Source organism: Paenibacillus algicola, assembly GCF_005577435.1.
GTDB classification, from domain to species: Bacteria; Bacillota; Bacilli; order Paenibacillales; family Paenibacillaceae; genus Paenibacillus_AQ; species Paenibacillus_AQ algicola.
The window spans coordinates 3172231-3229402 of sequence record NZ_CP040396.1 but is presented as its reverse complement, the minus strand read 5'-3'; the positions used below and the strand labels follow the sequence as shown (position 1 = coordinate 3229402).

Below are 57172 nucleotides of genomic sequence, written 5' to 3'. Positions count from 1 at the left end.
TCATGGCTTAACCATCATGAAACGGGCACAATGCAGCGGCGTTACTGGTGCGAAGACGGCCAATGATGACATCAGTCAAATGAGTGGTGGCCATCAGCCGGGAGACCTTGAAATCATCGCCGCTCGGCCCAGCATGGGGAAGACGCAGTATGTATTGAACGACATGAATGCCGTTACTAAAGACGGATGGGCAGCAGTGATCTTCTCGCTGGAAATGAGTGCCCTGAAGATGGTGGAGAGACTGGTATCCATCATTGGAGGTGTGAAGAACAAAAGGATTAAGTCCGGCTTGATGTCGGATAACGACTGGGATTCATACAGCAAGGCCGTTGAGATCATCGCCAGCAGAAATCTATATATCGATGATACTCCGGGCTCCACCGTGGAGTATGTGCGGCAGCAGGTGAAGCAGCTGAAGAAGAAACACTCCAAGCTGGTTGTATATGTGGATTACCTTCAGTTCCTTAACACGGAGCGCAAGTTCACAAAAAACAACGAGAGGATTGGGCACATCACGAAAGTCCTCAAAGGTATTGCTCGGGAAATGGCTGTGTCTGTGGTCGCGATCTCTGCGGTCGGCAGGGATTGTGAAAAGAGGCCGGACAAGCGCCCTTTGATGTCCGACCTGCGTGAGTCTGGAGATATCGAGAGCGATGCAGACGTAGTAACCTTCCTTTACCGGGACGAGTACTACAATGCCGACACGATCAAGAAGAAGATCGTCGAGTTGATCGTAGCCAAGGGGCGGGACATCGGTACCGGAACATTTGAAATGGTGTTCGAGAACGAAACCGGCCGTTTTATCAATATGACCAAAGAACAAAAAGAAAAGCTCGCAGAGAAGGTGAGAGAGCGTGAAAGGGAAGCTCATTCAAAACGATGATCAATACAAGAAGGCTCTGGACGGACTTGTTAAATTGGCTATTGAGCTCGAGGATCCGCTTTTATCCGAAGGCATAAAAGAGAAGAAGCGGCTTATCTATGACCGTACGGCAAGCCTCATCCAATATTACCGCCGTGGCCTAATGGTACAGTCCTACCCAGGGTTGCGTGAGCAGTACCGAATACTCAAGTGGGAATGGCAGGATCTCGGAGAGCCAAAGGCTGTAGAAGATCCACCAAAGCAGAAGGAAGAGGCAAAGCCCGAACCGCCTCAGCAAGAACCACAGCAGCCGGTAGAAACGGCACCAGCACCATCAAAGAGAAACATGTCCAGCTGGCTGGATGATTAGAAAGCGAGGAGAAATGGATGCAGGAATTTATAGTGCTGGCCGTGCCGGTGATTGACTACCCGGTGAAAGGGTACCAGCCTGGGGACCTGCGGCTCAAGCTGCAGGAAGAAGTGAATGAGCTCATTGAAGAAGTCGAAGCCGCGGACTTTGATCAGCGCCGGATGCTCAGCGAGCTGATGGATGTGCCGCAGGTAACGATCGGGCTGATCCGGCAGCAGGCACGGGAGATGCTGCCGCCACAAGAAGCAACCAGGGTGGTCGATAACGTAATCCGACGGGCCAACACTGATCACTTGTATAAGATCAAGGAATATGCTCGGCAGCGGAATTGGGAGATCTCAAGATGACTCGCTTTGTCGGAATTGACCCGGCCACTAAAACCGGATTTGTCGCCCGGGACCTGGACGGCACGCTACTGAGAGCGAAGGAGATAACTGGGATCAAGGCAGACACCCCTCGGATGGTCCGGACGCTGCACGATGAGATTCTACGGCACCTGAAGCCAGGTGATGTGGTAGGCATTGAAGGATTTGCACTGGATGCTCAGGACACTAACAAAGTCAGCAGCGGATGCAACTGGGCGGCGCGGATGGCGGCAGACAGAGTAACAGGCGGATTCATCTCGCCGCGGCCGAACCAGTTGAAGAAATTTGTCCAGGTTTCAGAGTGGGTCGGGGAGCCGGGAAGTAAGAAGAGGCTTAAGGGCAAAGAAGCAAAACAGCTTGTCATTGACGCTGTATTCGATCACTGGGGATATAGAGCAGCATCGGACAACATCGCAGATGCCTACGTGCTCTCCATGATCGCAGAGGCTGTGTACCGGGTCAGAAACGGCCAGCAGCTCGAAGAATATCCGGTGTACCAGCAAGAGGTCATCATGGCCATCATTGATCCGGATACCGTCAAAAAGCCAAAAAAGCCAAAATCAAAAACGACCAAGCGCCGGGGGAAGCCTGCGGCGGGGGATAGTCACACCCAAAACGCGGAACAAACGATCTTATTTTGAGAAAGGAGTGGAAACAGTGTCCAGATTGGAGCCAGAGATTAAGGAACGTCTCGAACACTTTTTAGGTCAGGGATACATTTCCAAGGGATTATACAAAATCTTGAAAGCCTATTTCATGCACCGAGATTATACTGTGGCTGCTATAAAAGCCAATGTCTCTCGCGGCACGTTCGTGGCTCAGATGTCAGCATTGTACAAAAGAAATGTGCTGATACGAATTCAAAAAGGCGAATACGATCTCACCCATGACGAGGACTCGATTATCTTGCCTCCACAAAAGGTGGAGGAGCCTCCAGAGCCGCCTCTGCAGATGAGTGACACTGAGCGCGAGTGGATGATCAAGAATTATAAGGGTTACCGCAAGAACCGCTCGGCTGCTGCACAAATTTTGAAACGGAGCAAGTTTGATATCTGCAGGATGGCCATAGAACTGAAGCTCGATACGAGGAACTGAGGAGGGTGGGAAAGCATGGGGTGTAAACCAAATTGGACGCAAGAGGAACTTGTTTACCTTCAGGATCAGTGGGGGGCGACAAGTATCAAAGGCATCGCCAATCGCCTGGGTAAAAGCGTGAACGCCGTGAAACTCAAAGCGCAGCGAATCGGACTGCAAGATCCTAGGATGAACTTTGACGGCATCACCGTTTGTCAGCTTGGTAAGGCATTAGATCGTGAATACTGCATCATGAAAAATTGGATCACCCGTTACGGCATGCCGGCCAAAAAGAAGCTTTTTGCAGAGAGGGCTAGGGTACTCGTTATTGCATACGCCGACTTCTGGAAATGGGCTGAGCAGCATAAAGAACTTCTTAATCTAGCAAAGATGGAGCAGAACACCCTGGGCCCAGAACCCGATTGGGCGAAAATCAAACGGAAAGCAGATCAGCTTCGATCTCAAAAGACCGTCCAGTCTGTTGATTGGACTCCTGGTGAAGATCAGCAGCTTGCTCAAATTCTTAAAACCTCGATTACGTACCCTGAGCTGGCCGCCATGTTTAATCGTTCAGAATCAGCAGTTAAGCGTCGCATTCATGATTTGAAACTTAAGTACCGTCCTGTGAGGCTGAACAACCATATCAAGTACACGCCTGCCGAGGTAGAGACTCTGGTCAAGATGGCTCAAGAGGGATACAGCTATGAAACGATAGGGCAGACACTTGGAAAAAGTGCTTTGGGTGTTAGAGGCAAACTGGAACGTATGGGTTTCGATTTCAAGCGCCGAAAACTAGTAAATTGAACCGTGGAGGGTTTTGATATGACCATCAAAATACATGTTCGAACTGATAAAGCTGCAGGAAGCCTTGAAATTACCGAAGCATCCGAAGCCAGCCAGCATAAAGTGCTTCGAGGGTTCTTCAACCTAATGGGGCAGCACGAAGATATTCAAATCCCGGAAATTGAAATCAAAGGGTCGGCACCTGGGAAGCTGGAGCAGCATGAAACGATACTCCCCTTGGAAGACCTGCCTGTGAAACCTGAAAAGAGTTTTCTTAGCGGTGTGGTGAGGGACGTTTTTCAAAAGCCAGAGATCATGAAGCCTGAATTTATAAATTCAGCCAGAACACTCAGCTCTACGATCGGAGAGAGGCTGGGGACCATTCAGGAGGAAGAGCAAGGTAAACCGGAGTGGTACAAGACTGGCATTAAATACAAAGAAGGCGTGCCACATTACAGGCTCCGGTATTGGTGCAAAAACAGCTCATGTAAAGATAAATCGAATGACTACATCAAAGAGGATCAGACGACGGTCAGCTGCCGGAAGTGCGGGCAAAAGCTGAAGGTGAGGAAGGCGAATGGTGACCACTTGGAAAGAGATGAGTGGGGGAATTTCTTTATTGCCGATCAGATGGATGTGTAAGTTTTGAAGGAGGGATATGAACGATATGAGCCACTACTTTTACATCACACCTGATGAATACAATCAGGCTCAAAAGAACGGTGTAGATCCGGAAAACCTGAATCGCAGAGTTCGGCTGCTTGGATGGAAAAAGGACAAGGCCATCAACACTCCACTTCGAAAAATCACAGACCACAAGTATTGGGCTGATGTGGCTGAGAAAAACGGCATTACCTATTACACATTTACCAGCAGGATCAATGTATATGGTTGGAGTGAGGAACGGGCTGCCACCGAGCCACTACAAGATTTCGGCAGCATGCGCGAAGCAGGGACGGATGCGATCAGGAAAATCCCTCGGATCGTGCTTATGTTAGCCGAGCAGAACAAATTAAAGTATCACACGGTCAGAATGCGAATTAAGAAAGGCTGGGGCCTATACGAAGCTGCCACAGTTCCAGTCGCTACTCACAGTGAAGCCGGGAAGATCGGCAAACAAAAGACAATTGATCTTTACGGAGACTGGAACCGGTTCAGCTTTGGAGCGAAAAGAGCATGAGGGAGAGATGCAAGATGAAAGCCATAACGATCATCCAACCATGGGCGACACTGATCGCCCTCGGTGAGAAGCATTTCGAAACTCGCAGATGGCGCACGAATCACAGAGGGGAACTGGCGATCCATGCCGGCAAGAAGATCGATCGGAATGCATGCGAGGAGCCAGAAATCAAGGAGGCATTAGCGCGGCATGGATATACAGCGGACAACCTGCCAACCGGTGCGGTTATTGCGATCGCCAATGTGACAGAATGCTGGTCCATTGGAACGGATTATCTGAGTCGTATGCCGCTGCTGTATAACGGTACTGGCGGGGATGACAGGCTCGTCAGCCTGAAAGAGGATAAGTTCGGATATTATTCTCCTGGTCGGTATGCCTGGGAAATGGGCAATGTCCACTCGCTTCATGAGCCTGTGCCGGCGAAGGGGCAGCAGGGGTTCTGGAATTGGGAGGCGTTCAATGAAGAATAATCAAGTAAAGCCATCATTCGAAGAAATCAAAATTACTCTCGAACCGGATCAACGTTTCTTTTATCAGATGGAATCAGATGGAGCTATCGTACTGGTTGATCAAATTGAAATCTTTGCTTATGCCAAGCAAATGATCCTATCCGGGACACATTTTGCAGTAGATTACGAAGATAAAACCATCGAAAAGATTGAGGATAGAAGCCACATTGTCATGGAAACCAACATGCTTCATGAAGTAAATGATGGCGAGGTGTAACCCATGAATAACCAAGTAAAGCTAACGGATGCTGAAAAAATTGAATTGAGTTACTTACACTTAAAGGGGTTCCGGTACTTAGTCCGTAATGAGATCGGGAGCGTAAAAGTGTTTGTAAATAAACCTCATAGAGACAAGGAAACAAATTACGCTCCTTTCGGAAAGACGAGAGGTGGGTATGACCATTGGATCGAGACAAAAACGCCCGTATCCGTGGAAGAGCAGCTTAGATGTAGGGGCGTGGAACTTGGGAAGTATGATTTTATCAAATGGGCGGATGAACCCATGCTTATTGAAATGCTGATCGACACCCCACCAGTACCCACCATTAATCCAGTGAACAACCGACTGGAAAAGGATGTTTTCATCAGGCTTATTGATGCGGAACTCAGCCACTGGAACAGCGAAGATGCGTACGCACGGGGTAGAGCGCAAGGGCTACAATGGGTTATTGATCGTGTGAAAAGCGTTCCACCAGTACCCACCATTGCAGCCAAAGAAGAGATCGCCAGGCTGAACTGTGACTTCTACGCACTCAAGCAGCTGTTCCTAAAGCAGCGTAAAGAGCTGGCAGTGGCAGAAAGTCTGACAAATAAGAATTATCTGACTGCTACAATTGTGAATATGGAACATGAATTGTTCTTCAATGTAACCGGGGTTTATGGTCATTTTGATTGGACAGGATTAAACGAATTTATAAAAAATCACCAGGATAATAATGGTCCGCATGCATTGGTTCAAATTGCTGCTAAACATCCGGATACAGAGATTGAATTCAATTTTGAATTGGAGTATGTCCAGCCAGAGTACCAATACAACAATGCCGATTCACCGCCCTTCGTCTTACCAGGGTATTATCAACCTCATAACATAAGCATTGTTCAAATTAAGCCGCAAGGTCCAGCAATTAGTCTATCCACTAATCGAGAGGGGAAATAAACCATGTCAGTAACCGTGAGAGCTCATTTCAATAAGCAAACGAAGGATTCCAAGAAGGAGCTGGTCCAGTTCCATGTTAAGGGGGACGACGAGCAAAAGCCGGAGCTGAACAGCCTGACCCGGGAGGTTGTGATCCTGTCGATCGCCGGGCTGGATGATGTCGAGCTGACGGCAGAATTCAAGAAGTCGGCCAAGGATGCCAAGAAGACGGTCCTGGAGTTTGAGGTCAAGGGTGACTCTTCAGCTGCTCAGACATTTGAGTTCTACAAGATGGCCGGCTCCGATGTGGATCTGACCATCACCGAATCCCAGATGAGCCTGGACGAGTTCAGGGAAGAGCAGGAGGGATATAGGGAAGGTGTCCGCGGCAAGATCAACCATGACGGCACAGTAGAAGTGGACCAGAATCAGATGACGATTGATGAGGCTGCTACAGAGGAAGGACCACCGATGACGGACGAAGATGAGCTGCCGCAGTAATATGATGACTCCCCGGCTCCGGCCGGGGATCCCCCAAAAGATTGAGGTGATAAAGTGGGTCAGATGTCTTTTGAATTACCAGAGCTGGACAGGAAAAAGACGCAGGCGGCCGTCGAGTCGGCTTTAGAAAAATACAGAATCTTTAAATCTATAACATTTGAAGAGCGTGAAGCCAGCGTAACGGCAAGCAGCACAGAGAGGTTCCACGGTCCAACCAACGTGACAAGCGATCAAACGGCAGACATCGCTATACACAACGTCTACGTTCCACAGGCCAGGCAAAACTATTGCGAAAAGGTGGAACGGGCGGTCAACAAGCTGTATCCTCGGGAACGCCTCTTGATCCAAGAACGCTACATGAAGGACGAAACAATAACCGACATGAAAGTCTACTCCTTTGTTTTTAACCCGCCGATCAGCAAGGATTTATATGCAAAGATTAGATGGACTGCATTTTATCGATTGGCCTTTAATCTGGACTACTTCAAAATCATCGATATTAAAAAATTAATCACGCCACAAGACGAACATGATGAGGGTCAATCCTGAATAAACATAATCAAATGCGCAGAGGAGGGGGCAAAGCAAAGTGGATCCCATGAAGGCGTCTGTCCAAAACCCACCTGAACAAGAGGTCGATATAAAGGAGCGCGTCACAAAATACATCCAAGGAAAAAACGGACTCATCGGCATTGTCATTCCTCCATGTGACGAACCAACCAGCGCTCTGGATGATCTCTACAAAACGATTGCAGATATTGCAATCAAACAAGCCAAAAGGAAAGCCGCTCAGAATGACTGAGCGGCTTTCTGCTTTCTTATATCGAACACTGATTCTGTTCGTTTTCTAGTTTTCGATCGATATCATCAATCGCATCATCGATCAGTCTGTAATTGCGACCTGCGAAAAAACCGTTGTTTATGGTATACCCTAAATTATCACCACGTGAAGGGGTCGCTGTCTTTAGGGTCTGAATATCAAACCCTCTATGCTTAAACACGGTCACGTATTTCTTTTCCATCTAAACAACCCCTATCTTATTTTAGAATTATGAGTACACTAACTATGAGCTCATCATTGCCCATACGAACGAGTCCGAGTACAAGGCCTTTATTGCGAACAAAAAGAACGAGGCGCTGCAGTCCCGAATGATCGTGATGCCGATCCCGTACAATCTGCGCGTCACCGATGAGGAAAAAATATATGAGAAGCTGATCGGCCAAAGTGATATGCGCCATATCCATGTGGCTCCCCATGCACTGCGGTCGGCTGCGATTTTTACCATTTTGACAAGATTAAAGGAAACGAAGAAGCAGGGCATGGACCTCATCAAGAAAATGCGTATGTATGACGGCGAGGAAATTGAGGGCTACAAGGAAGCAGATTTGAAGGAAATGCAGAATGAGTTCCTGGAGGAGGGGATGTCAGGCGTCGATCCGCGATATGTCATCAACCGGATCTCAAGCGCACTGATCAAGCAGGACCTTCAATGCATCAATGCGCTGGATATGCTCAGAGCGATCAAGGACGGTCTGGACCAGCATCCTTCCATTACCAAGGAGGAGCGGGAGAGGTACCTCAACTTTATTTCGGCAGCCCGCAAGGAGTATGACGAATTGGCCAAAAAAGAAGTGCAGAAGGCGTTTGTGTACTCTTTTGAGGAGTCGGCCAAGACGCTGTTCGAGAACTATCTTGATAATATTGAAGCGTTCTGCAACTGGACTAAAATCCGCGATCCGCTGACCGATGAGGAGATGGATCCGGATGAGCGCCTGATGCGTTCCATCGAGGAACAGATCGGCGTGTCTGAAAATGCCAAGAAAGCATTCCGCGAGGAAATTATGATTCGAATCTCCGCGTATTCCCGCAAGGGCAAAAAATTCGACTATTCCAATCACGAGCGTCTGCGGGAAGCGATTGAGAAGAAGCTGTTCGCAGATCTGAAGGATATTGTCAAAATTACGACATCCACGAAAACTCCGGATGCCGTCCAGCTGAAGCGGATCAATGAGGTCAGTACTCGCCTGATTGATGAGCATGGCTACTGTCCGGTCTGTGCCAATGAGCTGCTGCGGTATGTCGGCAGTCTGCTGAACCGGTAAATTCATTTCCATAGCCATCTCCCTAACGGCCTCTCAAGAGGCCGTTTTTGGTATGTTCTGGTGCATATGTACGACCAATTAGGTCTTTAGGCTTGGGAAATTCAGGGTATCTTGGTCTATAATGAACCGGGGGACGAAGTAAGGAATGTAAGAGAAGGACTACCGGACTACAGCCTTAGGAGATGAGTGGATGATGATTAATGTTTCGCCGGAGAGACTTCAGCAATTAAGCTACATGGGTCTGAAGGAGAAGGAGCTCCAGCTTCTTACGGATCACAAGCAGGTATTTGAGAAGATTGTCAACGAGGTCGTGGACCGGCTGTATCAGCAGATGGCAAGCCGGCAGGAGCTGAAGGCGATTATTGAGCGCCACTCCAGCCTGGAGCGTCTCAAGGAAACGCAGCGTCAGTACTGGATGTCTCTGGCGGCAGGTGTGATTGATGAGGCCTATATTAACAACCGGATTTTTGTCGGTCAGATTCATTCACGGATCGGGCTGACGACGGACTATTATCTCGGTTCATATATGATATATCTGGATATTGCAGCGGAGCTGCTTCAGCGGGAAGCGCCCGGAAGCTGGATGCAGGTCGTGCATGCACTTAGTAAAATGTTTAACCTGGATTCCCAGCTGGTGCTGGAAGCTTATGAATTAAAGGAGAAGGAGCATATTCAGCAGCTGGCGGACGAGCAGCAGCATATGCTGGAAACCATTACGGCGGCAGTTCAGGAGCTCAGCGCGATGATTGTGGAGCTGGATCAGAGTGCAGCGGTCATGGCAGATAATGCAGCCCGGGCCGCTGAAGCGCAGGACAAAGCCTATGAGCTGACGGGAGAGCTGAACCAGGAGGTCCGCCAGATTGACGAAATGGGCAGCCTGATCCGGGAAATTGCTGATCAGAGTCATCTGGTGGGCTTGAATGCTGCGATTGAAGCGGCACATGCCGGGGAATTTGGACGAGGCTTTGAGGTGGTAGCCGGCGAGGTGCGCAAGCTGGCCAGTCACTCGCGCGGTGCGATGGAGCAGATCCAGGATAAGGTGAACAGCATTATCGCCAAGCTGGAGCAGGTGGAGCAGGACTCGGAGCAGTCGGCGATGAATGCACGCCATCAGGCGGCCAGCTCGCAGGAGCTGTCCTCATTCGTCAAGATGATGGAGAAGCTGGCGAATGATCTGGAGGCGCTGCAGCGTACCGGTCAGCCGGATGAAAGCGAAGTGCGGACAGCGGCAGCAGCCGAGCCTGCAGTCGGGATTCTTTAAGAAGCGCAAGAAGCAGGGCTGATCTGCGGCAGACTTTATTCTGACCGCGGATCAGCCCTGTTTCGTATAGATTTATAGAAATTTGCGGCTTACCTTTTTGCCATCGTATACCATGAGCAGCGGCTTCTCCTCGACCACCGTTTCCAGGTAAACGGTCTTTCCCCACAGCTGATACACATAGGGCAGTGTACGCTCTACATACTTCAAATCCAGCTCCTGTCCTTCGAACTGATGCAGCAGGTACAGCTCGCCATGGCCGAGGTAGTCTCCGTTCTTGACGACAAGGTAAGGAAAGCCGCCGTTAACGCGGGCGTAAACCAGCTGATCCCGGATGTTCTCCCAGGATTTATCGGTAATTTTCCACTCCGGGCCCTTTTTCTCAAACACATACAAATCCAGCTCCTTAACCAGATCCTTCGTCAAATAATTACGGATGAAGGAGATATCGGCATCATTCTCGCGGACCTCGAACATCTTTTCCCTGCCGCTGCCGGGTACCCGGCCGAAGCGTTCCCTTTCCTCCGGGGAGGGATGATCCCACCGCTTCTCAATATCCTCGAATATTTTCAGGCCCAGATAATACGGATTCAACGTATGCTTGGAAGGCTGAACGACGGAGGCATTCAGCTTGGCATATTCCACGGTTTCCTCCGCGGTCAGATCCAGCTCCCGCATGATTCGCTGGTGGAAGAAGCTGGCCCAGCCTTCATTCATAATCTTGGTTTCAATTTGTGCCCAGAAATAGAGCATTTCATCGCGCAGCATGGTCAAAATATCCCGCTGCCACGGCTCAAGAATGGATGAATACTCCTCAATAAACCATAGAAGATCCTTTTCCGGCCGGGGAGGGAATATCGGTGACGCTTTTTTCTTCTCCGGCTCTTTGGAGTTCTCCAGCGACCATAGGTCATCATAGGGTGAAGCGGCGGCAGCCTTACCTTTAGAAGAGGTGCGCTGCTGCATGGAAGAAACATAATCCTCCTTCGACATCCGGTAAGGCTTCACGATGGAAGGATCGACATGCTCCTGGATGGCGAGCACGGCATCAATAAACTGCTCCACGACCAAGGCTCCGTACTGCTTCTCGTAGTCACTGATTCGTTCTGCAGTCGCGGTCATGCTCTCGACCATATTGCGATTGGTCTTGGAGAAGCGGGCATTGTTCTTGAAGAAATCGCAATGGGCCAGCACGTGCGCCACAATGAGCTTGTTCTGAACGAGGGAGTTGCTGTCCAGCAGAAACGCATAGCAGGGGTTGGAATTGATAACGAGCTCGTAAATTTTACTTAGGCCCAGGTCGTACTGGAGCTTCATTTTGTTAAACGTCTTTCCAAAGCTCCAATGAGAAAAGCGGGTAGGCATACCATAAGCTCCGAACGTATAAATAATGTCCGACGGACAAATCTCATAGCGCATGGGATAGAAATCCAGGCCAAGGCTTGCGGCGACCTCGGTAATTTCGGCAATAGCATACTCCAGCTTTTTCAGGTCCGTGGATGGCATTGTGTGTTCCTCCATTTCTTCGCAGGGCTATTGATATGTATATTCCGCCGCCGCCGGGAATAGTAGAAGAAGCCGCATAAGTAATGCTTGACAGGTTAAACGTAATGAATTATGATTCATTTCGGGTAGCAAGTGATAATGATAATCATTTACATAAAAAAGGGAGTGTCGAGATTGAAATTTCGGAAGTTTGTAGCGCCTATGGTAAGTATTGTGATGGCAGCAGGCCTGCTGGCAGGCTGCGGTGCTGAGAAAGAAGCAGAGGAGAGCACCGGAGGCGCAGCCGGCACGGCTGCGGAAACCGAGAAAGTGGTTCATGTTTACTCCTCCCGCAGCTATGATGTAGACAAGCTGTTGTTCGAGAAGTTTAAAGAAGAAACGGGCATTGAGGTCAAGGTGATTGACGGCAAGGCGGAGGAATTAATTGAAAGATTGAAGCGCGAAGGTGAAAATACACAGGCAGATGTGTTCATGACCGTTGACGGCGGTGTGCTGAACACGGCCAAGCAGGCGGACATCCTGCAGCCAATTACGTCTGAAACCGTGAATCAGCAGGTGCCTCAAGAGCTGCGCGACCCTGAGAATCAATGGGTTGGCTTGTCCAGCCGTGCCCGTGTCATCGTCTATTCCAAGGATCGGGTGAAGCCGGAGCAGTTGTCCACTTATGAAGATCTCGCAGGTCCCGACTGGAAGGGAAAAGTGCTAGTTCGTCCATCCTCTAACCTGTACAATCAATCGCTGCTGGCTTCCTTTATCGAGTTGAACGGTGCGGAGCAGGCAGAGCAATGGTCCCAAGGTCTGGTGGCGAATATGGCCCGCACGCCGGAAGGCAATGACCGCGATCAGGCCAAAGCCGTTGTAGCAGGCGTTGGCGATGTAGCGATTATGAACACGTATTATATTGGCTTGCTGCTGAACTCTGCAGATCCGGAAGAAGTGAAGGTTGGGAATCAGGTTGGCGTATTCTTCCCGAACCAGGAGACGACCGGAACTCATATCAACGTCAGCGGTGCAGCCCTGACCAAGCATGCCAAGAACAAGGATTATGGAGTTCAGCTGATTGAATTCTTGACAGGCAAGGAAGCTCAAGGTATGATTTCGAAAGAGAATTACGAATTCCCAGTGAACCCGGAAGCTGAAGTTCCGGAGCTTCTCAAATCCTGGGGCAGCTTCAAGACTCAGGTGATTGAGCTTGGCAAGCTGGGTGAGCGTAACGCTGAAGCTGTAGAAATCATGAATAAGACAGGTTGGAAATAATACATGCTTTTTAGACAGATACGTTCGTATTTTATAAATAAGCTAAACGGCTGGTGGCTCATCAGCATGTTGGGGGCGGCAGTGATACTGCTGCCTATTTTGTTTGTATTTCTATCTATCTTTGAACCACCGAGTGAGCATTGGGCCCACATCAAGCAATACTTGATTAAGGATTACATGCTGGAGACGCTGATCCTGACTGGAATAACAGCGGTTACAACGATGCTGCTGGGCGTATCGCTGGCGTGGTTTGTGACCGTGTTTGATTTTCCGGGAAGATCCATTCTGCGCTGGGCGCTGGTGCTGCCTCTGGCGGTTCCGCCCTATATTGGGGCTTATACGTACAGTACGATGTTCAGCTACACCGGAGTGGTACAGGTTACGCTGCGGGATTTCGGACTTGAGCCCTCTCAGGAGTGGATCAGCCTGACCTCTATGCGCGGCGCCGTCGTCGTATTCACCTTATTTCTGTATCCCTATGTGTATCTCGTAACGCGAGCCTTTCTGGAGAGGCAAAGTGCGGCCTTTATTGAGAATGCAAGACTGCTGGGAAGAGGCAGCCTGTCGATTTTTTTTCGTGTCGTCATGCCGATTAGCCGCCCGGCGATTGTTGGGGGTTTGAGCCTGGTCGTCTTTGAAGTGCTTAGCGACTACGGGGTTACCCAGTACTTTGGACTTCAGACCGTTACAACAGCCATCTTCAAAACCTGGTTCGGGATGTATGATGTGAATTCAGCCATGAGGCTTGCCGCCTGGCTGATGGTCGTTCTGGCCGGCGTATTCCTGCTGGAGCGCCTGCTGCGCCGCAGCCGCCGATTCAGCTCCAGCACCAGCAAGTCTAAACCGCTGCAGCCAGCGAAGCTGAGCCGGGTCAAGGGAATGGGTATTCTGCTATACGGGGCTGCGGTACTGGCGGCAGCGTTTGCTGTACCGATCGTGCAGCTTTCTGTCTGGGCAGGCTGGACGTTCCGGGATGTGTGGAATGATCAGTTCATGTATTATGTAGGAAGAACCTTATATACAGCGGCTGCCGCAACGGCCATCATCATGATATTGTCGCTTGTGGTCGGCAATGCCACCCGCTCACGGACCTGGGGGGCTGCACTGCTGTCCCGGCTGGTTATTGCCGGCTACTCTATTCCCGGTGCTATTATCGCAATCGGTGTGCTGGGCGTCTTCCTCCGTCTCGACCAGGCTTATATTAAGCTGCATGCTGCACTGGGAGGAACAGGAACCCCTGTGATCCTGAGTCTGACAGCCGGGATGCTTATCTTCGGGTATGTGGTCCGATTTATGGCGACAGGCTATAATGCCGTGGAGGTTGGCTTCGAGAAGACAGGCACGCGCTATACGGAAGCCTCACGATTGCTTGGCAGAAGCAGACTGGCGACCTTTTGGAGGATCGAGCTTCCTTTGATTCGAGGAGCTGTCCTCAGCGGCTGCATACTGACCTTTGTTGAAATCTGCAAGGAGCTGCCGCTGGCGCTGCTGCTGCGTCCGTTTGATTTTGAAACGTTATCTACGAAGACGTATCAATATGCCAATAATGAGCAGATTCATGAGGCCTCGGTGCCGGCACTGCTTATTATTAGCATCAGCTTTATCTCGGTATATGTACTTCACAATCTGGATAAGAGGTGGGAAGCATGAGTATTGTTGAGATTGAGCAGCTGACCTTCAGCTATGCTCGAGCGATGAAGCCGGTCATTCAGGAGCTAAGCCTGGTGGTGGAGCAGGGAGAAATCGTCGGCATCGTCGGCAGCAGCGGGAATGGAAAAAGCACGCTGCTGCGCCTGATCGCCGGCCTGGAGGCGCCGGACTCCGGCGTCATCCGGATCAACGGGGTTCAGGTGAATGGCGCTCACACCTTTGTACAGCCGGAGCACCGCGGGGTCGGCATGGTCAGTCAGGACTACGCCTTGTTTCCGCATATGAATGTAAGAAGCAATATCGCTTTTGGACTGCATAAGCAATCCCGCAAAGAACGGGCACAGCGGGTCGCCGAGCTCCTGGAGCTGATCCGGATGGAGGGCTTTGAGGATCGTTATCCCCATGAGCTGAGCGGCGGACAGCAGCAGCGGGTTGCCCTGGCACGCACGATGGCCCCGCGGCCGAATGTGGTGCTTATGGATGAGCCGTTCAGCAGCCTGGATGCAGAGCTGAAGCACTCCATTCGGCGGGAGCTGCGGGACATCGTCAAAGCAGCCCAGATGACTTGCCTGTTTGTTACGCATGACCAGGCCGATGTGGAAGCGATGAGCGACCGCTACATCCGCTTGTGCAAGCCGCAGCTGGTAACTTTGTAACAGGTGATGCAGTCTTTTTTTCAAATATAGGATACGAGTTGGATACAAGCTCTCCAGGACTATGCGCTGGGGGGCTTTTGGCTTAGAAGAAATAGACGGGAACATTTTGGATATGGTATGCTTTACGAATATTGTCGAGGACAGGAAAAGTCAGTAAAAAGGAGCAATAGAATCCATGACAGGCAAGAAACCACAGCGAAGCACATTTCATAAACGGCTGGATCATATGATCGCCACGCTGAGAAATCAGATCGTAAGCGGTAATTATGCTCCGGGAGAGATGCTGCCGTCGATCGCCGAGCTTGGAGAGCAGTATGGACTGAGCAAGAATTCGGTCCGCAAGGGGCTGGAGCTGCTAAGCGAGGAAGAGCTGATTATGAAGCTGCCCAAGGTAGGAGCGCGGGTGCTGCACCCCGTCCCGGAGCGCCAGATCAAGATCAAGCTTGGCTGCTATAAGAATATAGCCAAGGAAGCGAAGCTGGATGCTCTGCTGCAGGCTTTTCACGCTAAATATCCCCAGGTTGAGGTGCAGAGCTTTCTTCTGCCGTATGATCCCTATCATACGACAGTGAAGGAGTTCATGGACAATGATTGGCTGGATGTCATGACGATGAATTACAGTGACTTCAAGCTGTTCAGCACAGATACCGAGTCGGAGTATCTGGAGGAGCTGGATTCCTTCCCGGGAACCTATAAATTCCTCTCTAAACTATTCACCTATAATGAACGGCTGTTGGCCGTTCCATGGATTTTCTCGCCGGTCATCCTGGCTTATAATCAATCTCATTTTACACAAAGCGGACTGACAGAGCCGAACAGCAGCTGGACCTGGGAGGATCTGAAAGCAGCGGCTGCCAAGCTGGCTGCCGATCATGGCGGCTTCGGATTCTATTATCATATGCCGTCGAGCAACCGATGGCCGATCATGCTGCTGCAGAACGGATTTGTAAACGGTGCGGAGAACGCAGAGGCAGAGAAGGCGAAGTTCATAGCCAGTATTGAGGAGTGCCGGGACCTGATTGTTAACCAGAGCTACTCACCGCTTCATTTCTCCGAGAGCAATGCCGATGTGGAAGAGCTATTTGCAAGAGGCAAAGCCTCCATGATTCTGTGTACCTATTACAGCCTCAATAAAATGCAATCGGCTGACGTCGATTATGACATTGCGCCGATCCCGAGAAGGGACACTCCCGCAACACTGCTGCTGACCACCGGGCTCGCGGTTAATGCAAGATCCAGGCACAAGCATGCAGCCAAGCTGCTGGTGGACTTTCTCCTCTCCGAGGAGGCGCAGCTCATGATCCGCAAGCAGACACTCTCGATTCCGAGTTTGGAGCGGGCTGCAGAATGGAAGGGCGTGGATGAGCTTCATCGGCCTTCCCGGTTTCATATGTATCGTGAAATTATCCCCACTTTCAAGCTGATGACAGATCTGGGTCTGCATCACCGCGATATTATTGCTATTCGGCGGGAGCTGATGCTATTCTGGGCTGGTATGGAGGAGGCGGAGGCCGTGTGGGAGCGGGTTCAGCAACTGCTGGAGTTGAGAAACCCGGTGAATTAAAAGCAAATAATGGTGCAGCTCCCTAACAGCACAGGCGAATGAGATAAGCCGGGGGCTCGCATTTAACGGCACAAAAGGGCAAAATAGAAATACCATCGACTGGTATTACTACGGTCCGAATGTCCCTCCAGCGACTAACCCAAGAACTTCTTCTTGGACTGGAGCGCATCAATTCCGGGAACATTTTGCTGTTATTAATGGCGTCGGTGGGAAAAAGGCATACAGAGCCACAAAATACACAGCAACCGAATTGGCTGCCAACTTCCAGCCAATATACAATGAACTTTATCGTGGCGACCTTGTCCAGCATGTGGACTCAACTGGTGACACGATCCATTCGCAAATTGTCAATGGTTACGGCCCCGGCAATGATCTTAAAGTTGCCCAACATTCTATAACCGGCGGCACATGGAATAAAAACATTTCATTGAAGTCGTACGTCGCATATGGCGATTGGATGGTATCAATCAAAATCAAATCCTAATACAACGTGAAGGAGTGGGAAAAGTTGAAAAAGAAAACATGGGTTGTACTCACGGTATGTTGTTCTATCGTCGTCGGCGGATTAGCATTGGCTAATCTCAAGTCCAACCATGCTGACGCGAATAGCCCGACATTGAAGGAGAAAGTTTCATATGCGGTCGAAAGCTACGAAGCACAGAAGAAAATTGCTGATGCACCCGGCGCAACCACAGAAGACGAGCAAAGACTGAAAGAGTTGGCAACCAGAGCTGCCGATTTGGAACTGGAACTTAATCCACAAACTGCACTGGAAGAATTTAATGAAGTTTTTGCGGGCTACAAAGACTTGTACCTTATTCACAGCGCACATTACGAAGACAAAAAAGATTCCACCGACCCTTTAGTTCAGCAAGTATTGCACCAGCTAGAGGAAAAGGGTAAGTTGATCGCCCAATTCGAAAAATTGCAAATGAGCAAGTCGGTAAACGGCGAATCCTTGTTGACAAAGTTCTACGAAGAAACTGACCAACTGAACCGGGAGCTTTACCCTGACAGATACAAGGAATAAAACCGTAAGAATAGAAAGTCCCTTCTGAATAGGAGGCCACTGAAGAACTACCATAATTAAGTTTCAAGGATGTGGCCACATCCTACCCGTGTCTGTGCTTGAGTTCGCTGTTCTTCGCTTCAATTTTGTAGCGCTCTTTGGCTTTTTCTTTGAAAGCCTCACTTTCCTGAAACGCCATTTGTTCGGCGTGCACCCCGGATATAATGGTGACGGAGTACGTTTTGCCTTGACGCGCTTTGCGAATCGCCATGTGACCTGCCTTGCAAACATACATGCCCGCATCTTTGTTAAACTCAAACTCGTTTTCCTTCTTGCGTCCCCCTTGCTTAATCTGCGGGTTTAAAGGACATGTCGTAACGTGAGCGCTACACCATGTTCACGTCGGAGAGAAAATGGCTTTTAACAGGAGATATTTAAACATCCGTACAGGGTCGATGATGTTACGCCCATGATCCAGACAGTAGTTCGCTCGCAGTTCCTCGTACACAAACGAAAAATCCACCTGTTTGTTCAACTGGCGGAGCAGCTTGTCTTTAGGCACGATCAGGTTATACAAGGACGTGTACGGGCTGAATGAAAAAGAAGGTTGATTCTGGAACAGAGGGCTTCCGTTCTATCTTAACGGTTTTGCAGTAGATGACGAAGGAGCGGAGGGAAGAGGGAGGCTGGAGAAGCGGAGCGCTCGCCTTTGTCCCCGGATTTCATCCGCCAAGCGGTATGAACAAGAAATCTGGGGACAACAGCGATCGGAAGCCCCCTCTTCCTGCAGCGACCACGCCTTCGTTGGCGGATACACCATCTTTTGCGTGAACCTTATTTTACAACAAAAAAAGGTACTGCTCCCTTAATTATTTCGGGTGCAGTACCTTCTTCAATTCAGTCAGGACTTTTTCAGTGGCCCCCTCCGCTGCGGGAGCTTTTTTGTATGCCGAAATTGAAATACCAGAAGAGTCTATGCTCTGGTGCAAATATTTATGGTCATATTTTGGTCATTGTAAATACATTACATCAAGGTTGTGCAATCAAAAAACGGCTGTTATGATCATCATATGATCCAGTTGAGGGGACTGCAGCTCTCACGTACATACCTGGATCTGGGGATCCGGCGGTGCCTAAAGGCAGTCAGCACGGTCTAAGGATCTACCTTTGTAAGCGGATTCAAAGCTGGTGAACCCAAATACGAAGCGAGGAGATGAAGGAAGATGACGTTGCACAGAGCACTCCGCAGAAGCATGGCCGTCTTACTGACGGTCGCATTGACTCTGACTCTGGTTCCATGGAACATGCCGGACAAGCAGGTGTATGGAGATTCCAGTCCACAGCTGCTTCCAGTGGGCTTGGAGAATGGAGACTTTGAGGGCGAGCCGAACGATAAAGGGCTTCCGATGGATTGGAGATATTGGATCAGCGGGGTTTCAGCTGGCGTTACGGTCAGTGACTCCGTGTATGCCACGGGGAATCAAAGCATTCATTTTGACGTTAATCAGCAGAATGTAGGTGTTGAAAGTAAGGCATTTGCTGTTCAAGAGGGCGAGATTCTGAATGTTACAGCCAGTGTATATGCAGAGCAGTTCAGCACGACGGGATCAGATGGCGGTATCGATATGTGGGTTCGCTATTTCAACTCCGATGTCATTACCAATGCCAACCGAATTCAATACCAGGACGTCAAATTTAAAATTCCGGCAGCCGAGGTTGTTCAGGGGCAATGGGTGCAGCTAGGCGGAGATACACCGCCGGTTCCGGAAGGGGCTCAGTACGCGATTGTGTTCCTGTACTCCCATCGGGACAATACGTTCAAAGGCTATTACGATCATGTTCAGGCGTATAGATACCAGGTGAGCGAGGAGGAAACCACACCTCCCAATGCCGGGTTCGAGCAGCCGGTGAATGACGGTGTCATCCCGGGCTGGACAACGAGCCCGAATCCATTGAAGGCAAATACGATGGTAGAGGTGAGTCAGGTGCAGGCAGCCAGTGGCAGCCACAGCCTTAGAATTACCGATGATAACAGTGAATCTGCGGTCTTAGTTTACAGTGACTATATGGATGTCGAGGCGGGCAAGTCGTACGGGGCTTCTACCAATCTGTACATTGCCGAGGGCTCTGGGCGAATCTATATCAAATATTACGATGCATCAAACGATGAGGTCGGCTCCATGTCTCAGGGCGCAGAGGCCCCTGTTCAATCCTGGAACCGGGTTACCGTGGAAGGCAAGGCCCCTGCCGGAGCGGTAAAAGCACGCATTCTGCTATATTCGGGATACAGCACGATTGATGTTGATGCTTATTATGATGACGTCACTTTTGAGGAAGTGACCGTGCTTACGATGACCACCGAGTTTGGCGAGCCTGTTTCTTTGGGAGATGCAACGGTCGTCGCAAAGACGAACGGCGGCGCGATCGGTAACGGTGAAATTTATTTTGGTGCAAGCGGCTCCCCTGCACAGTTCTACGCACTTGACGCTATGACGGGGGATGTGAAATTCACAGCGGAGATTCCGTCTACTGACGTGATCTGGGCCGTTACGGTAGGGTCGGACGGAAACCCTTATGTTGCGGGGACGCAGTCCGGTATTATGTATCGTTATAATCGAGCGACGCAGGAGCTGGAAAGCCTGGGAGAAAATCCGTCGAACAAATGGATCTGGGATCTGGACGCCAGCGCAGACGGTAAAATTTACGGCTCCACGTATCCGGATTCCAAAGCATTCAAGTATGACATTCAGACCGGACAGTATAGTGACTACGGCACCTTGTATCCCGGACAAGAGTATGTGCGCGGCTCCGGTGTGACGGACAAATATTTCTATGCCGGCATTACGACAGAGGGCCATCTTATCCGGATTGACCGCCAAACCGGTGACAGGATCGAGATCAATACACCGATTACCGGAATCCGGGCAGGGATCTCCAGCATTGAGGTATATGATCAAAAGCTGTACCTCACTCATGGCACCTCTCTGCTCATTATGAATGAAGATGAGAACAATTATGACGCTGGCGGAGAGACTATTACCTATACTACAGTTAAACGTCTTCTTTACGAGGATCCGGAGGCATCCGATGGCAAAATCTCCCCGCCATCTCCTCACAACAGCGACCTGATGTATTATCGCAATCAGCATACGTCTGAATTGTGGACCTATAACCGGGCCACTAATGAAGCGGCAGCGGTCACGCCTCAAGTGATTCTGCCAGACAAGCGATTGAAGGCGATGAATTGGGTGGAGCTGACTGAGGGTCCGAATGCAGGACGCAAGGTGCTGTCCATGCTTTCCGATGAAGTGGACCTGGCTATATTCGACCCTGTAAGCCATACGCTGGAAACGAAGGTTCCGGATGTAGCGAAGAGCGGGATTGAGATCAATTCCTTTGAGCTGGGACCGGATAACAAGTTCTATATGGGCGGGTATCAGGGTGCTATGAGCATCTATGATACGAATAAAGGCTATTTTGAAAGACAAGAAAAGGAGCCGCATCAGATCTCCAGCACGGGCTTCCTGAATAACAAGGTGTATTTCGGACTCTACGGAGGGGCCAAGATCTGGCGCTATGATCTATCTCAGCCGTACAATCTGGGGGTAAACCCTGGCTTCTATCACGATATACCGGCAATGCAGAGCCGGACGATGACCTTTACAAGCGGAGATGACCGCCTGTTTATCGGCTCCGTGGCGGATTACGGACAGCTTGGAGGAGCACTGACGGTATACCACGAGCCAACCGATGAATGGAATACGTATCAGAATGTCATTCAGAATCAGAGCATTATTGGTCTTGCGTATCATAACGGGAAGCTGTATGGAGGCTCTTCCATCTGGGGCGGGCTTGGTATTGATCCAAGTGAAACCTCCGCAAAAATGTTTGAATGGGACGCGGCCACAGCGAGCAAAACAGCGGAGTTTATCCCGAATGTGCCTGGCTTTGAGCCTAAAATGATCGGAGAGCTCAGCATCGGTCCGGACGGCAATCTGTACGGGATCATGTGGGGCACGTCCTTGGCGTCGGAAAATTCTTCAGCCCTGTTTGTGATGGATCCGGAAAATAAGGATATCCTGCGTTACCGGATCTTAACGACCGGACAGAAGGCGAGCAACTGGCGTCCGTTCTTCCTGTACTGGGCTCCGGATGGTCTGCTGTATACAACCATTGGCAGACAGCTGATGGTGTTTGATCCGCAGACGCTGGCTTACAACAAGCTGATTACGCCGGATGTGCATGTGATGGCTTTGGGTCCGGACGGCAGCGTGTATTACAAAAAAGGCTCCGAGCTAATGAGGCTTCCGGTGCGGATGACCGGAGCATCGCTCAGCGCTGAATCGGCTTCTGTTCCGGTAGGACAGTCTACGGAGCTGCCGGTCACCTTACAGCTGATGAACGGCCTTAATGGCAACTCCGATGGAACGGACATTGCGTACCAGATTAGTGATGCTTCGATTGCTTCAATAGAAGACGGTGTATTGACCGGATTGAAGGAGGGCACGGTTACCATTTCTGCGTCTGTGCTGCAGGATACCGCTGCTGCTACTACGAATACGATTGAAATTACGGTCACCGCAGCGGAGGAGCCGGCTCCTCCGGGGTCACCGAATGCTCCTGTAACTCAAAATCCGGCATCGCCTGCACCTGTAAGTCCGCAGACTCCGCAACCCCCGGTTAGAGAAGGGGAGCAGAGCTTTGGCTCTGCGGAGCTGCAGAAAAAGGATGCTGATCAAGGAGGCGTATCCATCTCTCTCAAGCAAGGAATGGATGCAGCAGTCTTGCCATATCAGGCCGATGAATGGCTGGATGGGAGTCATCTTCAAGTCCAATCGGAACATGGAACGTTACATGTACCCTTTTCTACATTTCAAGAGCTGAAGAAACTGTATCCGTCGGTAACAGACGCACAGATGATTGTCTCTTTGCAAGAGCCTGATGAGGAAGCACCGCGAACAGACAGTGACGTCTTGAAGGCAGGCTCTGAAGTATTGGAGGTTCATATGTACCTTCGGAGCTCAGCGGGAGAGGAGCTGCATATGAATACCTTTAGCGAACCGCTGAAATTGGAAATGCCGTACCTGAGTACTCAGGTAGATGAGGAATTGATCGGTATGTATAGGTATAACGATTCAAGCAGCACCTGGGTGTTTGTCGGTGGCGAGATCATGGAGGGACGCAGTGAGGCAGCGGCCGAGCTGGATCGTCCGGGAACCTACGCGATTCTTGAATATAACAAAACCTTCGTGGATGTGCCAATGACGCATTGGGCTCACAGGACTCTGCAAATCTTGTCCGCCAAGCATATTGTAGAGGGCATGACCGAGGAGCGGTTCTTTCCCCGGGCAGTAACAACGCGAGCAGAATTTACCGCGCTGCTGGTCAGAGCCTTGGGACTGGCTACGTCTGCAGGGGATACAGACTTTACAGACGTGCCGGACAACGCCTGGTATGCAGATGACATTGCGGCCGCAGTACAGGCAGGGCTGGTGCAAGGGATAACCGACAGCAGCTTTGCACCTTCTGAGCCGGTTACTCGGGAGCAAATCGCGGTATTGCTGGTAAGAGCCTATGAGTGGCTGTCTCATGAGGAAATGGCAGGGGGGAATCTCCTTTCTAACTATATGGACAGCACTCAGGTGTCTCCTTGGGCTGGGGAGGACGTGAACAAAGCGATCTTATTGGGCCTGATGTCCGGACGGGGAGAATCCGTCTTCGATCCGGCATCGGCAGCCAATCGGGCAGAAACCGCTCAGTCGGTTCTGAACCTGCTAAAGCGCATGAAATAAACCCGGCAGAGCCCAAACCCAGTCAAGCACTCCCGCATACTGTGTATCAGCCTACTTTGACAAGGAGTGTTTGAAATGGGAATGTTCTTACCCTTTAGCCTGCCAGGGTTTCCGCCTGGACCGCAAGGACCCGGATTTGGACCTGGGCCTGGAGGGCCCTTCGGTCCTCCCGGATTTGGACCCGGCCCCGGAGCAACCGGCCAGCCGCCAACCGCGCCGCCGCCAGCCGCTGTACCCCAGCAGTCTTCACCTTCGCTGATGGCGGTCGATCCGGGCGGGATCCGCGGCTGTCTTTACCGGAATACTTATATCTGGTTGAATAACGGCGAAAGCTTCTGGTATTACCCTACGTTTGTAGGCCGTAATTCAGCTGCCGGCTTCCGCTGGTCAGGCCGCTTCTGGTATTATTTCGGGATTGATTTACGCAGGATCAGCTCATATTCTTGTTTCTATTAATCCATCGGTTAATAGACAGAGAGACATTGATCAAGAAGGCTCCGGTGCATGACTGCCGGAGTTTTTTTGATTGTAAAAGGGATCTCAGCGACTTATAATAATGAAAAACTTGTACAAAAAAAGTTGAACTATTAAGGGGGTTTATGGATGCTGCAGTTTCCCAAGCCTGACGTGGAGCAGTTCTTCCAGACTTATATTATTCGCCATTTCGGTTTAAGCAGGGATGAGAAGCGATTGCTGTTCAGCAGTAATCTGAACGGGGCATTCAATCTTTGGGCGATGGATCTGGATGGAGAAGGCTCCTATCCGTATCCGCTTACATACAATGGTCAGCAATGCCAATTTATTAAAGCCGATCCGCTGGAAATGCATATTCTGACTTCATTTGACCGAGACGGCGATGAAAATTACCAGCTGTATGCCCTGCCTTGGAATGGTGGTGAGCCCCTGCCTTTGTTTGATGATGTGTCACCGGAGGATAAGCATTATTTCGTTCATCTCTCAGAGGACGGGACAAGGCTGTACTACAACACGTCGAAAGACAATCCATCCTGCCTGAACACTCGCAGATTTCACCTGGACACGGGTCATGATGAGCTGCTCCTGGAAGGAAAGGATGTCACGACAGAGCTATCGGCTGTAAGCCCGGATGAAAGCAGCCTGGTATATACCCAATCCTATGCGAACACTTATTATGTCAGTTACTTGCTAAAGGATGGGCAGAGCACCTGCCTGACTCCGGACCCAGAGCAGGTACATATGTCCGGGGATGCGATTTACCTTGACCAAGAACGCTTGGTGTTTGTGACAGATTATGATGCAGAATATGCTTATGTTGCGGAATATAACATACAGGAGGAGCAGTTCCGTCCTCTGGTTCAGCTGGAGCGGGAGGCTGTCAGCCGAATAAAGTATGACAAGGGCTCCGGTATGCTGTACATTCTTACCGACAAGGGTGTTGAGGATCGGCTCTACAGCTATCAGCTCCGTACCGGCAGGCTTGCTGCTATAGCACTTCCTGGAGATATCGTGGACCAGATCGTCGCGGCGCGTTCCGGTGCACTGTACGTGCTGGCCAGAGGTGCAGCAAAGCCTCATAATATTTATCGCTATCAAGATGAAGCCTGGACTATGCTGACCAAAAATGTTATTACCGGTCTGACGGATCATGAGCTCTCCTCTCCGGAAACCGTCACCTATTCTTCTTTTGATGGCATGCAAATCGAAGCCTTGCTCTACCGGGCGAAGGAAGAGAACAAGAATGGCAGGACCATTTTCTGGCCGCACGGGGGACCGCAGGCTGCAGAGCGGAAGCAGTTTCGTGCCATGTTTCAATATCTTTTAGCGAGAGGATATCATATTTTTTGCCCTAATTTCCGTGGCAGCACCGGGTATGGCAGCTCTTTCGTCAAGCTGGTTGAGCAGGATTGGGGCGAAGGTCCTCGAAAGGATTGCCTTGCTGGAATGGAGTGGCTGTTTGAACAGGGGATCTCTGATCGCGAGAAGCTCTTTGTTATGGGAGGCAGCTATGGCGGATACATGACACTGCTGCTTGCCGGGCGCAATCCGGAATATTTCCGGGCTGCCGTGGATATCGTGGGCGTAAGCAATCTATTGACCTTCTATAATTCTGTGCCGGAGCACTGGAAGCCGATGATGGAACGCTGGATCGGAAATCCTGAACGTGACCGGGAACGATTTATCAAGGATTCCCCGATCACTTATTTGGATCAGATGACAAATCCTCTGCTCATTATCCAAGGGGCCAATGATCCCCGGGTCGTGAAGGAGGAGTCGGATCAGATCGTGGAAGCGCTGCGTGAGAAGGGAAGAGATGTAGAATACCTCGTCTTTGAAGACGAAGGTCACGGCATTGCAAAAAAAGATAACGAAAAAATAGCATACGCCAGAATCGCAGATTTTCTCGACCGGCACAGCATCTCTTAACCTTGGTATACCATCAAAACAGGCTGTCTCCTCCTGCCCGCTTGGGCAAGGGAGACAGCCTGATATGTTACTCCAGATCATATTTGGGATTCCACAATCGGACGCCATCATCCTCCAGAATGCCCAGCACAACGTCTGATACGTCGTGATCTGCCGTTAATTTTGCAGCAATGCGGGTCTTGGTTTGTGTGGCTTCACTCAGGGTCATGCCGGATCTGAGCTCAATATAAGCCTCCACATGATAGGTGCGGCCTTCCTGAATGATGCGCAGCCGGCGAATGTCAGTGACATCGGGATTTCCAAGAATAAGGTTTGAAATTTTCTCTTCTACGTCCCGGGGAGCTGATACTCCGATCAATCCGACCATATTATCGTAGCCTACCTTGAACGCAACGCCGATCATCAGGAAGCCGATCAGAATAGTGGCGATGCCATCCAGCAGGCTGAAGCTGAAGAATTCCGCAAATACGATCGCAACAAGAGCGAATAAGGCGCCCAATGTAGCAACAATATCCTCGTAAAAAACAAGACGGGTCGGCGGTGCTGCACGTCCCACATTCTGAAAAGCAGACCTGACAAGACCGTCAGCACTAATATCGGCTTTGGTCTCCTTCACAATCTCCTTCATGGCCTTGAGTAAAATAGAGCCGTCGATGACGACTGCAATAAGCAGTACGATCAGATTCAGCAGAAAATTGCTTGATTCCTCCGGGTATTGCAGCAGCTTGAAGCCTTTCAGAATGGTCTCATAAGCCATTACCGTAACGACAATGACGGCGACCATACATACGAGATTGATGACCCGGCCAAAGCCGGCGGGAAATTTCTTCGTCGGTTTTTTCTCAGCGAGCACGCTTCCGACAAAGACGAAGCCCTGATTCACCGCGTCGGCGATGGAATGCATGGCAGACGCGAACATCGTTCCGCTGCCGCTAATCCCGGCGGCAATCGCTTTGATAATAGCCAGGCAGGTGTTGCCTAGTGCAGCAATGCCTGATGAGGTGTTGCCCTGTTTAATCATTTGACCAAGCTGGCTCAAGGTGATTCCTCCAATATATGTATTTTAGATGTCATGCTCCATTATACTTCAGGATCACGGCTTCCGTTGCATAATAAATCACGCATAACATCTTTTACACCAAAATACAATAAGGTAAGCAAACCAAGAACAGTCCCGGAGCATGAGCCTTGCCGGCTGTCCATCGGGAGCAGGGAGGAAACTTATGAAAACGCTCGCAGGCATGGGCGCACCACAGCGACAAAATGAGTGCAGTAAGGATTGGGGGCTGGTCATTTGTACCCGATGTGGAGAAATGATCGATACGCTGCCGACAGATGGGGTAAAAATCTTTCACAGCTATTGTGGACGGGATGAGTGCAGGAAACATAGTTCAACGTAAAGGCTTCAAGCTTCCCAATACAGCTCAATAGAATGGAATGACCGTATGGCTGATAGAGCTGTGCGGTTTTTTTGCGGTCCCGATGATTATGCCGGAAAAAAATAGGTTAAAATATGTTGCATAATAAATATATATGACGTATTATATAATCAAATCAACAAACAGGATGATTAATTCAAATTTGAGGAGGAGCAATCATGAAAACAATGCTTAACGAGGGTACAGGGTCGCTGCAAGGGCAGCGCAATCAGGATTTAGGGTTAGTGATCTGCTCCAAATGCGGAGAAATGGTGGATACCTTACCGACAAATGGAGTGAAAATCATCCACGGACTGTGCCAATCCCCGTCCTGCAGTCCTCAAACCGAGGCGTAATCAAGTCTCTGATAAAAAAGATGTATCAGGATGATTAATAATTTTCAGCTTTCAATATATTGCACATTACTTATATATGACGTAATATATCGTTAATTATGAAATATGAAATGCATATTGGTGACTGTAAGGCGCAGCTGCATTTCACGTGTTGAATGTTGAGGTCCGGTCCGGCTCATGGAGCCAGAGGGTCGGGTGCAGGAGGGATAGGACATCGAACTGACAGCGAGGCAAATGGAAATTGTGAATGTTGTGAAGAAGCATGCTCCCATTACAGGAGAGCAGATTGCAGAAATGCTCAATGTCAGCCGCGCGACGCTGCGAACGGATTTATCCAAGCTGGTTATTCTGGATTATATTGATGCGAAGCCGAAGGTCGGATATTTTCTCGGCAACCGGGGAGCAGCAGAGCGGGAGCAGAAGCTGAGCCTGCTGAAGATGAAGGTCGGAGACCTGCACAGTGTTCCCATTATTATTCGGGAGACGACAACGATACAGGAAGCGGTTGTGTCCCTGTTCCTTGAAAATGTAGGCAACCTGATCGTGACGGACGCGGAGGGCCATCTCGCCGGGATCGTCTCCCGGAAGGATCTGCTCAAGGTTACTCTGGGCAATCCATCCGCCTCGTCCATGCCGGTCAGTCTCATTATGACGCGCAGGGCAAATGTGACCACGGTTGAGCCGGAGGACACCGTACTGGATGCGGCCCGCAAGATTATTGCCCAGCAGATTGACAGCCTTCCCGTGGTTGTCAAATCCGAAAGTGACAATCCGGATGCCTGGAAAGTAGTGGGCCGGATCACCAAGACGAATATCATAAAAATGTTGCTCGACATGGTTTCAGAAGAGTAGTGGGAGGAATGGGATGTATCAGTCACCGGCTCATTTTATTGCAATATGCTCGGACTCCATCGGAGAGACGGCAGAAGCCGTCGTTCAGGCGGCGCTAAGGCAGTTTGAACTGAAGGGTGCCGAGATCAAGCGTTATATGAATGTACGTGAAGAAGATGAAATTGTTCAGCTGATGAATGAAGTTTCCGCCAGAAATGGCGTTGTAGCTTATACGCTCGTGCAGCCGGAGCTGCGCGAGGTCATTCGGGAGGAAGCGGTACGGCTGAATGTCAGAGCTGTCGATATTATGGGACCGATGGTTCAGGCCATTGCCGATACCTTCAATGATTACCCGAAACGGATGCCAGGATTGCTGCACCGGCTGGATGAAGGCTATTTCCGCCGGGTGGAAGCGATGGAATTTGCGGTTCAATATGATGACGGCAAGGATGTTGGGGCTATTTTGAAAGCAGATGTTATCTTGCTTGGCGTTTCCCGCATTTCCAAGACCCCCTTGTCCATGTTCTTGGCTCATAAAGGCTACAAGACCGTGAACTATCCCGTTGTACCAGAATTGTCCACCCCTTCACAGCTGAAGGAGGTTAGCCCGGGCAAGATCTTCGGACTGACGATGGATGCGCGGCATCTGCTCAAGATCCGCACCGAACGGCTCAAGGTCATGGGGCTGCCCAATGAGGTACAGTATACGGCGCTGGAGCGTATTGAGGAAGAGCTTCAATATGCGCATAATTTGTTTCAACAGCTGAATTGTCCGGTCATTGATGTTACTGATAAAGCTATTGAGGAAACCGCAGGACTCATTATTCAATCATTATCGCAAGAAGGCAGCATGCCGAGCATATAAACAATTCTCCGGGAGGGATTTACGATGGAAAGTCCATTGGCATTGGATCTGGTAAGAGTGGCAGAGGAGGCGGCGCTGGCTTCAGCCCGCTGGACAGGCAGAGGGGACAAGAACAGCGCGGATGGCGCTGCTACGGCAGCCATGAGAACCCACTTTGACAAAGTGGCGATGGATGGAACCGTGGTTATTGGTGAAGGAGAAATGGATGAAGCCCCGATGCTGTTCATCGGAGAACGCATCGGGAGCGGGAAAGGGCCGCAGATGGACATTGCGGTCGATCCTTTGGAAGGCACCGAGACGGTGGCCAACGGCCTCAATAATGCGATATCGGTGATTGCCGCCGCGCCGAAAGGCAGCCTGCTTCATGCACCGGATATCTACATGCATAAGCTGGCGGTAGGACCTGCGCTGGCGGGTAAGCTCAGCCTGGAGGACCCGATCGAGGTGACACTGGCCAAGGCATCCCAGATCTTGAACAGATCTCTTGCAGACATTACCGTGTCCATCCTGGACCGGGAACGCCATCAGGAGATGATTGCTGCGCTGCGTCAATCGGGTGTGAGAATCAAGCTTTTGAGTCATGGAGATGTCATGGGAGCTATCGAAACCTGCACAGACAGCGGAGTAGATCTATATGTGGGATCTGGCGGAGCTCCGGAAGGGGTACTCGCAGCGGCAGCGTTAAGCTGTCTGGGAGGAGAGATTCAAGGGAAGTTAATTCCTGAAACAACGGAAGATCACATCCGCTGCCGGAGTATGGGGCTTCAAGATCCGAGACAGCTGCTTGGCATGGAGGATATGGTTGGCGGAAGCGGGGTACTGTTTACGGCAACCGGCGTGACCTCCGGAGACTTCTTGCCTGGTGTCAAGTTTCTGCCGGGCGGACGCGCGGAAACGCATTCTGTGATGATGTACTCTCGTACCCGGACCGTTCGCTACATCCGAAGCGTGCACACGCTGGAGTCATTGAACAGCCCGCTCTATGCTGCCGTTTCGTTCTAGCATCGTTAAGAAGGCTGCTGTCTGCGGATCATTCTGCAGGGAGCAGCCTTTTTGTGATGAGGTTTTGGCCAAAGATTGAAATTCACATCCACAACCTAAAAAAAGCCCGTAGCATGTGAGAATTCGTATCTCAAAGCAAGGGTTATCCAGATCTGGAAGATTTCATTTTGAAGGAATCCAAAATATTTGGCATTATACCAAATCATTTGGTTGTATTATAGTTTAAAAGCGTTACAATAGATAAGAGAAGCTGTTTATATGTATTCTGTTTGGTAGGAGTGAAATTTTGGTTACCCAGTCCCTAATAAACCAGATTGCCAGCTACACGGGGAAGCTGCTCAGAGACCGCTTTGGTAAAGGTCCTGAATCTGTGCATGTTTCCATCGGAGATGGCTGCATATCGCTGCACATCCGCAATTTTATCGGTCCCGTGGAGAAGTTCCTGCTCAGTAAGGAGGAAGAACAGGCATTTCGCTACACGCGAGAGCTCTTAATGAAATCTCTTCTACCTGAATTAACGCAATATCTGAAGAATGAAACAGGTATTGATGTAAAAGAGATGTATTATGACTGGGGCCTTCAAAATGCAACCGGAATTATTGTGGGTTTGTTTGAAAGCTCATCTCTAACCGAGTACACCTATGACGAGCAAGCCGAGGTTCACGAGCAAGTCGCAATCCTGACAGCAAGGGTGCAGAAGCTGCCGGAACGAATCCGTTCCTGGTGGGTTAATCCCAAGACATTGATTATCGTCCGTGAAGGCATTCTGATTCTGCTGGAGAAGGAGCTGCTGGAGCTCGGGTACGGGAACGTCCTGAGAACGACCAAGCGCAAGCTGGAGAAGAGAATGTTCGGTCAGGATATTCAGGTGAGCGAAATACTCGGGAAAGAACTATCGGATGTTTATGTGGATTGGGATTTTGACAAGGATAAAGGTATTGCGGCTTACGTTTTTAACTAACCTATTTAGATAACATAGAAAAATATTTGGTGGTAATGAATCGGACATGTACCGTACCATGAGCCGGACACAAGCCAAAAAAGGGCCAGACTGTGGTTTCTTTTTGGTTTTTTTGTGTTTAGGAGGAGGGTGAAGATTTGACACGAAGCGTGCTGTGTGTGGAGGATAACCGGCTGAACATGCAAGTGATGCGCCATGTTATCAAGAGGCTGCACGGGGTCATACTTCGAGAAGCAGTAACGGCGGAGCAGGGCATCGAGATCGCTCAGTCAGAGAGGATCGATTTGATTATCATGGATATCCAGCTGCCGGGAATGGACGGGTTTGAAGCGCTGGAGCGCCTGAAGGAGCATGAGAAGACCCGGGACATTCCGGTCATTGCCTTAAGCTCGTTTGCGGAGGCAAGAGACATTGAACGAGGGCTTGAAGCCGGCTTTGTGGAGTATGTAACCAAGCCGATTCGCGCAGTCCAGTTTATGAAGCTTCTGGAAGAGCTGCTGGGCGTGAAGGAAGCCGGGCTGAGCTAACCTGTGAATGAATTGATTCTGCATAATATATAGATATAAATATGGCGATATCGGGAAGAATGCTCCTGGTGTCGCCTTTATTTATGCCAGGATTTCTTCATGCTTAAGGACTCTGGTGTCTTTAAATCAGGGTTAAATCAGCATGTCACACAAATTTGAGGTTTTATTACGCATTTATGCCGTATTTAGATATCATCTGTCAAGAAATGTGGTATATTCTCTGTGGTACTACTTCTGAGAGGATGAGGCTGCTTTGATTCAAAATAATCAAGTACTGGAGCAATTGATTTCTGAGGGCAGTGCTTACCGTTCACTATATATGAATCATCCCGATGCGATCTATATTATGGATACGAAGGGCGCTTATCTGGATGCGAATCCGTCCACGGAGAAGCTCACGGGATATTCAAGAGAAGAGTTTCTTCAATCATCTCCGAAGGACTTTCTCGCCGAGACGGCCCAGGATCACCGATCCAGCAAGATGAGGGAAGCATTGAAGGGGTCTCCACAAGATTATGAGACCGTGTTTACACATAGAGACGGCAGCATCCGCGAGGTGCATGTCACTTATGTACCGATTATCGTTCAGCAGGAAACGATCGGCGTTTACGGCATTGCCCGGGATGTGACCGAGGAGAAGCGAGCGCAGCTCCGACTGTGGGAAAGCGAGAACAAATTTAAGATTATTGCGGAGCACTCCATGGATTTTATATCCCTGCATGAACCGAGCGCGGAGGCGAGATATACATATGCTTCACCCGCTTCGCTTAAGCTGCTTGGATATGAGCCGGAGGAGCTGATCGGGACGAGTGCGTATGATTACCAGCATCCGGATGACCGGATTCTGGTCGTACAATATTTGAAAAAGATTTTGGACCGGGATGGCATGTATACGGTTTCTTATCGCCTGAAGCATAAAGAGGGACATTATGTATGGATGGAGAGCACAGGACGCTTTATCTATGATCAGACCGGTCAAGTGAAGCAGATTGTGGCTGTGACCAGAGATATTACAGAGCAGCGGGAGGCCCGGTTAAAGCTGGAGGAAAGTGAGCAGCGATATAAATCCTTAGTAGAGTTTAATCCCTCCAGCGTATATTCTTTTGATTTGGATGGAAATTATCAGTCCGCGAACAAGCAGCTGGAGGCTTTAACAGGCTATACTCATGCGGAGCTGGTATCTATGAGCTTTCACAAGCAGATTAAGGAAAGCGACCTGCCGCACACGCTCAAACATTTTAATCTGGCGAGAGATGGACATCCCCAATACTATGAATGCACCATTATTCGTAAAGATGGAGAAGAGCGCCGAATCCATGTCACAAATGTTCCGATTATTATCAACGGCAATATTGTCGGGGTCTACGGAATTGCGATGGATATTACAGAGCGGATTCACTATTTAAGGCAGCTGGAAGAGCTGAGCAGCCGTCACAGTCTTATTTTGAATTCGGTGATGGAAGGAATTTACGGTCTCGACAAGGAGGGTCAAGCGATCTTTGTCAATCCTGCCGGTTCCCGGATGCTCGGTTTTACGCCGGAGGAGTTCATGGGATCAGCTCAGCACGATGTGATCCATCATACCCGCGCCGACGGACTTCATCATGACATTGAGGATTGTCCAATTCATCAGACATTGAGAGACGGGCTGCCGCGCCTCATTCATGAGGATGTATTCTGGCGCAAGGACGGCTCGAGCTTCCTCGTCAGCTATCATACCAATCCGATTTATGATCAGGGTGAGTTGAAGGGTGCGGTAGTCGTGTTCAACGACATTACCACAGAGCGGGAAATTCTGAAGGCGAAGGAATCGGCGGAACAGACGGCACGGGCCAAATCGGAGTTTATGGCGGTGATGAGCCATGAAATCCGCACCCCGATGAACGGAATGATCGGCATGGCAGATCTGTTAATGGACAGCGGCTTGACAGAGGAGCAGCAGCAGTATGCAGAGGTGCTGAAGAGCAGCTCGGAATCGCTGCTGAGCATTTTGAATGATATTTTGGACTTCAGCAAGATTGAGGCTGGCAAAATGCAGCTGGCCCCATCCGTATTCGAATTGAGTCCACTCGTTCACGACGTCGTCAGTCTGTTTCAAAGTCAGGCAAGCGACAAGGGATTGGCGCTGGATATGGCAATGAAAGAGAATGTTCCTCAGATCATTCATGCAGATGCTCAGCGGGTGAAGCAAATCCTCGTCAATCTGGTCGGGAATGCGGTGAAGTTTACAGAACAAGGAAGAATCAGTATTCACGTCGAGACGGTTTCCCGCCGAACAGATGGAATGGCGGTCCTGAAGTTTATGGTGTCAGATACCGGGGTGGGCGTGCCGGAAGGCAAGCTGGATGAGCTCTTTAAATCCTTCTCCCAGCTGCATCCGGTCATGAACCGTAAATATGGAGGCACCGGTCTGGGCCTGGCCATCTGCAAGCAGTTGGTGGAATTGATGGGCGGATCTATCTTTGTGGACAGTAAGGAAGGGGAGGGCAGCACCTTTGAGTTTCTGCTGCCGGTTGAAACTGTAGAAGCATAAAGAAGAGAGCAGCCTGTGAAGATCATCTTCACAGGCTGCTCTTATTATATCAGGCTCTAGATTTTCTTAGTATACATCAATCCGACGGTCTGCGGTCCACAGTGGCTGCTGATGACACAGCCTGCGGTGGATAAGGCTACCTGGCGCGCGCCTGTCTTCTCTTGGAGAGCCTGCTGGAGGTATTTAGCCTCAGACTCTGCCATTGTATGTACGACAATGATCAAATCATTATCCATGTCCCCGGCTTTAGCCAAGGCATTCGTGAGCATCTGCTCCAGCGCCTTCTCCTTCTTGCCTCTCACCTTATAGGCTGGTGTCATGACGCCGTCATCGACCTTGATCACCGGCCTGATCTTGAGCAGGCTTCCAATGAGGTTCTGCATGCCGGAGCAGCGTCCGCCCTTATACAAGTACTCCAGAGTATCGATCACAAACTCACTTTCGACCTGGTTGATGGTGCTTGTCAGCATGTCCACAATCTGCGGCATGTCGGAACCATTCTTCACAGCCTGTACAGCTTTCATCACCAGCAGCCCGATGCCGCAGGAAAGGTTGCGGGAGTCAATGACGGTGACCTGACCGGCTGGAAGCTCTTCAGCCGCTACCAATGCATTCTGGTAGGTGGAGGACAGCTCCGAGGAAAGGCTGATATACAGAATCTGATCTCCTTGCTCAATATAAGGAGTGAACGCAGCCATAAAATCTGAAGGAGACGGGGCTGCGGTCTTCGGGAGTGCACCGGTCTGATCCACCTTGGCATACAGCTCAATCGGAGTGATGTCAATACCATCGCGCAAGGAATCCTCTCCGAAAACTACATATAAAGGTACAATTCCAATCTGATGCTCACTAATCCATTCCGGCGGCAGATCACAGGTGCTGTCGGCGAATATTTTAATTTGTCCAGACATTAATAATCTCCTCTTTTTAGCACTCTTAGCACTCTCAAATTCATTCTTTATATTATAGCATTATAGCAAGATCACGCTGTCATGCCTAGATAAAAACAGAGGCTATCCTAAAAGAGTAAACAAGAATCTACTACTATTGGGACAGCCCCCGGGAGGGCGAGCAGTCGTTTATTGACTTGGCACAGCTTCCAGGTAGGCCTGGATAAAGGCGAAGGCCTTTTGTTCATTCTCTGCGACAGGGCTGATGCCGGCATACATTTCATTCTTGGCTACGGGCAGCCCCTCTACCAGCGAGCTGTCTGTAATGTTGACCGCATACACCCTTTCCGCAGGATCTTCATCCAGCTGGCCTTTAATGTGCAGTCCGGGATCAGCGATGTCCTTCCAGTCCTGATTGATCTTCTCATCCAGCGGCTGGAAGATTCCCTGGTTGCCAACCCACTCATAGGAATTCTGGTCTACGATGTACAGGTCCGGGCGCTCGGAGCTAATCATGAGCAGCGCTTTCTGCAGCAGCGCGGCGTCGGAGGGGTTAGAGGAATTCAGTGGCGGAACGTAGGTCATATTGACCTCCACCCGCTTCCATTCCGGGAACTGCTCCAGTATGGCCTGCTCCAGCGGCTCGGTCTCTGTGCCGCCGTCCGGCATCATATACGTGCCGAGCAGCATGATGGAAAGATCGACCGGAGGCAGCTGGGCGAGACGCTCCTGCTCCGCGCGGTAGTTCACAATGCTGATTACAATGTAAATGGCAAGCCCGAGCAAAGCTAAGGCGCCCAGCACATGATAGCGGTAGTAACGGAAAAAGTGCTCGGTTTTCTCAGCCGGTCCGGCGAGACCTCTGAACTTGCCGTATTTCTGGCGGCTGATTTCTTCCAGTGATTTACGATCGTCTTCCTCGGTAATATATCGGTAGGCCCGGGTCGCTTCCGAGAACCTGGCTTCTACCGCCTCGGCTTTCTCCGGGCTTCTGCGCTGCTCGGAACGGGCCTGGCGCATGAGAAGGGTATAGCGCTCTTCGACTTCCTCCCGGCTAGCGGTTTCCGGAAGCCCAAGCTTCTCATAGGCTTCTTTCATCTGATCCATAACAGGTCACCTCTTCTGTACTGTGAACGTTTTCTTCTATTAGTATAAGTTTAAAACCGGTGGAGCACAAACGGAGAATGGCATCTAGCAGGGCTATATAAAAATCAGTCCACGATCAATATTTGCCAAAAGACAAGCATATACATAGGTATTCCTGAAATGAAAGGCTGTGCAAGATGCAAATGTCTTGGGTCAAATATTGCATAATGGTATTGGGCAGCCTGTTCATCGCCATGGGAACCAATGCTTTTCTCGTGCCCAGCCATGTGCTGGATGGCGGCGTGATCGGCATTGCGCTGATCGTTAACTATTTGAGCGGCTTGCCAATCGGCTTTGTCATTATTGTGTGCAGTGTGCCGATGTTTCTCGCGGCCTGGCTTTTGAATCGGGATATTTTCTATAACAGCCTGACAGGGATGCTCATCTCTTCGCTCATGATTGATCTGCTGGCTCCGCTGCAGGCTTGGGCACCCTCCTATATTGGCGGCAGCATTGCTTTCAATGCGGCGGCGGGGGGAGCCTTCATCGGTGCCGGACTCGGCCTGATGCTTCGATTTGAGACAAGCACGGGCGGGACAGACCTGCTGGCACACTTTCTGACGCGATATGTGCCGCTGAATGTCGGGATCATTATTCTGATTATGGATCTGGCTATAATAGGTGCCGGCGGGGTGCTGTTAAGCGGCGGTACCTTTGTCCAGTCGCTGGTTACGATTGTGGCGGGTGCACTGGCTACGGGTCTGTGTACGCTTCGTAAGCAGGTCTATAAATAAAGAAGCAGCGATCCGGCCCGATGAGCCGGAAATCGCCGCTTCTTCTAAAACAGAAAGCTATACGTATATGAAGCCGGAACGCCGTGCAGCTTACGCTTGCTTGGTTTTTTGGAAAGCTTCAATATAGGCTCTCGCTTTGTCCGAGATCAAGGAGAAGTCACCCGTTTTGACGGCATCCTTCGTTAAATCGGAGCCGATGCCTACCGCAAACGCCCCGGCCTTGAACCATTCTCCCAGATTGTCCAGGTTGACGCCGCCGGTTGGCATGATGTTGGCCTGTGGCAGTGGACCCCGCAGGGATGGGATGACCGAAGGAGAGTAGAGGTTGCCCGGGAACAGCTTCAATACGTCAACGCCAAGCTCCAGAGCCACAGTAATATCCGATACAGTTACGGCACCCGGCATCACCGGCACCCGGTAGCGGTTGCACAGCAGAATCGTCTCGCGGTGAACGCCTGGAGCCACGACGAACTCCGAGCCAGCCAGAATGGCTGCACGCGCGGTTTCAGGATCCAGGACGGTGCCGGCACCGATGATTGCGTAATTGTCTGCCGCAGGGTCAGCAGAGGAATAGGTCTTCGCCAGCTCGGTTATGGCTTCCAGAGCGAAAGGCACCGTCAATGTAATCTCGATCACCTTGATGCCGCCTTCAATGGCATGCTTGGCCATAGAAACGACTTCTTCCGGTGAATCGGCACGAAGAACGGCGACCACGCCGGCTTCGTGAATTTGCTGAATCAATTTTAGCTTTTTCATTAAGAGATACACTCCATTCTTCAATTTAGGTCATTCTTCAATTTAAGTAAGCGGATGCAATGAAATGGGTTCCATGCGTTCTATCGCTCGATGTGAGCGGTAATGCCCTGTTCCTGCTCCACTTCTTCCCAGGTCGGAAGCGCTTCCCAGTCACCCACAGCTTCTACAACCATAGAGCCTGTCAGGGCAGCCAGCTGAAGTGCTTCTTCAGGGGATTGTCCTTTCGAGATGCCTGCGAGGAAGCCGGCACAGAAGCCGTCTCCGGCGCCTACGGTATCTACCACGTGCTTAACCTTGCGGAAAGGAACTGTATTAAGGCGGTCTGGCTCGACGATCACATTACTGTCGTTATAGCTCTTCACGACCGTTACGGCGTTCAGCTTGCGCAGCTGTTCGAAGATTTCCTGCTCGCTATCCGTCTGATACAAAAGCTTGCACTCATCGTAGCCGGGCAGGAAGTAGTCGCAGTGATTCGCCAGCTCCAGCAGCACGGGTCTTGCCTGCTGAATGCTCCACAGCTTGAGGCGCAGGTTCGGATCGAAGCTGATCTTCGTGCCGTGCTCCTTGCAGAGTGCGATGACGCGGCGGACTGTGTCCAGGCAGCTCTGGCTCAGTGCGGGCGTAATGCCGGTAATATGGACGATACGGCTGTCGGCAATATAAGCGGGGTCCACAAGCTCCGGTGTCATTCTGCTTGCGGCAGAGCCGGCGCGGTAATAATAAACCGAAGACTTGCCCCGGACTTGCTCCCGCAGCATTAGGCCGGTCGGTGCATCTGTCGTATAGTGGACCCTGGAGACGTCAACGCCTTCTCCGCGAAGCGTTTTCACAATACCTTTACCTAAAGGATCGCGGCCCAGCTGGCTGAACCAGCCTACCTGACAGCCCAGTCTTGCGAGGCCAATTGCAAGATTGCTTTCGGCTCCTCCGAAGGACTGGCTCATAGTGCCGCCTTGGCCGATTCCCCGAGGTCCTTCTGGATAAAGCATCCCCATCGACTCACCGAACGTGATGACATCGAAGCGGCGTTCATTAAATGTCATGAATGCAAGCTCCTCTCCAATATGTATTTTTTCTTTTAACTTTACCTGTCTGAGGCCAATAACTCAATAAAAAAACGCTTTCTCCATAAGAAAAAGTTATAAATATTATTTTTTGGTGAAGCTTTTTCGCCGGGCAGAATAGATGCAGACTGTTTTCCTTATACTACAGGTTATGACTGACATGGAAAGGAGCTTCTTTGGCATGCCGATGTGGCTGGAAGTATCTGTACGCACATTAAGCTCGCTGGTGATTTTATTTCTGCTTACCAAGCTGCTGGGCAAGCGGCAGGCATCGCAGCTGTCTTTTTTTGAATATATTACAGGCATTACGATTGGCAGCTTGGCGGCCTACATTTCGCTCGACCTTGAAGGAAACTGGTATCTGGGTATTGTGGCCCTGGTGGTATGGGTTATTCTCTCTTTAGGCATCGAAATGCTTCAGATCAAGAGCAAGCGAATCCGGGATTTTATTGATTTTAAAGCGCGTGTGCTCGTTCGAAACGGAAAAATTCAGGAGGCTGCACTCAAGAAAGAAAAAATGAGCTCGGATGAGCTGATGGAGCAGCTCCGGAATAAAAGTGTGTTCGACCTGGCAGACGTTGAATTCGCGATTATGGAATCCAGCGGTGAAGTGAATGTGATGCTCGCTCCGGACAAGCAGCCTCTGACACCCGGCGACCTCCATTTACGCACAAGTCAGCTGAAGGAGCCCCAGATTGTGATTATGGACGGGAAGCTGATGACGGAGCCGCTGCAGGCAGCGGGCCGCAGCGAGCAGTGGCTTCAGTCTCAGCTGGAGCCTGCCCAATTGAAATATAAGGACGTATATCTGGGGCAGATCGGAAGTAATGGGTGTTTGCATCTGGATCTATACAATGACGCTCGGCCCTTGCCGGCGCCAAGCCGATCCCGGACGCTGTATGCAGCGCTGAAGCAATGCGAGGCTGATCTGGAATTGATGAGTCTTTCCGCTGAGTCTGAGCACGAGAAGAACCAGTTTCATGACCTGACCGGACGCTTGAATCAGCTGCTTACTGAGGCGAGGCCGTTGCTAAAATCCAGAAAGCAGGGATAGATCGGCATTGGACTGGCTTGACGATCCGGCAGGTGAAGAAAATCAGGGGACAGGTCTCTTTTTCGTGTGGTATAGTAAATATCAGTGATATACGTGATATACGAAAAAAGGCAGGATAACCATGAACAAAAAAACAGGAAAGTTATTTGAGCAGGTGAAGGAGCAGGTCATTGGCATCATTCTGGAGCAGGGCTTAAAGCCACATGATCTCATTCCGTCCGAGGGTGAGCTTGCGGCAAAATTCGGGGTCAGCCGTATGACCGGTAAGCTGGCTTTGCAGGCGCTGCAGGACGAGGGGCTGGTCTACCGTATGCCAAGGCGGGGGACCTTCCTCGCGGATGTAGACCGGTCTCAGCTGGAGCAGGCAGCAGGGAGCACAGAGGGGGCTTATAATCAGGAGGAGCTCGCGGCAGGAAGGCAGATCGCGCTGATCGTTCCAGGCATGGATGATTATATTGGCAGGCTCGTGGTGTCTATTGACCGCGCAGCTCACCGGCAAGGGATTGCTATCGTGCTTCGTATCGCAGGTACGGAGGAAGAGGAGATGGCAGCCGTAAAGGCATTTGCCGCCCGGAAGGACATCATGGGCATTCTGCTCTTTCCGGTGGACCGGAAAATCTGCGGTGACCATCTGCTTCGGCTGAAGCTGCAAAGATATCCCGTCGTCATCATGGATCGTCAATTTAATGAAGTTGATTTTGATAGTGTGAGCCATGACCATTACCAGGGCTCTTATGATATGACAGCGCATCTGCTCTCTCTCGGTCACCGGGAAATCGGATTTATCGCGGGTCAACTGCATCAGGTGCGGAGTCGGGAAGAGCGGTATCAGGGCTATCTGGATGCACTCCTGGCCGGCAAGGTCGACATTCAGCAGGAGCGGATCTTGATCCGGGAGGAGCCTGGCATCCTTTATGAGGGGGATCTGGAGCGGGTGAAGCTCATTGGCGATTTTCTAAAAAGGGCGAGCGGCCTCACCGCACTGGTATGCTGTGATGATTACCTGGCCATGTCTGCGATGAATGCGGCGCTCCGGCTCGGTTATCGGGTTCCGGAGGACCTGTCGGTCACCGGCTTCTCCGACCACAGCATGCTGGAGTATGCGCCGGTGCCGATGACGACCGTGGCCCAGCCGCTGGATGACTTTGGTGCCGAAGCGCTGAAGCTGCTGCTCCATAGGCGGCAGGAGCCGGAAGCCAAAGCTCAGTCCATCCGGCTGCAGACGAATCTGGTGCTCAGAGACTCTGTAAGTCGACCTCATTAGAGCACATAGTGCAGTATTTCTTAAGGATTAGGCATTTATATCTTCTAGCCAGCGAACGGTGAAATGTTGCCGGGCGTTGGCTTTTTTATTTTTATGATGATCTTTTATTTCAATATCACGTAATATCTGATATATTTATACCTGTGATATTAAACTGATATATAATCTGATTTTATTGATATAAAAAAGGAGATCTTAACATGCCATACGAACCGTTTAATCTGGATCGACTCCGGGAAATGAAGGATATGATTGAGCAGCACATTTATGTTGAAAGAGCGCCGTTGACCGTTAATGCTTGGGTGACGAAGGAGCCGGTTGCTTTTGAGGACCGTATGAGCGGTAAGCCGGTTCAGGATTTAAAGCCGGGCTCCAAGTGGGGAGAGCTGTGGGATTGTGCATGGTTTCATTTTGAGGGGACTGTTCCCGCCGAGTCTGCCGGTCAAAAGGTCGTTCTGCTGATTGACGTTAACGGTGAGCTGTGCCTGGTGGATGAGGAAGGAACGCCGAGACAGGGCCTGACCAATGTGAACTCTGAGTTTGAAACTGCGCTGGGCAAGCCCGGCAAACGCGTAGTGCTGATCGCAGAGCAGGCTCAAGGCGGTGAGGCTATTGATGTATGGGGCGACGCAGGCTGTAATGATTTGTTCGGGCGGTATCATAGCGGGACGCTGAAGGAAGCAGTTATTGCAACATGCCGGGAGCAGGTGCGCGGGCTGTATTATGACGTCGAGGTGCTGCTGGAGCTGGGCAGGCTGCTGCCGGAGGACTCCTCGCGCCGGGCTCAGATTTTGCAGGCGCTCTACGAGGCTTCACTGATCTTCTCCGAGCATTTCACCGATGAAGAGGTAGCCCGTGCCCGGGCCCTGCTGGCTCCGCAGCTGGCGAAGAAAGGCGGAGACCCGACGCTTACGGTCAGCGCGGTGGGCCATGCGCATATGGATTTGGCTTGGCTATGGCCCATCCGGGAGACGATCCGCAAGGGGGCAAGAACGTTTGCTACCGTGCTGAGAATGATGGAGCGCTATCCCGATTATGTATTTGGAGCGAGCCAGCCGCAGCTCTATCAATGGATTAAAGAGCATTATCCGAAGCTGTATGAAGAGATTAAAGAACGAATTCAGGAAGGCCGCTGGGAGCTTCAGGGTGCGATGTGGGTTGAGCCCGACTCTAATGTTTCAGGCGGAGAAGCCTTGATTCGTCAGATATTGTACGGACAGCGTTTCTACCAGGAAGAGTTCGGACAGACGGTTAAATCGCTGTGGGTGCCGGATATTTTCGGATATACGGCCAGCTTGCCGCAGCTGCTTAAGAAATCGGGCATTCAGTATATGGTTACGCAGAAGCTGTCCTGGAACCAATATAATGACTATCCGCATCATACCTTTTTCTGGGAGGGCATTGACGGCAGCAAGGTGCTGACGCATCTTCCTCCGGAGGATACTTACAACTCTCCGGCCGCGCCGCGTTCCTTGATCAAGATCGATAAAGAGTATCACGACAAAAATGTATCGGACCGGGCGCTCATGCTGTTTGGCATTGGAGACGGCGGCGGCGGACCGGGTGAAGAGCATCTGGAGCGCCTGGAGCGGGAGCGGAATCTGCTGGGGCTGCCTCCGGTTGTGCAGGAGCCGTCTGCAGTCTTTCTGGAGCGATTGAATGAGCAAAGAGATCGTTACAAGACCTGGCGCGGGGAGCTGTACCTGGAAAAGCATCAGGGAACGCTGACGACGCAGGGGAAGAACAAGCGGTATAACCGCTTGATGGAGAAGGCGCTACGGGAGCTGGAGTTCGCCGCCGTGCTTGCGAAGCAGCTATGCGGAATTCCTTATCCGCAGCAGGAGCTGGAGCAGATCTGGAAAGAAACCTTGCTATACCAGTTCCATGACATTCTTCCCGGCTCCTCGATCAAGAGAGTGTACGATGAGTCTGTCGCCAGATACGAAGTGCTGCTGGATCAGACCGAGTCGCTGATTGCAGAGCGCTACGAAGCCATTGCTGCACATGCTTCCGGCGGTGCTATGGGAAAAGTGGTGTTATTTAACTCCTTGCCATGGGAGCGGAAGGAATGGCTGAGCATTGGCGGGAAGTGGCAGCACGTTCAAGTGCCGCCGATGGGATACAGTGTGGTTGCCCCTTCAGAGGATGCGCCTCAAACGGCACTGTCCGCATCCACTCAGGCACTGGAGAATGAACTGCTGAAGGCAGAGTTCTCTGCTGACGGCACGATCGTCTCCATCCTTGACAAGCGCCATGGACGCGAGCTGCTTCGGGCCGGAGAGCCGGCTAACGTGCTGACGCTCTATGACGACCGGGGCGGAGATGCATGGGATTTCCGGGGCGACTATCGCAGCCGTCCGAGCAGCCAGCTGCGTGTCACCTCGGTTCAAGCTGGTGTAGACGGGGCTAAAGCTTATCTAGAGCAGACTTACGTATTCGGGAGCTCCCAGCTGATTCAGACGATTTCTCTGACGGCCGGAAGCGAGCGTCTGGATTTTGACACCAAGGTGCATTGGCAGGAGAATCAAAAAATGCTGCGCGCTGCTTTCCCGCTCGATGTACGCGCCGGAGAGGTGACCAGTGAGATTCAGTTCGGCTACTTGAAGCGTCCGCTGCATCGCAACACCTCCTGGGATTTTGCCCGGGATGAAATTTGTGCGCATCACTGGATCGATCTGTCGGAAAGTGGCTACGGTGTTTCTATACTCAATGACAGCAAATACGGCTACCGCGCCGATGAATACGGACTGGATATCAACCTGCTGCGGAGTCCAGGCTATCCGGATGAAACTGCGGACCGCGGGGAGCATGAATTCACATATGCGTTGTTCCCGCATGAAGGGGATGCTGCCGCTGCTGCCGTATATAAGGCGGGCTATGAGCTGAATGTTCCGCTCCGTGCCGTGTCTGCTGCAGCACAAATACAGCAAGTCCCGGAGGGTGCGCCGGCTTCCTTCTCTGTCTTTGAGGTCAATCACAGTCAGGTGATGATTGAGGCTGTAAAGCAGGCAGAGGACAGCGAAGCTGTCATAGTGAGACTGTACGAGACCTCGGGCAGCCGGGCGGTCGGCAAGCTGAAGCTCCACCTCCCAGCCGTCTCGGCGGCAGAAGTGAATCTTATGGAGCAGAAGCTGGCTGAGGCAGCCATAACAGAGGGTAGCGTGGACTTCACGATGAAGCCGTTTGAGATCAAAACGTATCAATTTGATTTGAAATAATGTCCACATTTTTACCCTTTTTCCTGCGAAGTCCGGTATGATAGACATATGAATCGGGTTACAGGAAGGATATGTGTGACAATGAATAAACTGATCGGCTCCTTGATGGCCTCAATCCTGCTCTCGACCGTTATTCATTCGGGAGGAAGCGTGAATGGAGCGGCTCATAGAGAGCAGCCCCACACGATGGATTATTATATAGATCACCAGATGGTAAGCGTAGAGGTTGCACCTGCAGTTCAGCAGGGGGAGCTTTATGTTCCTGTTTATTTAATGAAGGACTGGCGGGGGATCTCTCTGAAGTGGAACCACAATGCCAAGGAATTGAGCATGACAGCAGACGGTCAGCGCTATGCAGTGAAGAGCGGCAGCGCAAGAGTTTCCCTTCCGGATGGCAGCTACTTCACCTTAAAGTCTCCGGTATATATTGAACACAATCGAATGATGGTTCCACTATCTTTGTTTGAACAGATTTCCGGCGGAAAGGCGAGTGTCAGCGAGGATCCTAAAGCGCTTGTCATTGACAGCCGCGGCAAGCGTCCTCTTGCTTACGGGGAAGCAGACAAGAGCATTGCAATATACGGAGAGTGGGAGCAGGAAGGCCGCTATCAAGCGCTGACCCTGGACATGAACGGGAACCAGCATACGTATCCTTGGGCAACGCCCGTCTCCTGGAAATCATCACCGCAGCTGCTGGATATGGATGTGAACGGAGATGGAAGCTCCGAGATCGTTGTGCTGCTGAATCAGGGCTCGGGTACGGGTGTGTATGCCCAGGACGTTCACGTCATCCGGGCGGATTTTTCAGAGGTGTCCGTGGAGTCCTTCCACGACATCCTGAAAGAGCGGGTGGTTTCCAGTATTCAGCATCAGGAGGGAGTCCTGCTGTTGTCTGTGCAGGTGGATGGCGAGGAAACCCGGCTTGCCCTTCCGGATGAGGAAGGAAGCCGTACGAACTTTACTCATGTTGGATTCGGGTCGGTGGTATACCATGCTGTAGAGGACGGCAGGCTGGTGCTGCGCCTTGCGGGAAGTATTTCCCCGAGTGAGTTCATTGGGGAGTTGGCAGTGGTCTATGGCTGGTCGGAAGGCAGGCTGGCTGCAGAACAAATTTCCTTTACGCCATACGATGAATATATGCAATATATGAAATAATGGACGCTTAACCTTAAGAGGCTATCCCAGCACCATGGGCAGATAAAGTTAATCCATGGTGTAGTGAATGTACAAATGAAACCGCTCCTTTTTAGATGGTTGCTAGACACTTCCATTCTATTAAAGAGCGGTTTATTTGTGTTACCTGTTTTTTTGGGGGATGGATATGCACGAAGCAGCGGAGAGGACGAAACGATTCCGGACCAGCGGTAGCGGTCGCCTTTGCCCCCAAATTTCTCCCTTGCTAGAATAAATTCAAAGAAATTTGGGGCAGCAGCGAGGGGAGGAATGTTTCGTACGCGGAGCATCTCACAACAACAAACGAGGCCATCCCGCAAGACCCTAGATCTTTTGGGACAGCCCCTTTTTAATCCAGCTTATGCTTGCTCAGCAGGCAGACTGGCGCCAGTCGAGGGACTTTCGCCGGAGGAAGGGCTCTGCTGGCTAGAGTTATTTCCGGAATCAGAATCGGATGCTGCGCTGGAAGAGCCGGGCTTGGATATTCCTCCCCGAAGCTTTAACACGATCCAGTAAATGACAGGAATGCAGTCTACGAGCAGCCAGAAAACAACGGCGACCATGGAATCGAAATTTTCCTGATACAATGCCGGGTTCTGTGCGAATTGATAAGCGGCCACGCTGGCGGTGCCGCCCAGCAGGGTGATAAACGGTTTTTCCATTTCAGAGTCATGGATGGACAGCAGCCTTGTCATGATCCGGGCCCCAACCTGCAGCAGAAAGGCGCTGTGAATAAACATGGAGGTTGCCCACAGTCCAATAATGAGCGGGTCGGCATTGCCGAGGACGCCGGTAATGGAGCTGCGCATGAGCTCAATCAAGGGATACTGGATCTCGCTAGACAGCTTCAGCCCCAGGTTCAGCAGAATCAGCACCCATTCCAGCAGCACGGACAAGGTTAGCAGCAGAATGGCACAGCTCAGATTGCGAAACGCTCGCCGGTCCATCTGGATTAATGGGGCCAGAACCAGGAACACGAACCATTCCCCGATAAAGGATAAGGTGATAAAAATCCCTTTGGCTGCATCGCCGTAATGGGTATGTGTAATCAGTCCGGGCAGCCAGTTAAAGTGGGCGTCACCAGCGAACGTGGAGAGCACCAGCACCAGCGTCGCGAGTGTAAGGAAAAACAGTCCATCCGCCATATAAATCAGCGGCACGAGACCCCAGCGGGCTGTGATGATAATAACGGGGCCGAGAATGAGCTGGATGACCCATTGTGGTGTGGCTCGCATATAGTTCGTGCCGTAGAATAGCGTGTAGCTTTCAATGTCAATGGCTACGTAGATGATGACCCATAATATAATGATTACCAGAAACAGGCGGTGAGGCCACTTCCCGACAATCTGCTCGCCGAAATTCAGCCAGGAATCCTGGGGAGAAGCTTTTCCTACGGCCATGGTGCACCACAGGATCAGGAGGCTCAGTATCAGTGCGCCAAGCACGGAGATCCAGCCCAGATAGCCGGCCACGGTCAGCAGGGTTGGCAGCAAATAAGCCGTCGGCTGGGTGTTCAGGTATATGAAGGCGAACCGAAATAGCTGCCAGGGAGTTTGGCGCATCAATGCTTCATCCTTTCCTGCTACATGAGATCGGTCCATCCCAGCACCAGATTGAGCAGGTCGAAGGGATTGGGCCACCATTCAAGCTGGGAGGCTGCGGCATTCCAGCCGAACAGCGGAATCATAAACCACAGCATTTTAGTAACATTTCGTTTTTTCTGCGGGCTGCCAGAGCTTCTTCGGAGCAAATACCAGTCCAGCAGCGCGAGTGAGCAAAAGATCATACAGTACATGCCGCAGTCCCTCTCCTTCAGGTGATGGCCGATCTAGCTGCATTCTGGCTTGATTTCTTCATTGCAAATCTTCAAATTGGTTATCAAAAGAAGGCTGCGGCTACATATCGGTATTCCGAATTTTAATATGCAGCTTGACCTGAAACTCAATATCATTTTTATAGTGGTTTCCCCAATCCTCTCTCCATTTATCCCAAAGGTGGGGATATTTAGCCTCAAGTAGCTGGCCTACGCCGAGCACATCAGCCCCGGCTTCCTGGGATACCCGCAGAGAGGCTGTCAAATCCTCATGAAGCTGATCCTTCAGCTCCTGGATGATCAGTTTGTTCGTCTCTGTAGCTTCTCTTTGCTGGTCGTCCTCCAGAGAGAGCACATCTCCCGTACCATCGAGCTTCAGCTGAACGACAGGGCCTGACGGGGTCATCGTGATCTGCTGGCGGGATTTGCTGTTCGTCATCAGTACGCTGGCCTTGCTCTTGCCTCCATCCCAGGTTACATAATAAACCGGCCTGTAAATCGGTGTATTGCGCCGGCCAATTGCCCAGGAGGTGACCTTGGACTGTTCTTCATTGAGAGTAGCTTTGGCTTGAAGATCATTAAACAGTTGAATATTACCGACACTGACCCAATTGCTTGTTCCCTTGGCATCTTTAACATTCAGCTGGCTCAGCGCGAAGCCGGTGCCTTCCAGATAGGCGGATAGGCATTCCTTCAAGGTCGTGCCCAGCAGATTATTCTGGACCGCAAAGCGCATCAGCACGGTAGACGGCAGCGATTCAAAAACGGGCTCCAGCTCTGCCACATCTTTGGCCTGCTTGGTGGAGGACATAATAAAGGTGCTGAAATCCAGCGTACGTTCCCGCAGTACCCAGTTGAACAGCTCCTCCATACCTGCTTCGGCCATCGTGCTGCCTACGACGATAACGCGCGTATGGCTGAAATCAAGTTTACGTGTCATTTGGCGCTGTAATTTACCGACGGCAAGAGGGAGGCTCGTTCCGGAGCTGTCTGCCAGCGAGAAAGGCTCTCCTTGTCCCCCCGAGCTGCCCGCCTGCTCGCCAGAACTGAGACGGTTAGGCAACGGGCTCGCGATCGTGACCTTGTATTCCCCGGTATCTTTGTCCATATCGACGAATAAGGACAGCACAAACACCTGGTCATTGATCTCAATCTTGGCCATACAGCCACACAGAGGCAGGAGGCAGAAGAGCAGCAGCCATGCTCTGAGGATGCGCTTCATTTAGACGTCTGCCTCCTTTTATCCTGGGCATGGTAAGCGTCGGGGCGCTTTTTCTTCTGAGATGACGGAGCGCGGTAGATCATATCCTTCCAATCCGAGAACACGAGCGGCGCCAGCGGCTGCAGGTACGGTGTACCGAAGGTGTTCAGGGAGCACATTCTGGAGTAAATCACGAAGCTGGCTGCAAGAACGCCTAGCAGCCCCAGCGTACCACCAAGAATGAGCAGCACGAAGCGCAGGAGCCGCAGTGAGATGCCGAGCTCATAATGCGGCACGATAAACGTCGCGATCCCGGTAATTGAGACGACAATGACCATCGGTGCCGACACCACGCCGGCGGCTACTGCGGCCTGGCCGATGACGATGGCTCCGATAATCGAAATCGTCTGTCCGACCGGCTTGGGAATGCGGGCGCCGGCCTCCCGCAGGGCCTCAAACGTCAGCTCCATCAGCAAGGCCTCGATTAACGCCGGGAACGGGATGTTCTCCCGGGCGGATGCTATGGTCAGCAGAAGCTCGGTCGGTATGATCTCGGTTTGAAAGGTCGTGATCGACACATACAAGGAGGGCAGCACGACAGAAATGACGGCAAACAGCAGCCGGACCAGCCGAATCCAGCTGGCATAAATAAAGCTTAAATAATAATCCTCCGAGGATTGAAGCAGGCTGAAGAAGGTGACGGGCACGATCTGCGCGGAAGGCGTCCCTTCCAGCAGAATGCCGGCCCTGCCTTCGAGAATAGCGGATGCAACAGAATCCGGGCGCTCAGTATACTGAAATTGGGGAAAGCTTGTCTTCCGGCTGATTTGAAAATACTCTGACACATTGCTGATCCCGAACACCCCGTCGGTATCAATCTGCTGGAATTGCGCCTCCAGTGTCTGGAGCACCTTGGGATCGCATAAGCCCTCGATATAGACGACGTACAGCGGCGTCTTCGTATAACGTCCGAGCTGAAATTGAACGATTTTCAGATCGGGGTGGCGGATTTTATGGCGAATGAGAGAAAGATTGACGTCCACATCCTCGATAAAAGATTCCCGCGGCCCAATGACGACCTGCTCATTCTGGGATTCCTGGACGGCACGCTTTTGATATTTGGGAATGCTGAACAGAAACGCCTCGGATAGCCCCTCCACCACGAGCACGGCATGGCCGGAGGCCACGGCTTCGGCGGCGCTGGCCGGATCGCTGTTTTTGCTGGCAGGCCAGGAGAAAAAAGAGCTGTCCTTCAGGCAATCCTGCAGAGGCAGGGCATCGCCCTGGTTGAGACGCAGGAGAGGCTGGACGATGCTGTCCTGCAGCAATGCTACGTTAACGATAGAGCGGACATAAATAAAGGTGCACTGCACCTGCTGAATCTGGACCGGGAAATAGGTGACATCATCATTATTGTGAAGACAGGAGCGGAGGTCAGAGAGCAGGCTGCTGGATGACATAAATAATCATTCCCCCTTGAAAACCTCAATATGGAAAGCTTAGGTTTTTATAGGATGCCGGGAAGCGGCGGGGGTTATGCATGGCGTGATAGGCTGTTGATGCAGCCTCTCGGCAGATCAGGGTTGCCCGGGGCAGTCTACTAGGGTACAATACGGGGATAAAACGATGGACTGGCTCTGAGGTCCATTCAACGTATACAAGGAGGGTGCCGTTCATGATGAGCAAGAAACCCATTGGCTGCCCGTCCACCTACAAAAGCTTCAGTCTGGCCCTGCAGGCGCTCACGACCTTGGCCGTTCATGCAGGAACTTGCTCCAGCAGCGATCTTGCAGCGAGCCTCAAAGCAGATCCTACCTTGTTAAGGCGGATTCTTAAAGCATTATCCCTGGAGGGGATGATTGAATCCCGGGAGGGACGGGACGGAGGCTACCGTTTCGTACGAAGTGCGGATCACATTACCCTCGCCGAGGTATACAGCTGCCTGCATATCCACCGCGCCGTAACCGACAGCATGCTGGATGCCGCGAAGGAGCATTGCGGAGGTGCAGCGCTGAAGGCGGTATTTTCCGAGGTGCTGGACGAGATTGAACAGAGCACGATGAAGGTGCTAAGCTCGTATACCGTAGGGGACATGGTGCGTAAAGCAGAGACAGGTTGACAACAAATTTCATCATGGTATATACTGTGCAAAAAAGAACACAGATAAGCACGTCTTAAACTGTGCATAATCATACACAATTAGAGGAGTGGAGAATATGTCTACTGCAACATCCCAGGATTTCTTCAAGGTGATCAAGGAACGTCATTCGGTACGCAAATACGACCCGAGCGTTAAAATTTCCCGAGAGGAAATGACTGAAATTTTGGCCGATGCATCCCTGGCACCGTCTTCCAGCAATCTGCAGCCTTGGCGCTTTCTCATTATTGACGACCAGGAGCTGAAGGAGAAGCTGCACCCGATTGCTTTTAACCAGGAGCATGTCCTGACCTCTTCGGCGGTGATCGCTGTGCTGGGCGACATGAAATGGTATGAGCAGGGCGAGAAGATTTATACGATGGCACAGGAAGCAGGCCTGATGACCGCAGAGGTGAAGGAGCGCTTTGTGAACAACGCCCTTAACCTGTACTCCGGCCTGAGCGAGGAGATGAAGAGCAGCATTGTGGATGTGGATTCCGGTCTGATTTCGATGCAGCTGATGCTGTCTGCCCGCGCACGCGGCTATGACACGGTTCCTATGGGAGGATATAATAAGCAGCAATTCGTTGAAGCCTTCGGCATTCCGGCCCAATATCGCAGCGTTATGCTGATTGCGATCGGCAAGGCTGCAGAGCCGGCACGGGCAACGAATCGTCTGCCGTTGAATGACATGGTGTCCTGGAATTCCTTCGATCTGTAATCATAGATTCCCAGCTAATAACCCAAAAAGCTGTCCCCAAAGATCATGAGATCTAGAGGGGCAGCTTTTTTTTCGTAATTCTTTATTTTGTACATGCTTCAGGAGGCTCCATCCACTTGTCTCATATGCTGCACGTAACGAACCAGCTCCAGCTTTTGCCGCTCAATGTCCTGAATGCGCCGGGCAAGCTCGGAGAAGAACACTTCAATCTGGTCCCGCAGCACGTTCGCAGATTGTCCCTTCCAGTCGCTCAGCGAATTGTACAGCACCCGGGCTTCCTGCTCATCTCGATGGAGCCGGCCGATCAGCGCCGATAATTCCCGTTCGGCCTGAAGCAGCTCGTTCAGCTCTAGCCGTATTTCATGATTCATTTCAAGATCCCTCCTCAGGCGCGGTGAGGCGGCTGACGCGCAATGATGAATGAATGGCGTCAACCGCTCCGGTCCGTCTGCTCGAACATATCTGCTTTATGCTTGATGTAGCTTACGATGTCTCCTGTATGCTGCACATGCCACTGGCTCATAGAAACGACAGACTGATCCAGCTGCTGCACAATCGGGGTGAGCCGGGTACTATGGCTTGTGAACATATAGCGGTTCATCCGCTGGCGGATGCCCTGCAGCTCGTGCTGGCATTGCAGTGCATTGCTGTTCCAGCGCTCTGCCACACTTCTCAGCTCTGCCGGAGTGACTTGTATGCTTCCGGCTCTGGCGCCTGCTGCAAGCCCTGCCAATGAGCCCCCGGCCAGCCCGGCCAATGCGGACAGGGAGCCGCCGAGACTATGAGCCGTGTCGGCAAGCCTGTCAAAGATGCTGCCACCGGGAGCCAAGCGGGGCGGTGACACCTCTTCGCCGGTCACGGGATCAAAAATTTGGTTGGCAAGGGTACCGTTCTCATCAAACTGATATCGGTCCAGCTGATGATAGTTCGGTCCGCTGAAGGAATTCTTGGCCTTGTCAATCAGACTTACGCCGTCGTTCGCGGCCTCATAGCTGGAGTCAATGTAATAAGTGGAGCCGACATGCCGGTCATAGCCGCCCAAGGCTCCGCTTCCTACGACGTCACCAGGATGCACATAGTTAATAATCTGACCGTCAAAATGACCGTTCTCCGCTTTACTCCGCATATCACCGGTCAGGTTCGGAACGACCGACGGGGCACTGAACGTGACCGCATTCATGCCGGTATATGCCGCAGCGTATTGCGCGTTCCCGCCGCCAAGGGAATGACCGGTCAAAGTAAAGTGGTAATCACCGTATTTGTTCTTCATCTCCTTGGCGTAATCCTCGGCCTGATAGAACTGGTTGCTCTCCGGCAGCACATTGACATTCTTGTCGACAAACTTGACGACGTTATCCTTAAGATGATCGATATGATCGAGCCCCGTAAATTCCTTGAAGCTGTTAATCGGTCCGTTCAGAGGATTGGCGGCCTCTATACGGCTGCCGATTTCTCCGGCTCCGATGACGCCATCCTGTATCAAATCCGGTACGAGATGCTGTGCGGACGCGCTGCCCTCAGTTCCGCGATAAGCGATGACGGCCTCGCCCGAGCCCTTATGAATGAACGTAACGGCATCAAAGCCGGAGCGGGAATAGCTTTTGAAATCCTCGGCGACCTCCCAGCCGGGGAGATCCTCCAGCGTCTCGCCTTTCTTCAAATCAAGGTAGGCGGCCTCGGACATTTTGCGGTACGTTTCGTCATCGACATGTGAGCTCATGACATCTCCCTCCTTACTTATAAAATATGCCTGTACGGGGCGACTTTATCTTGTTGCCTGCTTTTCGCGCAGGAGTTATTTGCCTTCTACGGCCTTTTTCAGCTCCGGGCTCAGCACGAAATTGGAGGTTTCCTGCGTGTTATAGTTCACGGAAATCTTAAAGCTTTGCTCCGGCTTCCCGGTGACATGTCCTTCCAGATTCACTTTATCAGCGACGGTGGAGGGCATGAGCTTGGCATCGGTAATTTCAACATCGAGGTTGTATTGATCCTTGAGATAGCGAATGGCGGAGCTTTCGGCTTGCTGTCTGGTTTCGCTGCTGATTTCTTCAGCAGACATTTCATTGCCGCTCTGTGGAGCGGAAGCTGGTCTCTCCATGTCCTGGCACCCTCCAAGCAGTAAAATAAGCAGCAGTGACCCTGCTGCGTAATGCAATGACTTCTTCATCATTCTTGTCCTCCACTCCTTAATATAGGTTGGCTTTGAGGCAGCCTCTTGCTGATCGCGCTACAGATCGCAGCCATTCAAGCAGTAAACAAGACATGAATTCGCTATTATCATAATCCAGGATTTGGGACGATTCAACTGTTTGCGAGGTTTCGGGATCAACTTTGGTGCCTGAGAGGCAGGGAGCTTGGGTCTTTAGCCTTGATGGATTTGGATCTGGGTCTGGGTCTAGGTTCTAGGTTTCCCTCAATATAGATGACAGTCATATTACTTTGACAGACATAGTTCTCTGTGTTACATTACACTGCGAGAAGAGGAGGTAGGTGTGATTGAGCGTCCCCATACATAACAGCGATCTGATCCGAGGCAGCATTGATATGTTGATCCTGAACCTGCTTTCGGAAAAAGATAACTACGGTTATCAGATTATTAAGGAAATGCTGGTGCGCAGTCATCACCAGTTTGAATTAAAGGAACCGACGTTATATTCCAGCCTGAAAAGACTGGAGAAGCAGTCCTTGATTATCTCCTATTGGGGAGAGGAATCTCAGGGAGGACGACGCAAGTATTATCGCCTGACCGGAGATGGGGAGAAGAGGCTGAGTCAGAGCCGGGAAGAGTGGGTGGCGGCCAGGGACGTTATTGATTTGTTAATCGAAAAGCCGAGGAGAGAAGGGGGAAGCGGTTTATGAATAAGTCCAAGGAGCTGGAGCGCTTTGTAGAGCAGCTGTTTGCAGGTCGGCGCAGCACGCCAGCGGTGGAGGAACTGAAATATGAAATTCTGACCAATCTGGAGGACAAGGTACGTGATTACGTTGAGCAGGGCGTGAGTGATGCTGAGGCGATCGCGGCTGCGACACGGGATTTGGACTCTATTGAGCCTTTCCTGGAGGAGGATGGACGTCAGCCTACAAATCTCAGCTCCTTGGCTCGTGATCTGCTGCAGCATGGACTTCTATTGCTGCTGCTGGCATGCATTGTGACCTTGCCGGCCCGGTTAAGCTACTCCGGAAGCATGCTTCACAACGTCCTGCTTCTGCTGGCGGGAATACTTGGGGCGGGGTATGTCGTGTACGCCATTGTGGAGCCGAGAAGGAGCGCAATCATTGTAAACATACCGGTTAAGCTGCTGTCTGCCATCAGCCGGTGGACCTGGCTGCTGTGGGGAGCGTGGCTGGCGGTCGTAACAGGCTTTGCCCTGCTGCTGCGGTTTGGCAGTGACCTGTGGTTTGGGCGAGGGCTTTTCTTCAGCGGTCCTTATGAGCTGTACGCACTGGCAATGGAGCTGCTGGCGCCGCTGGCCGCCATCTGCATTCCGCTCCTGGTGGGCAGAGCCCGGCGGCGGGTTTCCTTGTATGAGGTGAGCAGACCATGAGGAGGAAGGATTACTGGATTGCAGCCCTGTTTGTTATCGCCTTAGCAGGTTTTTTTTACATGGAAGGAGAAGTAAAGCCATCGAGGGCGCTTGATGCTGCACGGTATGAGCAGGCTCAGCAGGATCCGCTTACGCACGACATTCATGCTGCCTTGCAGCAGCGGGGGAAGTATATGGGGAGCGTTTCTACCCTTACCGGCCTGAATCAGGAGCTGCCTTACCGGGATCTGGAGTATACCTATCAGCTGTATCCGGAGAAATTGACCGCCCAGCTTCACTTCAAGCGTCCCTCTGACGAGGTAGAGCAAGGTTTCTTTCGAAGAATGATCATGTACAATGCTACCGCCAATCTCGGACTGGTCGATAACATGGAGGCGATGGATTTTCATTTCCCGGATGCCGTCTATAGCGTACAGCGAAGCCAGCTCATGTCCTGGTACGGCCTGCATTCACATGCCGAGCTGACGGAGATTGAGGTGTGGAAGGCTATTGTGCAGGAGCAGGTGCGGCGTCCGGACAGGGTGGATGCTTTTTACGAGCAAGTGGTAGAGATATCCGTTCCATAGGGGAGAATGGCTGATTGGATTATTTTTGTGCAAAAGGTTTAGCCGGGCCTGAAAAATTGATAGAATGAAATAGACTCGCTTAAGATCAGGTCCTAATTCATGCTGGATCACGAACGACCATTACGAGGTAAAGAGGGGAAATGAAGGATGATCATTAAACCGAGAACGCGCGGTTTTATTTGCACCACGGCACATCCTGCGGGATGTGCGCGTCAGGTCGAGGAGCAGGTGAAATACATTCAGGCCCAGCCGAAATGGGAAGGACCAGTCAATGTGCTGGTGATCGGCGCCTCTACCGGCTACGGACTGGCTGCGCGGATTACAGCGGCTTTTGGTGCCGGTGCGAGCACAATCGGAGTATACCGTCCAAGCCAGGGAACCGAGAAGCGCACCGCATCGGCAGGCTGGTACAATTCGGCTGCGTTTGAAGCTATGGCGAAGGAAGCCGGGCTGAAATCGCTCAGTGTAACGGGGGATGCCTTCACGGATGAGACGAAGCAGAAGACGGTTCAGGCTATTGCGAGTGAATTGGGCCAGGTCGATCTCGTGGTGTACAGTGTCGCTTCGGCGCGCCGTACGGATCCCGTGACGGGAGAAACGGCGAATTCCGTGCTGAAGCCGATCGGCAAGCCGTTCACGAACAAAACAGTGAATTTCCATACCGGAGAAGTGAGTGAAATTACGCTGGAGCCAGCTAGCGATCAGGAAATTCAGGATACCGTAACGGTGATGGGCGGCAGTGACTGGGAGCTGTGGATCAAGGCGTTGCGTGACGGCGGCGTGCTGGCCGACCATGCCACAACCATCGCCTACTCCTACATCGGATCAGAGATTACCATGGCGGTGTATCGTGACGGCTCGATCGGGCAGGCAAAGGATCATCTGGAGGAAACGGCGCATCGGCTGAACGAGGAGCTGTCCAGCGGCGGCGGCCGTGCCTTTGTATCGGTCAGCAAAGCGCTGGTAACGCAGTCCAGCTCTGCGATCCCGATTGTACCGCTATACGTATCAGCACTGTATAAGGTGATGAAAGAGAAAGGGATTCACGAGAACTGCATTGAGCAGAGCTACCGCTTGTTTGCAGAACGGCTGTACAGCGGCAAAGAGGTGCCGGTCGATGAGAAGGGCCGCATCCGGATTGACGACTGGGAGCTTCGTGACGACGTCCAGCAGGAGGTTGCACAGCTGTGGGAAGCTGTGACCAGCGAGAATGTGGAGGACATTACCGATCTTGCGGGCTACCGCAAGGAGTTCTTCCAGCTGTTTGGCTTTGAAAGTGACGGTGTGGACTATGACGGAGATACCAATCCTGTGGTGCCTATCGAGAACGTGCGCTAGACAACCATAGAGCATGATCAGAAAGCGGGTTTCTTCATGAGAGGCCCGCTTTCTGTTTAATCTGGCTTTGGAGCTAAAGGGAGAG

58 protein-coding genes and 3 pseudogenes (1 of these 61 cut by a window edge) are annotated in these 57172 nt (G+C 51.3%); 45 read left to right on the top strand and 16 right to left on the bottom strand.

What is annotated here, in order from left to right:
* The 14 genes from E6C60_RS15075 to E6C60_RS15010 form a co-directional block, all read left to right on the top strand.
* Positions 1-883 carry the 3' portion of a replicative DNA helicase gene (locus E6C60_RS15075; protein WP_138226592.1) on the top strand. It extends 461 nt beyond the left edge of the window, so 883 of the gene's 1344 nt are visible here — the last part of the coding sequence; the start codon falls outside the window, past its left edge; the stop codon is at positions 881-883.
* The gene (locus tag E6C60_RS15070) at positions 855-1232 is read left to right on the top strand and encodes a hypothetical protein (protein WP_138226591.1); all 378 of its coding nucleotides are present in this window, start codon (positions 855-857) and stop codon (positions 1230-1232) included. The genes E6C60_RS15075 and E6C60_RS15070 overlap by 29 nt, the downstream gene beginning before the upstream one ends.
* 17 nt (positions 1233-1249) lie before the next feature.
* Positions 1250-1579 carry a hypothetical protein gene (locus tag E6C60_RS15065; RefSeq protein ID WP_138226590.1) on the top strand — a complete coding sequence of 110 codons (330 nt, stop codon included), beginning with the start codon at positions 1250-1252 and terminating at the stop codon, positions 1577-1579.
* Positions 1576-2238 carry a hypothetical protein gene (locus E6C60_RS15060; RefSeq protein ID WP_138226589.1) on the top strand — a complete coding sequence of 221 codons (663 nt, stop codon included), beginning with the start codon at positions 1576-1578 and terminating at the stop codon, positions 2236-2238. Before E6C60_RS15065 ends, E6C60_RS15060 begins: the two co-directional genes overlap by 4 nt.
* Positions 2239-2254: 16 nt before the next feature.
* The gene (locus E6C60_RS15055) at positions 2255-2692 is read left to right on the top strand and encodes a hypothetical protein (RefSeq protein ID WP_138226588.1); all 438 of its coding nucleotides are present in this window, start codon (positions 2255-2257) and stop codon (positions 2690-2692) included.
* Positions 2693-2707: 15 nt separating this feature from the next.
* Complete coding sequence (locus E6C60_RS15050) at positions 2708-3475, top strand: hypothetical protein (RefSeq protein ID WP_138226587.1); 768 nt, start codon at positions 2708-2710, stop codon at positions 3473-3475.
* 3 nt (positions 3476-3478) lie between these two features.
* Positions 3479-4096: a hypothetical protein gene (locus tag E6C60_RS15045; RefSeq protein ID WP_138226586.1), complete on the top strand. Its 618-nt coding sequence runs from the start codon at positions 3479-3481 to the stop codon at positions 4094-4096.
* Between the two features lie 16 nt (positions 4097-4112).
* Positions 4113-4634 carry a hypothetical protein gene (locus tag E6C60_RS15040; RefSeq protein WP_138226585.1) on the top strand — a complete coding sequence of 174 codons (522 nt, stop codon included), beginning with the start codon at positions 4113-4115 and terminating at the stop codon, positions 4632-4634.
* A 14-nt stretch (positions 4635-4648) separates the two neighbouring features.
* Positions 4649-5104 carry an ASCH domain-containing protein gene (locus E6C60_RS15035; RefSeq protein ID WP_138226584.1) on the top strand — a complete coding sequence of 152 codons (456 nt, stop codon included), beginning with the start codon at positions 4649-4651 and terminating at the stop codon, positions 5102-5104.
* Positions 5094-5360, top strand: coding sequence for a hypothetical protein (locus tag E6C60_RS15030; RefSeq protein ID WP_138226583.1), 267 nt, complete (start codon positions 5094-5096; stop codon positions 5358-5360). Before E6C60_RS15035 ends, E6C60_RS15030 begins: the two co-directional genes overlap by 11 nt.
* 3 nt (positions 5361-5363) lie before the next feature.
* Entirely contained in the window at positions 5364-6299 is a 936-nt protein-coding gene (locus E6C60_RS21400) for a hypothetical protein (protein ID WP_233281028.1), read from the top strand.
* Positions 6300-6302: 3 nt separating this feature from the next.
* A complete protein-coding gene (locus tag E6C60_RS15020) occupies positions 6303-6779 on the top strand; it encodes a hypothetical protein (RefSeq protein WP_138226582.1) in 477 nt (158 codons plus the stop codon).
* Positions 6780-6842: 63 nt separating this feature from the next.
* Entirely contained in the window at positions 6843-7328 is a 486-nt protein-coding gene (locus tag E6C60_RS15015; RefSeq protein WP_138226581.1) for an ArpU family phage packaging/lysis transcriptional regulator, read from the top strand.
* A gap of 40 nt (positions 7329-7368) precedes the next feature.
* Positions 7369-7581: a hypothetical protein gene (locus tag E6C60_RS15010; protein WP_138226580.1), complete on the top strand. Its 213-nt coding sequence runs from the start codon at positions 7369-7371 to the stop codon at positions 7579-7581.
* Between the two features lie 16 nt (positions 7582-7597).
* Here E6C60_RS15010 and E6C60_RS15005 read toward each other — a convergent pair whose 3' ends face one another.
* Positions 7598-7801 (bottom strand): hypothetical protein, encoded by a 204-nt coding sequence (locus E6C60_RS15005; RefSeq protein WP_138226579.1) that lies wholly within the window; start codon positions 7799-7801, stop codon positions 7598-7600.
* A 46-nt stretch (positions 7802-7847) separates the two neighbouring features.
* On the opposite strand from E6C60_RS15005, the pseudogene E6C60_RS15000 reads away from it, so the two are divergent.
* Together E6C60_RS15000 and E6C60_RS14995 are read left to right on the top strand one after the other, a co-directional pair.
* Positions 7848-8882, top strand: a pseudogene (locus E6C60_RS15000) (protein prkA); the annotation flags it as partial.
* Between the two features lie 190 nt (positions 8883-9072).
* Positions 9073-10143 carry a globin-coupled sensor protein gene (locus E6C60_RS14995; RefSeq protein WP_325053163.1) on the top strand — a complete coding sequence of 357 codons (1071 nt, stop codon included), beginning with the start codon at positions 9073-9075 and terminating at the stop codon, positions 10141-10143.
* A 72-nt stretch (positions 10144-10215) separates the two neighbouring features.
* Here the strand turns inward: E6C60_RS14995 and E6C60_RS14990 are convergent, their stop codons facing one another.
* Positions 10216-11646 carry a SpoVR family protein gene (locus E6C60_RS14990; RefSeq protein ID WP_138226578.1) on the bottom strand — a complete coding sequence of 477 codons (1431 nt, stop codon included), beginning with the start codon at positions 11644-11646 and terminating at the stop codon, positions 10216-10218.
* A gap of 174 nt (positions 11647-11820) precedes the next feature.
* On the opposite strand from E6C60_RS14990, the gene E6C60_RS14985 reads away from it, so the two are divergent.
* The 6 genes from E6C60_RS14985 (at position 11821) to E6C60_RS14960 (ending at position 17803) form a co-directional block, all read left to right on the top strand.
* Positions 11821-12903: a Fe(3+) ABC transporter substrate-binding protein gene (locus E6C60_RS14985; RefSeq protein WP_233281027.1), complete on the top strand. Its 1083-nt coding sequence runs from the start codon at positions 11821-11823 to the stop codon at positions 12901-12903.
* Between the two features lie 66 nt (positions 12904-12969).
* Positions 12970-14553, top strand: coding sequence for an ABC transporter permease (locus tag E6C60_RS14980; protein WP_233281026.1), 1584 nt, complete (start codon positions 12970-12972; stop codon positions 14551-14553).
* Positions 14550-15209: an ABC transporter ATP-binding protein gene (locus E6C60_RS14975; RefSeq protein ID WP_138226576.1), complete on the top strand. Its 660-nt coding sequence runs from the start codon at positions 14550-14552 to the stop codon at positions 15207-15209. The genes E6C60_RS14980 and E6C60_RS14975 overlap by 4 nt, the downstream gene beginning before the upstream one ends.
* Positions 15210-15384: 175 nt before the next feature.
* Positions 15385-16773 (top strand): extracellular solute-binding protein, encoded by a 1389-nt coding sequence (locus E6C60_RS14970; RefSeq protein ID WP_138226575.1) that lies wholly within the window; start codon positions 15385-15387, stop codon positions 16771-16773.
* Between the two features lie 43 nt (positions 16774-16816).
* Positions 16817-17257, top strand: a complete 441-nt coding sequence (locus E6C60_RS14965) for an amidase domain-containing protein (protein ID WP_325053204.1) — start codon at positions 16817-16819, stop codon at positions 17255-17257.
* A 24-nt stretch (positions 17258-17281) separates the two neighbouring features.
* Positions 17282-17803: a hypothetical protein gene (locus tag E6C60_RS14960; RefSeq protein ID WP_138226574.1), complete on the top strand. Its 522-nt coding sequence runs from the start codon at positions 17282-17284 to the stop codon at positions 17801-17803.
* Positions 17804-17888: 85 nt separating this feature from the next.
* Here E6C60_RS14960 and E6C60_RS21395 read toward each other — a convergent pair.
* Positions 17889-18146, bottom strand: a pseudogene (locus E6C60_RS21395) (IS5/IS1182 family transposase); the annotation flags it as partial.
* A gap of 25 nt (positions 18147-18171) precedes the next feature.
* Positions 18172-18404: pseudogene (locus E6C60_RS21390) on the bottom strand (IS5/IS1182 family transposase); the annotation flags it as partial.
* Positions 18405-18439: 35 nt separating this feature from the next.
* Here E6C60_RS21390 and E6C60_RS21180 point away from each other — a divergent pair.
* The 4 genes from E6C60_RS21180 to E6C60_RS14940 all read left to right on the top strand — a co-directional run bounded on the left by E6C60_RS21180 (position 18440) and on the right by E6C60_RS14940 (position 25977).
* Complete coding sequence (locus E6C60_RS21180) at positions 18440-18613, top strand: hypothetical protein (protein ID WP_217496340.1); 174 nt, start codon at positions 18440-18442, stop codon at positions 18611-18613.
* A 392-nt stretch (positions 18614-19005) separates the two neighbouring features.
* Positions 19006-23574, top strand: a complete 4569-nt coding sequence (locus E6C60_RS14950; protein WP_138226573.1) for an S-layer homology domain-containing protein — start codon at positions 19006-19008, stop codon at positions 23572-23574.
* A gap of 75 nt (positions 23575-23649) precedes the next feature.
* Positions 23650-24030, top strand: coding sequence for a collagen-like protein (locus E6C60_RS14945; protein WP_138226572.1), 381 nt, complete (start codon positions 23650-23652; stop codon positions 24028-24030).
* A gap of 147 nt (positions 24031-24177) precedes the next feature.
* Entirely contained in the window at positions 24178-25977 is a 1800-nt protein-coding gene (locus E6C60_RS14940; RefSeq protein WP_138226571.1) for a S9 family peptidase, read from the top strand.
* A gap of 67 nt (positions 25978-26044) precedes the next feature.
* Here E6C60_RS14940 and E6C60_RS14935 read toward each other — a convergent pair whose 3' ends face one another.
* On the bottom strand, positions 26045-26998 hold the full coding sequence (locus E6C60_RS14935) for a cation diffusion facilitator family transporter (protein WP_175415430.1): 954 nt from the start codon (positions 26996-26998) through the stop codon (positions 26045-26047).
* Between the two features lie 202 nt (positions 26999-27200).
* On the opposite strand from E6C60_RS14935, the gene E6C60_RS14930 reads away from it, so the two are divergent.
* From E6C60_RS14930 to E6C60_RS14895, 8 genes are all read left to right on the top strand, one after another.
* Complete coding sequence (locus E6C60_RS14930; RefSeq protein WP_233281025.1) at positions 27201-27377, top strand: GapA-binding peptide SR1P; 177 nt, start codon at positions 27201-27203, stop codon at positions 27375-27377.
* A 197-nt stretch (positions 27378-27574) separates the two neighbouring features.
* Positions 27575-27751 (top strand): GapA-binding peptide SR1P, encoded by a 177-nt coding sequence (locus E6C60_RS14925; protein ID WP_138226569.1) that lies wholly within the window; start codon positions 27575-27577, stop codon positions 27749-27751.
* Between the two features lie 234 nt (positions 27752-27985).
* A complete protein-coding gene (locus E6C60_RS14920) occupies positions 27986-28603 on the top strand; it encodes a helix-turn-helix transcriptional regulator (RefSeq protein ID WP_138226568.1) in 618 nt (205 codons plus the stop codon).
* A 13-nt stretch (positions 28604-28616) separates the two neighbouring features.
* Positions 28617-29447 (top strand): pyruvate, water dikinase regulatory protein, encoded by an 831-nt coding sequence (locus E6C60_RS14915; protein WP_138226567.1) that lies wholly within the window; start codon positions 28617-28619, stop codon positions 29445-29447.
* Positions 29448-29471: 24 nt separating this feature from the next.
* Complete coding sequence (gene glpX, locus E6C60_RS14910) at positions 29472-30449, top strand: class II fructose-bisphosphatase (protein WP_138226566.1); 978 nt, start codon at positions 29472-29474, stop codon at positions 30447-30449.
* Between the two features lie 286 nt (positions 30450-30735).
* Positions 30736-31410: a Na-translocating system protein MpsC family protein gene (locus tag E6C60_RS14905; RefSeq protein WP_138226565.1), complete on the top strand. Its 675-nt coding sequence runs from the start codon at positions 30736-30738 to the stop codon at positions 31408-31410.
* 137 nt (positions 31411-31547) lie between these two features.
* Positions 31548-31937, top strand: coding sequence for a response regulator (locus tag E6C60_RS14900; RefSeq protein WP_138226564.1), 390 nt, complete (start codon positions 31548-31550; stop codon positions 31935-31937).
* A gap of 253 nt (positions 31938-32190) precedes the next feature.
* A complete protein-coding gene (locus E6C60_RS14895) occupies positions 32191-34470 on the top strand; it encodes a PAS domain S-box protein (RefSeq protein ID WP_138226563.1) in 2280 nt (759 codons plus the stop codon).
* A gap of 56 nt (positions 34471-34526) precedes the next feature.
* Here E6C60_RS14895 and E6C60_RS14890 read toward each other — a convergent pair whose 3' ends face one another.
* Complete coding sequence (locus E6C60_RS14890) at positions 34527-35381, bottom strand: DegV family protein (RefSeq protein WP_138226562.1); 855 nt, start codon at positions 35379-35381, stop codon at positions 34527-34529.
* 168 nt (positions 35382-35549) lie between these two features.
* Entirely contained in the window at positions 35550-36467 is a 918-nt protein-coding gene (locus E6C60_RS14885) for a J domain-containing protein (protein WP_138226561.1), read from the bottom strand.
* Between the two features lie 206 nt (positions 36468-36673).
* Here E6C60_RS14885 and E6C60_RS14880 point away from each other — a divergent pair, with 206 nt between their 5' ends.
* Positions 36674-37240 carry a YitT family protein gene (locus E6C60_RS14880; RefSeq protein WP_233281024.1) on the top strand — a complete coding sequence of 189 codons (567 nt, stop codon included), beginning with the start codon at positions 36674-36676 and terminating at the stop codon, positions 37238-37240.
* Positions 37241-37330: 90 nt separating this feature from the next.
* On the opposite strand, the gene E6C60_RS14875 is transcribed toward E6C60_RS14880, so the two are convergent.
* Positions 37331-37996 (bottom strand): bifunctional 2-keto-4-hydroxyglutarate aldolase/2-keto-3-deoxy-6-phosphogluconate aldolase, encoded by a 666-nt coding sequence (locus E6C60_RS14875; RefSeq protein ID WP_138226559.1) that lies wholly within the window; start codon positions 37994-37996, stop codon positions 37331-37333.
* Positions 37997-38076: 80 nt separating this feature from the next.
* Positions 38077-39039, bottom strand: a complete 963-nt coding sequence (locus E6C60_RS14870; protein WP_138226558.1) for a sugar kinase — start codon at positions 39037-39039, stop codon at positions 38077-38079.
* Positions 39040-39241: 202 nt separating this feature from the next.
* Here E6C60_RS14870 and E6C60_RS14865 point away from each other — a divergent pair, with 202 nt between their 5' ends.
* The 4 genes from E6C60_RS14865 to E6C60_RS14850 all read left to right on the top strand — a co-directional run bounded on the left by E6C60_RS14865 (position 39242) and on the right by E6C60_RS14850 (position 45751).
* Positions 39242-40114, top strand: a complete 873-nt coding sequence (locus tag E6C60_RS14865) for a DUF421 domain-containing protein (RefSeq protein WP_138226557.1) — start codon at positions 39242-39244, stop codon at positions 40112-40114.
* Between the two features lie 121 nt (positions 40115-40235).
* The gene (locus E6C60_RS14860) at positions 40236-41378 is read left to right on the top strand and encodes a substrate-binding domain-containing protein (protein WP_138226556.1); all 1143 of its coding nucleotides are present in this window, start codon (positions 40236-40238) and stop codon (positions 41376-41378) included.
* Positions 41379-41578: 200 nt separating this feature from the next.
* Positions 41579-44596: an alpha-mannosidase gene (locus tag E6C60_RS14855; protein WP_138226555.1), complete on the top strand. Its 3018-nt coding sequence runs from the start codon at positions 41579-41581 to the stop codon at positions 44594-44596.
* A gap of 81 nt (positions 44597-44677) precedes the next feature.
* Positions 44678-45751 (top strand): stalk domain-containing protein, encoded by a 1074-nt coding sequence (locus E6C60_RS14850; protein WP_233281251.1) that lies wholly within the window; start codon positions 44678-44680, stop codon positions 45749-45751.
* A gap of 377 nt (positions 45752-46128) precedes the next feature.
* Here the strand turns inward: E6C60_RS14850 and E6C60_RS14845 are convergent, their stop codons facing one another.
* From E6C60_RS14845 to E6C60_RS14830, 4 genes are all read right to left on the bottom strand, one after another.
* Positions 46129-47331 (bottom strand): GerAB/ArcD/ProY family transporter, encoded by a 1203-nt coding sequence (locus E6C60_RS14845; RefSeq protein ID WP_175415316.1) that lies wholly within the window; start codon positions 47329-47331, stop codon positions 46129-46131.
* Between the two features lie 20 nt (positions 47332-47351).
* Positions 47352-47564 (bottom strand): hypothetical protein, encoded by a 213-nt coding sequence (locus E6C60_RS14840; protein WP_138226552.1) that lies wholly within the window; start codon positions 47562-47564, stop codon positions 47352-47354.
* Positions 47565-47664: 100 nt separating this feature from the next.
* Complete coding sequence (locus tag E6C60_RS14835; protein WP_138226551.1) at positions 47665-48804, bottom strand: Ger(x)C family spore germination protein; 1140 nt, start codon at positions 48802-48804, stop codon at positions 47665-47667.
* Entirely contained in the window at positions 48801-50243 is a 1443-nt protein-coding gene (locus E6C60_RS14830; protein ID WP_138226550.1) for a spore germination protein, read from the bottom strand. Before E6C60_RS14830 ends, E6C60_RS14835 begins: the two co-directional genes overlap by 4 nt.
* Positions 50244-50458: 215 nt before the next feature.
* Here E6C60_RS14830 and E6C60_RS14825 point away from each other — a divergent pair, with 215 nt between their 5' ends.
* Both E6C60_RS14825 and E6C60_RS14820 read left to right on the top strand, forming a co-directional pair.
* Positions 50459-50902 carry an RrF2 family transcriptional regulator gene (locus E6C60_RS14825; RefSeq protein ID WP_138226549.1) on the top strand — a complete coding sequence of 148 codons (444 nt, stop codon included), beginning with the start codon at positions 50459-50461 and terminating at the stop codon, positions 50900-50902.
* A gap of 97 nt (positions 50903-50999) precedes the next feature.
* A complete protein-coding gene (locus tag E6C60_RS14820; RefSeq protein ID WP_138226548.1) occupies positions 51000-51641 on the top strand; it encodes a nitroreductase family protein in 642 nt (213 codons plus the stop codon).
* A gap of 98 nt (positions 51642-51739) precedes the next feature.
* Here the strand turns inward: E6C60_RS14820 and E6C60_RS14815 are convergent, their stop codons facing one another.
* From E6C60_RS14815 to E6C60_RS14805, 3 genes are all read right to left on the bottom strand, one after another.
* Positions 51740-52012 carry a hypothetical protein gene (locus E6C60_RS14815; protein ID WP_138226547.1) on the bottom strand — a complete coding sequence of 91 codons (273 nt, stop codon included), beginning with the start codon at positions 52010-52012 and terminating at the stop codon, positions 51740-51742.
* A gap of 59 nt (positions 52013-52071) precedes the next feature.
* Positions 52072-53361: a Tle-like phospholipase domain-containing protein gene (locus E6C60_RS14810; protein ID WP_138226546.1), complete on the bottom strand. Its 1290-nt coding sequence runs from the start codon at positions 53359-53361 to the stop codon at positions 52072-52074.
* 75 nt (positions 53362-53436) lie between these two features.
* Positions 53437-53739, bottom strand: a complete 303-nt coding sequence (locus E6C60_RS14805) for a hypothetical protein (protein WP_233281023.1) — start codon at positions 53737-53739, stop codon at positions 53437-53439.
* Positions 53740-54137: 398 nt separating this feature from the next.
* On the opposite strand from E6C60_RS14805, the gene E6C60_RS14800 reads away from it, so the two are divergent.
* From E6C60_RS14800 to fabV, 4 genes are all read left to right on the top strand, one after another.
* Positions 54138-54500: a PadR family transcriptional regulator gene (locus E6C60_RS14800; protein WP_138226545.1), complete on the top strand. Its 363-nt coding sequence runs from the start codon at positions 54138-54140 to the stop codon at positions 54498-54500.
* On the top strand, positions 54497-55183 hold the full coding sequence (locus tag E6C60_RS14795; RefSeq protein ID WP_138226544.1) for a permease prefix domain 1-containing protein: 687 nt from the start codon (positions 54497-54499) through the stop codon (positions 55181-55183). The genes E6C60_RS14800 and E6C60_RS14795 overlap by 4 nt, the downstream gene beginning before the upstream one ends.
* On the top strand, positions 55180-55749 hold the full coding sequence (locus tag E6C60_RS14790; RefSeq protein ID WP_138226543.1) for a DUF4825 domain-containing protein: 570 nt from the start codon (positions 55180-55182) through the stop codon (positions 55747-55749). The genes E6C60_RS14795 and E6C60_RS14790 overlap by 4 nt, the downstream gene beginning before the upstream one ends.
* A gap of 147 nt (positions 55750-55896) precedes the next feature.
* The gene (gene fabV / locus E6C60_RS14785; RefSeq protein WP_138226542.1) at positions 55897-57087 is read left to right on the top strand and encodes an enoyl-ACP reductase FabV; all 1191 of its coding nucleotides are present in this window, start codon (positions 55897-55899) and stop codon (positions 57085-57087) included.
* Positions 57088-57172: the final 85 nt, after the last annotated feature.

Coding starts and splice junctions, on each gene's coding strand:
- E6C60_RS15065 (WP_138226590.1), top strand. CDS start 1,250: ATGCAGGAATTTATAGTGCTGGCCGTGCCGGTGATTGACTACCCGGTG.
- E6C60_RS15060 (WP_138226589.1), top strand. CDS start 1,576: ATGACTCGCTTTGTCGGAATTGACCCGGCCACTAAAACCGGATTTGTC.
- E6C60_RS15050 (WP_138226587.1), top strand. CDS start 2,708: ATGGGGTGTAAACCAAATTGGACGCAAGAGGAACTTGTTTACCTTCAG.
- E6C60_RS15040 (WP_138226585.1), top strand. CDS start 4,113: ATGAACGATATGAGCCACTACTTTTACATCACACCTGATGAATACAAT.
- E6C60_RS15035 (WP_138226584.1), top strand. CDS start 4,649: ATGAAAGCCATAACGATCATCCAACCATGGGCGACACTGATCGCCCTC.
- E6C60_RS15030 (WP_138226583.1), top strand. CDS start 5,094: ATGAAGAATAATCAAGTAAAGCCATCATTCGAAGAAATCAAAATTACT.
- E6C60_RS21400 (WP_233281028.1), top strand. CDS start 5,364: ATGAATAACCAAGTAAAGCTAACGGATGCTGAAAAAATTGAATTGAGT.
- E6C60_RS15020 (WP_138226582.1), top strand. CDS start 6,303: ATGTCAGTAACCGTGAGAGCTCATTTCAATAAGCAAACGAAGGATTCC.
- E6C60_RS15015 (WP_138226581.1), top strand. CDS start 6,843: ATGTCTTTTGAATTACCAGAGCTGGACAGGAAAAAGACGCAGGCGGCC.
- E6C60_RS15005 (WP_138226579.1), bottom strand. CDS start 7,801: ATGGAAAAGAAATACGTGACCGTGTTTAAGCATAGAGGGTTTGATATT.
- E6C60_RS14995 (WP_325053163.1), top strand. CDS start 9,073: ATGATGATTAATGTTTCGCCGGAGAGACTTCAGCAATTAAGCTACATG.
- E6C60_RS14990 (WP_138226578.1), bottom strand. CDS start 11,646: ATGCCATCCACGGACCTGAAAAAGCTGGAGTATGCTATTGCCGAAATT.
- E6C60_RS14980 (WP_233281026.1), top strand. CDS start 12,970: ATGTTGGGGGCGGCAGTGATACTGCTGCCTATTTTGTTTGTATTTCTA.
- E6C60_RS14975 (WP_138226576.1), top strand. CDS start 14,550: ATGAGTATTGTTGAGATTGAGCAGCTGACCTTCAGCTATGCTCGAGCG.
- E6C60_RS14970 (WP_138226575.1), top strand. CDS start 15,385: ATGACAGGCAAGAAACCACAGCGAAGCACATTTCATAAACGGCTGGAT.
- E6C60_RS21180 (WP_217496340.1), top strand. CDS start 18,440: ATGACGAAGGAGCGGAGGGAAGAGGGAGGCTGGAGAAGCGGAGCGCTC.
- E6C60_RS14950 (WP_138226573.1), top strand. CDS start 19,006: ATGACGTTGCACAGAGCACTCCGCAGAAGCATGGCCGTCTTACTGACG.
- E6C60_RS14945 (WP_138226572.1), top strand. CDS start 23,650: ATGGGAATGTTCTTACCCTTTAGCCTGCCAGGGTTTCCGCCTGGACCG.
- E6C60_RS14940 (WP_138226571.1), top strand. CDS start 24,178: ATGCTGCAGTTTCCCAAGCCTGACGTGGAGCAGTTCTTCCAGACTTAT.
- E6C60_RS14935 (WP_175415430.1), bottom strand. CDS start 26,998: ATGATTAAACAGGGCAACACCTCATCAGGCATTGCTGCACTAGGCAAC.
- E6C60_RS14930 (WP_233281025.1), top strand. CDS start 27,201: ATGAAAACGCTCGCAGGCATGGGCGCACCACAGCGACAAAATGAGTGC.
- E6C60_RS14925 (WP_138226569.1), top strand. CDS start 27,575: ATGAAAACAATGCTTAACGAGGGTACAGGGTCGCTGCAAGGGCAGCGC.
- E6C60_RS14920 (WP_138226568.1), top strand. CDS start 27,986: ATGGAAATTGTGAATGTTGTGAAGAAGCATGCTCCCATTACAGGAGAG.
- E6C60_RS14915 (WP_138226567.1), top strand. CDS start 28,617: ATGTATCAGTCACCGGCTCATTTTATTGCAATATGCTCGGACTCCATC.
- glpX (WP_138226566.1), top strand. CDS start 29,472: ATGGAAAGTCCATTGGCATTGGATCTGGTAAGAGTGGCAGAGGAGGCG.
- E6C60_RS14890 (WP_138226562.1), bottom strand. CDS start 35,381: ATGTCTGGACAAATTAAAATATTCGCCGACAGCACCTGTGATCTGCCG.
- E6C60_RS14885 (WP_138226561.1), bottom strand. CDS start 36,467: ATGGATCAGATGAAAGAAGCCTATGAGAAGCTTGGGCTTCCGGAAACC.
- E6C60_RS14880 (WP_233281024.1), top strand. CDS start 36,674: ATGGTATTGGGCAGCCTGTTCATCGCCATGGGAACCAATGCTTTTCTC.
- E6C60_RS14875 (WP_138226559.1), bottom strand. CDS start 37,996: ATGAAAAAGCTAAAATTGATTCAGCAAATTCACGAAGCCGGCGTGGTC.
- E6C60_RS14870 (WP_138226558.1), bottom strand. CDS start 39,039: ATGACATTTAATGAACGCCGCTTCGATGTCATCACGTTCGGTGAGTCG.
- E6C60_RS14865 (WP_138226557.1), top strand. CDS start 39,242: ATGCCGATGTGGCTGGAAGTATCTGTACGCACATTAAGCTCGCTGGTG.
- E6C60_RS14860 (WP_138226556.1), top strand. CDS start 40,236: ATGAACAAAAAAACAGGAAAGTTATTTGAGCAGGTGAAGGAGCAGGTC.
- E6C60_RS14855 (WP_138226555.1), top strand. CDS start 41,579: ATGCCATACGAACCGTTTAATCTGGATCGACTCCGGGAAATGAAGGAT.
- E6C60_RS14850 (WP_233281251.1), top strand. CDS start 44,678: ATGAATAAACTGATCGGCTCCTTGATGGCCTCAATCCTGCTCTCGACC.
- E6C60_RS14845 (WP_175415316.1), bottom strand. CDS start 47,331: ATGCGCCAAACTCCCTGGCAGCTATTTCGGTTCGCCTTCATATACCTG.
- E6C60_RS14840 (WP_138226552.1), bottom strand. CDS start 47,564: ATGTACTGTATGATCTTTTGCTCACTCGCGCTGCTGGACTGGTATTTG.
- E6C60_RS14835 (WP_138226551.1), bottom strand. CDS start 48,804: ATGAAGCGCATCCTCAGAGCATGGCTGCTGCTCTTCTGCCTCCTGCCT.
- E6C60_RS14830 (WP_138226550.1), bottom strand. CDS start 50,243: ATGTCATCCAGCAGCCTGCTCTCTGACCTCCGCTCCTGTCTTCACAAT.
- E6C60_RS14825 (WP_138226549.1), top strand. CDS start 50,459: ATGATGAGCAAGAAACCCATTGGCTGCCCGTCCACCTACAAAAGCTTC.
- E6C60_RS14820 (WP_138226548.1), top strand. CDS start 51,000: ATGTCTACTGCAACATCCCAGGATTTCTTCAAGGTGATCAAGGAACGT.
- E6C60_RS14815 (WP_138226547.1), bottom strand. CDS start 52,012: ATGAATCATGAAATACGGCTAGAGCTGAACGAGCTGCTTCAGGCCGAA.
- E6C60_RS14810 (WP_138226546.1), bottom strand. CDS start 53,361: ATGAGCTCACATGTCGATGACGAAACGTACCGCAAAATGTCCGAGGCC.
- E6C60_RS14805 (WP_233281023.1), bottom strand. CDS start 53,739: ATGGAGAGACCAGCTTCCGCTCCACAGAGCGGCAATGAAATGTCTGCT.
- E6C60_RS14795 (WP_138226544.1), top strand. CDS start 54,497: ATGAATAAGTCCAAGGAGCTGGAGCGCTTTGTAGAGCAGCTGTTTGCA.
- E6C60_RS14790 (WP_138226543.1), top strand. CDS start 55,180: ATGAGGAGGAAGGATTACTGGATTGCAGCCCTGTTTGTTATCGCCTTA.
- fabV (WP_138226542.1), top strand. CDS start 55,897: ATGATCATTAAACCGAGAACGCGCGGTTTTATTTGCACCACGGCACAT.